Origin of the sequence: Actinoplanes sp. NPDC051861, assembly GCF_040681145.1 — a bacterium.
Lineage (GTDB): Bacteria > Actinomycetota > Actinomycetes > Mycobacteriales > Micromonosporaceae > Actinoplanes.
In genome coordinates this window covers 229,076-286,746 of sequence record NZ_JBFAYE010000012.1, presented here as the reverse complement: position 1 = coordinate 286,746, position 57,671 = coordinate 229,076, and the positions used below count along the sequence as shown (strand labels likewise).

40 protein-coding genes and 1 pseudogene (2 of these 41 running past the window's edge) are annotated in these 57,671 nt (G+C 71.3%); 20 read left to right on the top strand and 21 right to left on the bottom strand.

What is annotated here, in order from left to right:
- The 3 genes in view from AB0M02_RS28755 to AB0M02_RS28745 are tightly spaced (at most 58 nt apart) and all read right to left on the bottom strand, a layout consistent with a single transcriptional unit that may run on beyond the window.
- Nucleotides 1-2,077: the 5' portion of a diguanylate cyclase gene (locus AB0M02_RS28755; RefSeq protein WP_364232225.1), read on the bottom strand. 257 nt of this gene lie to the left of the window's left edge; 2,077 of the gene's 2,334 nt are visible here — the first part of the coding sequence; its start codon is at nucleotides 2,075-2,077; its stop codon lies off the left edge, out of view.
- Nucleotides 2,077-3,249, bottom strand: coding sequence for an FIST N-terminal domain-containing protein (locus AB0M02_RS28750; protein WP_364232222.1), 1,173 nt, complete (start codon nucleotides 3,247-3,249; stop codon nucleotides 2,077-2,079). The genes AB0M02_RS28755 and AB0M02_RS28750 overlap by 1 nt, the downstream gene beginning before the upstream one ends.
- 58 nt (nucleotides 3,250-3,307) lie before the next feature.
- Nucleotides 3,308-4,822 carry an alpha/beta hydrolase gene (locus AB0M02_RS28745; RefSeq protein WP_364232219.1) on the bottom strand — a complete coding sequence of 505 codons (1,515 nt, stop codon included), beginning with the start codon at nucleotides 4,820-4,822 and terminating at the stop codon, nucleotides 3,308-3,310.
- A 169-nt stretch (nucleotides 4,823-4,991) separates the two neighbouring features.
- Here AB0M02_RS28745 and AB0M02_RS28740 point away from each other — a divergent pair, with 169 nt between their 5' ends.
- The 6 genes from AB0M02_RS28740 (at nucleotide 4,992) to AB0M02_RS28715 (ending at nucleotide 11,861) form a co-directional block, all read left to right on the top strand.
- Nucleotides 4,992-7,622 carry an ATP-binding protein gene (locus AB0M02_RS28740; RefSeq protein WP_364232217.1) on the top strand — a complete coding sequence of 877 codons (2,631 nt, stop codon included), beginning with the start codon at nucleotides 4,992-4,994 and terminating at the stop codon, nucleotides 7,620-7,622.
- A gap of 43 nt (nucleotides 7,623-7,665) precedes the next feature.
- On the top strand, nucleotides 7,666-9,669 hold the full coding sequence (locus AB0M02_RS28735) for an alpha-1,4-glucan--maltose-1-phosphate maltosyltransferase (RefSeq protein WP_364232214.1): 2,004 nt from the start codon (nucleotides 7,666-7,668) through the stop codon (nucleotides 9,667-9,669).
- Between the two features lie 114 nt (nucleotides 9,670-9,783).
- Nucleotides 9,784-10,065 carry a hypothetical protein gene (locus AB0M02_RS28730; protein ID WP_364232212.1) on the top strand — a complete coding sequence of 94 codons (282 nt, stop codon included), beginning with the start codon at nucleotides 9,784-9,786 and terminating at the stop codon, nucleotides 10,063-10,065.
- A gap of 93 nt (nucleotides 10,066-10,158) precedes the next feature.
- Nucleotides 10,159-10,845 carry a CBS domain-containing protein gene (locus tag AB0M02_RS28725; protein WP_364232209.1) on the top strand — a complete coding sequence of 229 codons (687 nt, stop codon included), beginning with the start codon at nucleotides 10,159-10,161 and terminating at the stop codon, nucleotides 10,843-10,845.
- Between the two features lie 46 nt (nucleotides 10,846-10,891).
- Nucleotides 10,892-11,248 carry a nitroreductase/quinone reductase family protein gene (locus tag AB0M02_RS28720; protein ID WP_364232207.1) on the top strand — a complete coding sequence of 119 codons (357 nt, stop codon included), beginning with the start codon at nucleotides 10,892-10,894 and terminating at the stop codon, nucleotides 11,246-11,248.
- Nucleotides 11,249-11,267: 19 nt separating this feature from the next.
- Nucleotides 11,268-11,861 (top strand): YdeI/OmpD-associated family protein, encoded by a 594-nt coding sequence (locus tag AB0M02_RS28715; protein ID WP_364232204.1) that lies wholly within the window; start codon nucleotides 11,268-11,270, stop codon nucleotides 11,859-11,861.
- Between the two features lie 3 nt (nucleotides 11,862-11,864).
- Here AB0M02_RS28715 and AB0M02_RS28710 read toward each other — a convergent pair whose 3' ends face one another.
- On the bottom strand, nucleotides 11,865-12,866 hold the full coding sequence (locus AB0M02_RS28710; RefSeq protein WP_364232201.1) for an NAD(P)H-dependent glycerol-3-phosphate dehydrogenase: 1,002 nt from the start codon (nucleotides 12,864-12,866) through the stop codon (nucleotides 11,865-11,867).
- Between the two features lie 74 nt (nucleotides 12,867-12,940).
- Between AB0M02_RS28710 and AB0M02_RS28705 the strand changes: the two genes are divergently transcribed.
- Nucleotides 12,941-13,603: an MmpS family transport accessory protein gene (locus AB0M02_RS28705; RefSeq protein ID WP_364232198.1), complete on the top strand. Its 663-nt coding sequence runs from the start codon at nucleotides 12,941-12,943 to the stop codon at nucleotides 13,601-13,603.
- Here the strand turns inward: AB0M02_RS28705 and AB0M02_RS28700 are convergent.
- Entirely contained in the window at nucleotides 13,577-14,554 is a 978-nt protein-coding gene (locus AB0M02_RS28700; RefSeq protein ID WP_364232195.1) for an SEC-C domain-containing protein, read from the bottom strand. The two genes, AB0M02_RS28705 and AB0M02_RS28700, sit on opposite strands and share 27 nt — an antisense overlap.
- Nucleotides 14,555-14,668: 114 nt before the next feature.
- Nucleotides 14,669-18,172, bottom strand: a complete 3,504-nt coding sequence (locus AB0M02_RS28695; RefSeq protein ID WP_364232192.1) for a hypothetical protein — start codon at nucleotides 18,170-18,172, stop codon at nucleotides 14,669-14,671.
- Between the two features lie 482 nt (nucleotides 18,173-18,654).
- Between AB0M02_RS28695 and AB0M02_RS28690 the strand changes: the two genes are divergently transcribed.
- From AB0M02_RS28690 to AB0M02_RS28675, 4 genes are read left to right on the top strand one after another with little or no spacing between them, the layout of a single operon-like run.
- A complete protein-coding gene (locus AB0M02_RS28690; RefSeq protein ID WP_364232190.1) occupies nucleotides 18,655-27,084 on the top strand; it encodes an RHS repeat-associated core domain-containing protein in 8,430 nt (2,809 codons plus the stop codon).
- Nucleotides 27,085-27,086: 2 nt separating this feature from the next.
- A complete protein-coding gene (locus AB0M02_RS28685; RefSeq protein WP_364232187.1) occupies nucleotides 27,087-28,151 on the top strand; it encodes a hypothetical protein in 1,065 nt (354 codons plus the stop codon).
- Nucleotides 28,152-28,196: 45 nt separating this feature from the next.
- Nucleotides 28,197-32,966: a ricin-type beta-trefoil lectin domain protein gene (locus AB0M02_RS28680; protein ID WP_364232184.1), complete on the top strand. Its 4,770-nt coding sequence runs from the start codon at nucleotides 28,197-28,199 to the stop codon at nucleotides 32,964-32,966.
- A gap of 55 nt (nucleotides 32,967-33,021) precedes the next feature.
- Nucleotides 33,022-33,861, top strand: a complete 840-nt coding sequence (locus AB0M02_RS28675) for an NAD(P)-dependent oxidoreductase (protein WP_364232181.1) — start codon at nucleotides 33,022-33,024, stop codon at nucleotides 33,859-33,861.
- 20 nt (nucleotides 33,862-33,881) lie between these two features.
- Here the strand turns inward: AB0M02_RS28675 and AB0M02_RS28670 are convergent, their stop codons facing one another.
- The 8 genes and pseudogenes from AB0M02_RS28670 to AB0M02_RS28635 form a co-directional block, all read right to left on the bottom strand.
- Nucleotides 33,882-34,187, bottom strand: coding sequence for a cellulose binding domain-containing protein (locus AB0M02_RS28670; RefSeq protein WP_364232236.1), 306 nt, complete (start codon nucleotides 34,185-34,187; stop codon nucleotides 33,882-33,884).
- Between the two features lie 93 nt (nucleotides 34,188-34,280).
- Nucleotides 34,281-35,321 (bottom strand): annotated as a pseudogene (locus AB0M02_RS28665) (PQQ-dependent sugar dehydrogenase); the annotation flags it as partial.
- Nucleotides 35,322-35,351: 30 nt separating this feature from the next.
- Nucleotides 35,352-37,259 (bottom strand): PAS domain S-box protein, encoded by a 1,908-nt coding sequence (locus AB0M02_RS28660; protein WP_364232178.1) that lies wholly within the window; start codon nucleotides 37,257-37,259, stop codon nucleotides 35,352-35,354.
- 25 nt (nucleotides 37,260-37,284) lie between these two features.
- On the bottom strand, nucleotides 37,285-38,094 hold the full coding sequence (locus tag AB0M02_RS28655; RefSeq protein ID WP_364232176.1) for a carbohydrate ABC transporter permease: 810 nt from the start codon (nucleotides 38,092-38,094) through the stop codon (nucleotides 37,285-37,287).
- A complete protein-coding gene (locus tag AB0M02_RS28650; protein WP_364232174.1) occupies nucleotides 38,091-38,933 on the bottom strand; it encodes a sugar ABC transporter permease in 843 nt (280 codons plus the stop codon). Before AB0M02_RS28650 ends, AB0M02_RS28655 begins: the two co-directional genes overlap by 4 nt.
- Nucleotides 38,930-40,231, bottom strand: coding sequence for an ABC transporter substrate-binding protein (locus tag AB0M02_RS28645; RefSeq protein ID WP_364232172.1), 1,302 nt, complete (start codon nucleotides 40,229-40,231; stop codon nucleotides 38,930-38,932). The genes AB0M02_RS28650 and AB0M02_RS28645 overlap by 4 nt, the downstream gene beginning before the upstream one ends.
- Before the next feature lie 8 nt (nucleotides 40,232-40,239).
- Nucleotides 40,240-42,318 carry a glycoside hydrolase family 36 protein gene (locus AB0M02_RS28640; protein WP_364232169.1) on the bottom strand — a complete coding sequence of 693 codons (2,079 nt, stop codon included), beginning with the start codon at nucleotides 42,316-42,318 and terminating at the stop codon, nucleotides 40,240-40,242.
- Nucleotides 42,319-42,348: 30 nt separating this feature from the next.
- Nucleotides 42,349-44,466, bottom strand: coding sequence for a CBM35 domain-containing protein (locus tag AB0M02_RS28635; protein ID WP_364232167.1), 2,118 nt, complete (start codon nucleotides 44,464-44,466; stop codon nucleotides 42,349-42,351).
- Between the two features lie 138 nt (nucleotides 44,467-44,604).
- Here AB0M02_RS28635 and AB0M02_RS28630 point away from each other — a divergent pair, with 138 nt between their 5' ends.
- The gene (locus AB0M02_RS28630) at nucleotides 44,605-45,231 is read left to right on the top strand and encodes a DUF2625 family protein (protein WP_364232164.1); all 627 of its coding nucleotides are present in this window, start codon (nucleotides 44,605-44,607) and stop codon (nucleotides 45,229-45,231) included.
- Nucleotides 45,232-45,279: 48 nt separating this feature from the next.
- Nucleotides 45,280-46,335 (top strand): SUMF1/EgtB/PvdO family nonheme iron enzyme, encoded by a 1,056-nt coding sequence (locus AB0M02_RS28625; RefSeq protein ID WP_364232162.1) that lies wholly within the window; start codon nucleotides 45,280-45,282, stop codon nucleotides 46,333-46,335.
- Here the strand turns inward: AB0M02_RS28625 and AB0M02_RS28620 are convergent.
- Nucleotides 46,290-47,333 carry a LacI family DNA-binding transcriptional regulator gene (locus tag AB0M02_RS28620; protein WP_364232160.1) on the bottom strand — a complete coding sequence of 348 codons (1,044 nt, stop codon included), beginning with the start codon at nucleotides 47,331-47,333 and terminating at the stop codon, nucleotides 46,290-46,292. The two genes, AB0M02_RS28625 and AB0M02_RS28620, sit on opposite strands and share 46 nt — an antisense overlap.
- 28 nt (nucleotides 47,334-47,361) lie before the next feature.
- Nucleotides 47,362-48,423, bottom strand: coding sequence for an iron-siderophore ABC transporter substrate-binding protein (locus AB0M02_RS28615; protein ID WP_364232157.1), 1,062 nt, complete (start codon nucleotides 48,421-48,423; stop codon nucleotides 47,362-47,364).
- 73 nt (nucleotides 48,424-48,496) lie between these two features.
- On the opposite strand from AB0M02_RS28615, the gene AB0M02_RS28610 reads away from it, so the two are divergent.
- Genes AB0M02_RS28610 through AB0M02_RS28600 form a run of 3 tightly spaced genes read left to right on the top strand, consistent with a single transcriptional unit; the run spans nucleotide 48,497 to nucleotide 51,400 of the window.
- The gene (locus tag AB0M02_RS28610) at nucleotides 48,497-49,522 is read left to right on the top strand and encodes an iron chelate uptake ABC transporter family permease subunit (RefSeq protein WP_364232154.1); all 1,026 of its coding nucleotides are present in this window, start codon (nucleotides 48,497-48,499) and stop codon (nucleotides 49,520-49,522) included.
- Complete coding sequence (locus tag AB0M02_RS28605) at nucleotides 49,519-50,574, top strand: iron chelate uptake ABC transporter family permease subunit (RefSeq protein WP_364232151.1); 1,056 nt, start codon at nucleotides 49,519-49,521, stop codon at nucleotides 50,572-50,574. The genes AB0M02_RS28610 and AB0M02_RS28605 overlap by 4 nt, the downstream gene beginning before the upstream one ends.
- Before the next feature lie 13 nt (nucleotides 50,575-50,587).
- Nucleotides 50,588-51,400, top strand: a complete 813-nt coding sequence (locus AB0M02_RS28600) for an ABC transporter ATP-binding protein (protein WP_364232148.1) — start codon at nucleotides 50,588-50,590, stop codon at nucleotides 51,398-51,400.
- Here the strand turns inward: AB0M02_RS28600 and AB0M02_RS28595 are convergent, their stop codons facing one another.
- From AB0M02_RS28595 to AB0M02_RS28585, 3 genes are read right to left on the bottom strand one after another with little or no spacing between them, the layout of a single operon-like run.
- On the bottom strand, nucleotides 51,401-52,267 hold the full coding sequence (locus AB0M02_RS28595; protein WP_364232146.1) for a helix-turn-helix transcriptional regulator: 867 nt from the start codon (nucleotides 52,265-52,267) through the stop codon (nucleotides 51,401-51,403). It abuts the gene before it with no gap.
- The gene (locus AB0M02_RS28590; protein ID WP_364232143.1) at nucleotides 52,248-52,772 is read right to left on the bottom strand and encodes a DUF6879 family protein; all 525 of its coding nucleotides are present in this window, start codon (nucleotides 52,770-52,772) and stop codon (nucleotides 52,248-52,250) included. Before AB0M02_RS28590 ends, AB0M02_RS28595 begins: the two co-directional genes overlap by 20 nt.
- Nucleotides 52,769-52,972, bottom strand: coding sequence for a hypothetical protein (locus tag AB0M02_RS28585; RefSeq protein WP_364232140.1), 204 nt, complete (start codon nucleotides 52,970-52,972; stop codon nucleotides 52,769-52,771). Before AB0M02_RS28585 ends, AB0M02_RS28590 begins: the two co-directional genes overlap by 4 nt.
- Before the next feature lie 159 nt (nucleotides 52,973-53,131).
- Here AB0M02_RS28585 and AB0M02_RS28580 point away from each other — a divergent pair, with 159 nt between their 5' ends.
- The 3 genes from AB0M02_RS28580 to AB0M02_RS28570 are packed head-to-tail and all read left to right on the top strand — an operon-like array spanning nucleotide 53,132 to nucleotide 53,816.
- Nucleotides 53,132-53,296 carry a hypothetical protein gene (locus tag AB0M02_RS28580; RefSeq protein WP_364232137.1) on the top strand — a complete coding sequence of 55 codons (165 nt, stop codon included), beginning with the start codon at nucleotides 53,132-53,134 and terminating at the stop codon, nucleotides 53,294-53,296.
- Nucleotides 53,293-53,499 carry a hypothetical protein gene (locus AB0M02_RS28575; protein WP_364232135.1) on the top strand — a complete coding sequence of 69 codons (207 nt, stop codon included), beginning with the start codon at nucleotides 53,293-53,295 and terminating at the stop codon, nucleotides 53,497-53,499. Before AB0M02_RS28580 ends, AB0M02_RS28575 begins: the two co-directional genes overlap by 4 nt.
- Complete coding sequence (locus tag AB0M02_RS28570; protein WP_364232133.1) at nucleotides 53,496-53,816, top strand: hypothetical protein; 321 nt, start codon at nucleotides 53,496-53,498, stop codon at nucleotides 53,814-53,816. The genes AB0M02_RS28575 and AB0M02_RS28570 overlap by 4 nt, the downstream gene beginning before the upstream one ends.
- 6 nt (nucleotides 53,817-53,822) lie before the next feature.
- On the opposite strand, the gene AB0M02_RS28565 is transcribed toward AB0M02_RS28570, so the two are convergent.
- Both AB0M02_RS28565 and AB0M02_RS28560 read right to left on the bottom strand, forming a co-directional pair.
- On the bottom strand, nucleotides 53,823-55,097 hold the full coding sequence (locus tag AB0M02_RS28565) for an MFS transporter (protein WP_364232131.1): 1,275 nt from the start codon (nucleotides 55,095-55,097) through the stop codon (nucleotides 53,823-53,825).
- Nucleotides 55,094-55,660: a metalloregulator ArsR/SmtB family transcription factor gene (locus AB0M02_RS28560; protein WP_364232129.1), complete on the bottom strand. Its 567-nt coding sequence runs from the start codon at nucleotides 55,658-55,660 to the stop codon at nucleotides 55,094-55,096. The genes AB0M02_RS28565 and AB0M02_RS28560 overlap by 4 nt, the downstream gene beginning before the upstream one ends.
- A 193-nt stretch (nucleotides 55,661-55,853) precedes the next feature.
- Between AB0M02_RS28560 and AB0M02_RS28555 the strand changes: the two genes are divergently transcribed.
- Nucleotides 55,854-57,671 carry the 5' portion of a GH92 family glycosyl hydrolase gene (locus AB0M02_RS28555; protein ID WP_364232126.1) on the top strand. Its footprint extends 498 nt past the window's final position, so only the first 1,818 of its 2,316 coding nucleotides appear in the window; its start codon is at nucleotides 55,854-55,856; its stop codon lies off the right edge, out of view.

The following is a 57,671-nucleotide window of genomic DNA, read 5'->3' as shown; positions in this document are numbered from 1 at the left end:
AGAGGCTGACGCTGATCCGCAGACGCCGGCGGCCGGGCAGCCGTTGCCACTCGGTCAGTTGCCGGCACGCCTCGCCGAGCACCCACTCGCCGATCCCGGTGATCGCGCCGGTCTCCTCGGCGAGCGGGATGAACTCGTCCGGAGGCACCGGACCGCGGCGTGGATGATGCCAGCGGCACAGCGCCTCGAAGCCCTCGATGTGACCGTCGGCGAGCGCGACGATCGGCTGGAAGTGGACCGCCAGCTCGCCCCGGGCGACGGCGCGGGTCACGTCGGAGCGCAGTTCGTGCTGGTCCAGGCTGCGGTAGGAGGCGTCCTCGTCGAAGACCTCGACGCGGCCCCGGCCGGCGTTCTTGGCCGCGTACATGGCGGCGTCGGCGTCGCGCAGCATGGCGCCGGGCAGCGACACGCCGCGGATGCCCAGCACGCCGCCCACGCTGACGCCGATCCGCACCCATTCGCCGTGCAGCCAGAACGGTGCCTCCAGCGCACGGACCACCCGGTTGCCGACGTCGGTGACCGCGTCCAGGTCGTTGACGCCGTCGAGGAGGATCACGAACTCGTCCCCGCCGAAACGGGCCAGCAGGTCCTTGGCGCGTACGCAGCCTCGCAGCCGGTCGGTCACCTCCCGCAGCAGCGCGTCACCGGCCTCGTGGCCCAGCCGGTCGTTGACCTGCTTGAACCTGTCCAGGTCGCAGAAGAGCAGGCCGACCTGGTCGGTGTCGTCGCGGCCGAGCGCCGCCTCCAGCCGCTCCGTGGTGAGTGCCCGGTTGGCCACGCCGGTCAGCGGGTCGTGGGTGGCCCGGTGGCGCAGTTCGGCCTCGAGCCGGCGCCGGTCGTCGATGACCCGTGAGGAGAGCACGAGCATGCCGTCCTCCGGTACCGGGCGCAGCGCGCTCTCCACCCAGACCCAGGTTCCGCCACCGGCACGCAGCCGGTACTCGACCTTGGGAGCGGCGGCCGGGTCGGCGAGTGCGCCGGACAGCGCGGCCCGATCAGCGGTGTGCACGAGGTCGGTCACCAGCGCCCCCAGCAGCGCGTCCGGTGCCAGCGCCAGCTCGCGGTCGTGCGACGGTGAGGTGTAGGTGAGCCGCCCGTTCGCGTCGACCACCGCGATCAGGTCGCTGATCGAGTCGGTGATCAGCCGCAGTGAGTTCTCACTGCGGCCGAGGGCCACGTACAGCTCGGCGTTGGTCATCGCCGAGCTGACGTAGTTGGCGAAGACGGCCGTGGACTCGACCGCGTCCGCGCGGAACGGCCGGTGGTCCGTCCGCAGGGCGTGCAGAACGGCGACCGGCGCGCCGTCGCGCATCACGGGCACGGCCAGGGCCGAACCGTCCCAGCCGGCCAGTTCGCCGGCGGCCGGGCCGGTCGTCGCATGCAGGGTGGTGACGCCGTCGTCGACACGCGTCACGGCGGCGTGGTCGGCGTCGACCAGCACGGGCAGGATGCGGAGGATCTCCTCGTACAGCGAGGGCAGGTCGAGGCGGCTCGACAGGCGGTGACCGAGGGTGGCGAGGGTCTCGGCAGCGGCGCTGCGCTTGCGGGACTCGACCGCGACCCGCAGCCGGGCGGCCACCGAGTCGAGCACCGGCAGCTCGGCCGGCGGGAAACCGTCCGGCCCGATCCGGTACATCACCAGCAGCTCGTCCGCGGCGCCGGCCTCGCCGACCGGCACCCAGACCGCACACGCCGGCGCCAGGTCCACCAGCGAGGGCGGGACGTCGGCGGCGAGGTCCAGGTCGTCACGGGACCGGGCCACCGCCCGGCCGGTGGTCACGGCCCGTAGCGCGCCGCCGGCCAACGGCCAGCCGACGGTGTACGCCGGGTCGTCCTCCGGGATACCGCAGGAGGTCGACACGGTCAGCCGGTCGCCGGTCACCTGAACCATCGCCGTCACGTCCGCCGCGTAGATCTGCGACAGAACGGTCAGCGTCTCCTCGACCAGCTCGGCCGGCGAGGACGGCCGGCCGAGAACGGTGAGGATCCGGATCAGGCGAGAGGTGTGCCGGTACGCGTCACCGGCGGCGGCCACCGCCGCCGCCAGCTTCTCCCGGAGTTGGTCGACCTCGGTCATTACAGTGCGAGCGCGGCGATGGTGGCGTTGTGGTAGCCGGCCACGCCGGTGGTGCGAGCGAACTCCCCGTACGTGTAGAAGCCGAACGTGGCGACGTCGCCGGCCGCCTTGTGCAGCCGGGCGGGCTCCTCGGGGGCCCGGTCGTCCAGGATGTCGATGCGCCCGATGCAGCTGAACATCAGCATCACGGCGGGCGCCGGCACGTCGCGCAGGGCGTCCTCGACGACCTGGTCGCTCACGTCCAGCAGTTCGTCCTGGCTGGCCGAGACGATCTGCACGGCGCAGTACTCCGGCAGTGGCGTGAAGGTGCGCAGCTTGCCGTCCTCGCCCTCGACGACGGCGCGGACCAGCTGGGTGCCGTCCGGTTCGATCAGGCCCAGCGCGTGGGAACCCTTCGAGGCGTCCCAGGCGGCGCCGAGATACTGGCGGCGCGCCCGCTTGTCCTTCTCCACGACCTCGTTGAACACCTCGATCGCCGCCCGCCCGTCGATCTCGTCGACGATCAGGCCGTCGACCGAGGTGACCATCATGGGCAGGTCCTGTGAGCGCCAGCCGTGCGCGGCCACGACGCGCAGCGGCCGGTCGGAGCCGATGCAGACGGCCACCGCCGCGTTGCGCAGGACGTCACCGCCGTGCAGGACGGAGGAACCCGTGAAGGTCCGGTCGTCCCCGGCGGCGCCGCCGAGCACCGGCACCCGGGCGCCGGTGACGCGGTAGATGCCGTTCAGCAGCTGCTGCATGTCGCCGGTCACGCCGTCGGCGAGCACCAGCAACGCGCTGTGCGGCGAGGGTTCACCCGCGGCTTCGACGGCGTTGCGGGCCAGGTCGCGGCCGGCGGCGAGCGCGTCGGCGCCCATGCCGGTGACGGCTGCGGTGCCGAACCGGTAGTGACCGGCGCCCAGCACCATGACGCTCACCGAGGTGCCCGGTGGCAGGTATTCGCCGTCGGTGAACTGGCCGGAGGTGCTGGCACCGACCAGCGGGGTGTCGCCGGTGATCCCGCGTACGCCGGCGAGCAGTTCGCTCAGGTCGTACCGGATCGAGGCGTAGACGATGACCAGACCGGGCGAGGCGCCGTCCAGTGCGGCGAGGGCGGCGCCGGCCGCCTGCGCTCCGGCTGCGGCGGCGTCGTCGAGGCTGCTGGTTCCGGATCCCACGGGTAGCTTGTTCACGGCGGAGATGATCGGCAGCGCGCCCGCCTGGTTGAGCCTCGGGGAGAACTCGCCGTTGTCAGCAGTCGCAGCCGGTTCCTCCGGTGATCAGGTGCCAGGCGGCCCGGGCCTCGGCGCCGTAGCGGTGGCCGTAACCCGCCGGGACGTCCTGCGCCTTGAGCATGTCGGCGGACAACTGCCAGAACGTGACGATCGGCCACCAGCGCACCGACGGCAGCACCGCGTCGCCGCGTCGCTCGCGGAGCCAGTCCGGCTGTCTCAGCATCAGGCGCGGCGACCACCAGACGACCGGATCGGTGGCGTGCTGGAGGAACAGCACGCGCGGGTGCGGCGACGGGCCCGCCGCGGAGACCAGGTCGGCCGATCCGGTGGCGAAGCGGATGGCGGATCGGCCGGGCAGCGCCGGCCGTACCTCCGTCGTCGCCCGGCTGCGGCCCGCCACCAGGCTGTTCCGCAGTGGACTGCTGCTCGGCGTCCCGCTGATGAGCGCGCCGTCCACCCTGTCGAGCAGGCTCCGCGCCGAGTCGAACGGTGCCTGCGCGGCGAGCGCGCCGAGGCTGTGCCCGTAGATAAGGAGCTTCGGCCGGCCCGCGGCGGGAAGCGCCGACCAGGTGCGGCGGACCTCGTCGAGCAGATCGGTGGCGGCGTCCTCGGCGCGCTCGGGCTCGGTCGCCAGGGCGAGCCAGCTGGGCAGCGCCGCGTACTGGACAGCGGCGATCGCGGTGTCGCCGTCGAACTCGTCCTCCAGCGCCGCCACGGTGGGCTCGTCGACCCAGCCGCTTCCGGTCGGCACGACGAGGCAGAGCACCTTGCGGGAGAAGGCGCCGGTGCGCGTGAGTTCCGCGACGGCGAGCCGGGCCCGGGCCCCGGTCGTCGGTGCGGACCCCAGTCCGGCGTAGACGCGGATCGGCGATGTGGTGTGGCGGACGGTCAGCGCGCCGGTGACGAAGGCCCGGCCCTGGCGGCCGAGCGAGGACCACGGCACGAGCGAACCCGGGCTGCCGGCCCGCGTCGTGCCGGACGGTGCCGCCAGGTCCGTGACCCGGCCGTCCAGCGCCGTCGAGAGGGCACCGAGCGGACCTGACGCCGACATCGAGCCGCCGGCCAGCAGCGACAGCGCCACGAGGGTGGCCGCGGCGCGGTGGCGGTGTTCGCGGTGACCGAGAACCGCCCCGCCACGGCGCATCAGCGCGGCGGCCCCGAGCAGGCCGGCGAACAGGGCGCCGGCCACGAGCAGGGCCGCCGGCCAGGTCGCGCCCGACGGTCCCGCGACGCCCATGATGCGGCAGATCTCCTGTTGCCACCGCCAGCCCTGGTACGCGGCCAGCGACGTCGCCGGCACCGCCAGCAGCGCGAACGTGAACCAGGCCCGGCGCCCGGCGTGCCACCGTCGCATCACGGCGCGGGGCAGGCAGCCGAGCGCGTACCCGGTCGCCGCGCAGACGCCGCCGACGACGCCCTGCAGGATCCAGCCGCGGGGGAGCAGCGACGGGGTGAACGACAGGCACAGCAGGGCGGTCGCGAACGTGGAACCGATCAGGTCGAGTCGCAGTGTCTGCCGGACGTCAGCCATCGTCGCTCCTCCGGTTGTCGGTCCGGAGAGTCTCGCGACGTCAAGGGGGTGCGGGCGTCACCCTCGGGAGCCAGATGACGCGTAGCTCCACGGGACTACGGCGCAACCGGGGTACCAGGGACGAGCGCTTGGCGCTCAGCTTCCGGACAGAGCTGACGATGAATTGAACGTGGCACTGTCGAGCCGCGTACGATCCGCAGCAGGCCTGGCTGCCGCCGTGGCCGTCGTCAGCGGGATTCTCGCCGGCGTGACGTTCACGGCGCTGCGCGACGCCGGGCGTGCTGACGCCGAGCGCCAGCTGCAGCGGCAGAGCAGGCACGTGGCCGAGGGCGTACGCGGCGAGGTCAGCCGTTACCTCACCGCCCTCACCGTCGCGGCCGCTGCCGCCGGCACCCACGACACCCTGACCAACGCGAAGTTCCAGCAGCTCAGTGAGCCGGCGGCGGCGCTGCGGCTGTCCGGGGCGACCTCGATGTCGTACCTGCTTCCGGTCGCCGACGCTCAGATCGCCGAAACTCAGGCGCTGTGGCGTTCCCGCGGCGTCGATGACCTGCAGTTCCACCCCGCCGGAACCGGGCAGCACGTCTTCTCGGTGATGGTGCGCTCCCTCGACGGGGTGACGGTTCCCCGTACCGGTATCGACGCCTCCGAGTCGCCGCCGCTGATGACCATGCTGCGCACCGCACGCAGCACGGGACGGGTGGCGGTCTCGCAGCCGTACCGGCTCCTGGTGGACCGCGCCCTGCCGCCGGCTCAACGGCGACTGGCGTTCACGCTCGCCGTACCCGTCTACGGCCTGCCCTGGGCCGGTGAGCGTGAGTTCCGCGGCTGGATGGCCATGAGCCTGCGCGCACCGGACTTCCTCGGCGACGTCCTGCCCCGGATCAGCGACGGCGTGCTGAACGTCGCGCTGTACGCCGCGGCCGGCGATCAAGCGCCGCTGGTGGCGGTGCACGCGCCCGCGGGCGCCGGCGACCTGAGCCGGGCCGAGTCGGTGATGGTGGGGGATCAGGTGTGGCAGCTGCGGATCGAGGCACGCAGCCGGTCCATGGTCGGCTCCGTCGCGTTGCCCGTCGTCGTCGCCGTCGCGGTCCTGGCGCTCGGCTGCATGCTGGCCGCCCTGGCGTATGTGCTGGCCACCGGGCACGCCCGCGCCCGCCGGAAGGTCGCCGAGGCGACGGCCGGTCTGGCGGCGGCCGAGACCAGCGCCAGGGAGCAGGCCACCCTGCTGAGCACGATCCTCGACGCGATGGGCGACGGTGTCGGGGTGGTCGACGAGCACGGCGACTTCCTGCTGCACAACAGCGCCGCCAAGGCCATGCTCGGCGTCAGCGAGGACCGCAACGGCGCGGACCGCTGGCAGGAGCACTACGGCATCTTCCTGCCCGACGGCAGCGGCCCGTACCCGACCGCGGACCTGCCGCTGGTCCGGGCCCTCGCCGGTGAGCGGATGGACATGGTCGACCTGCTCATCCGCAACGCCCACAACCCGGACGGGCTCACCATCAGCGTCACCGCGCGGCCGCTGCGGCTGCGCGGCGGGAGACCGGCCGCGGTCGCGGTGTTCCACGACGTCACCGCCAGCCGCGCCGCCACCGCCGCCATCAAGGCCGGGCGTGACGAACTCGCGGCGCAGAAGGACTACCTCACCCAGGTGCTCGACGCGCTGCAGAACACCGTCATCACCTGTGACACCGCCGGTGTGCTGGTGCACACGAACGCCGCCGGCGGTGCGCGGGTCGGCGACGGCGACCTCGTTGGCCGGCACATCGCCGAGATCAGTGCCGGCCTCGTCGCCACCGATCTCCACGGCCACACCATCGCGGCGTGCGACATGCCGGTGCCGCGCGTCCTGCGCGGCGAGGGGCCGGTACGTCAGGAAGCCTTCATCCAGTACGCCAACGGCAGCAGCCGTGCCGTCATGCTGCACGCCCGCCCCCTGCGTGACAGCTCGGGGGCGGTCATCGGGGTGGTCGGTTCGTCGTACGACATCACCGCCCTGCGCGAACGGGAGGCCGATCTCGCCGCGTTCGCCGGTGTGGCCGCACACGACCTCAAGGCGCCGCTGAGCATCGTGGCCGGCTACGCCGATCTGCTCGACACGGCGCTGGCCGAGGGCGACTCCCTGGAGTCGCTGCGCCCGACCCTGCCCAAGATCCAGGCCGGCATCCGGCGCATGCAGCAGCTCATCGACGACCTGCTCGCGTACGCGACCGCCCGTGACGCGCGGATCACGGTGCAGGAGGTCGACCTGCAGGGCGTCGTCGCCGACATCATCACCGAGCGCACCGCACACCTGCGTGCCGCGAACGACCGCGGCGCTCCCGTGCTGTTCCCGGACATCTACGTCGGCCCGCTGCCGGTCGTCTCGGCCGACGCCGGCATGATGCGGCAGCTGTTCGACAACCTCATCGGCAACGCCCTGAAGTACACCCTGCCCGGCCAGCCGGCCCGCCTCGACATCGCCGCACACCTCGACGACCCGGCCACCGTCACCGTCACCATCGCCGACCGCGGAATCGGCATACCGGGCGAGGAGCAGCCGTACGTCTTCGACCAGTTCCACCGCGTCGCCGCGCACACCAAGGCGTACGCCGGAACCGGGCTCGGCCTGGCCATCTGCAAACGCGTCGTCGAGCGCCACCGTGGCACCATCCAGGCCACGGACAACCCCGGCGGCGGCACCCGGATCGTGATCACCCTGCCCGCCGCCCCGTCCCCGTCCCCGCACCCGCCGCCGGAGGACGGCACCGGGCCGCGCGGCGCACCGCAGCCTGGTCGGCTGACCGGCCGGCGATGAACAATGGGCCGATGACCGAACACCGCGTGAGCAGGTCCGGCTGATGGCGACGGGTTCGATCGGGCGGATCGCCGTGCTCGGCGCCGGCCCGGTCGTCGAGCACGGGGCGTGGCCGGTGAAGTCGGTGATCGGTGAGTCGTTCGAGGTCACCGCGACGGTGTTCGCCGAGGGCCACGACGCGGTCCGGGCCACCGTGGTGCTCACCGATCCCGGCGGGCGGGCGCACAGCGTCGCGATGACCCGGGTCAACGCCGGGCTCGACGCCTGGGCGGCGACGGTCAGCGGTGCCCGGACGGGGCTGTGGTCCTACCGGGTCGAGGGGTGGTCCGACCCGTACGGGACCTGGTCGCACGACGCCGTCGTGAAGGTCGGCGCGGGCGTCGACGTGGAGTTGATGCTCGAGGAGGGTGCCCGGCTGCTCGAACGCGCCGTCGCCGGGGTCGCCCGGAGCCGGGATCAGGCCGCCGTCCTGACGGACGCGATCGCCGGGCTGCGCGACGCGGGGCAGCCGCCGGAGGGCAGGCTGAGCGCCGGGGTGTCGTCGGAGGTGCGCGCCGAGCTCGACGCCCGGCCGCTGCGCGACCACGTGACGCCGTCACGGGAGTTCCCCTGGCGGGTGGAGCGGGAACGGGCCCTCTACGGCGCGTGGTACGAGTTCTTCCCGCGCTCCGAGGGCGCCCGCCTCGACGAGGGCACCGGCGAGTGGACCAGCGGCACCCTGCGGACCGCCGCGAGACGCCTGGACGCGGTCGCCGCCATGGGCTTCGACATCGTCTATCTCACCCCGATCCACCCGATCGGCGCGGTCAACCGCAAGGGCCGCAACAACTCGCTGGGCGCCGGGCCGTCGGACCCGGGTTCCCCGTACGCGATCGGCTCCGCCGACGGCGGCCACGACAGCATCCACCCCGACCTGGGTACGTTCACCGACTTCGGCGCCTTCGTCACCCGCGCGCACGAGCTGGGGCTGGAGGTCGCGCTCGACCTCGCCCTGAACTGCGCGCCCGACCATCCGTGGGCGGCGAGTCATCCGGAGTGGTTCACGATCCGGGCGGACGGCTCGATCGCGTACGCCGAGAACCCGCCCAAGAAATACCAGGACATCTACCCGCTGAACTTCGACAACGACCCGGAGGGCCTGTACGCCGAGATCCTCCGGGTCGTCCGGGTGTGGCTGGACCACGGGGTCACGATCTTCCGCGTGGACAACCCGCACACCAAGCCGCTCTGGCTGTGGGAACGGCTCATCGCCGACGTCGCCACGACCCACCCGGACGTGATCTGGCTGGCCGAGGCGTTCACCCGCCCGCCCATGATGCACACGCTCGCCAAGATCGGCTTCCAGCAGTCGTACACCTACTTCACGTGGCGCAACACCAGGGCCGAGCTCCAGGAGTACTGCGCCGAGCTCGCCGGGCCGGCCGCGGCATACATGCGGCCGAACTTCTGGCCGACCACCCACGACATTCTCACGCCGGCGATGCAGCACGGCGGGCCGCAGACGTGGAAGACGCGCGCGGTCCTGGCCGCCACGCTGTCGCCCAGCTACGGCATCTACGCCGGGTACGAGCTGGTGGAACGGGTTGCCCGTCCCGGAGCGGAAGAGCAGATCGACAACGAGAAGTACGAGTTCAGGGACCGGCGCTGGGCGGAGCGTGAGGCCGAGGGCACCACGCTCACCGCGTACCTCACTCTGATCAACGAAATCCGTCGCGCCCATCCGGCCCTGCACCGGCTGCGCAACCTGCGTTTCCACCACGCCGACGACGAGCACGTCCTGGTGTTCTCCAAGGCCCGCCGGCTCTACGACCGCGACGACGTCATCATCGTGGTGGCCAACGTGGAGCCCGAACACACCCGCGACACCTGGATCCACCTGACGATGGCCGAACTCGGACTGGAGCCGCGCGACCACTTCATCGCGCACGACCTGATCACCGGCGAACACTGGAACTGGTCGGAGCACAACTTCGTCCGCCTGGGCCCGGCCACCGAGCCGGTCCACGTCATCCACGTCCTCACCGAGGGCCTCGCGAGCTCGCGCTGACCGTCCGCCCGGGACCGCGGCAGAGGCGAACGGCCGCCGGTCCGGCCCGCCTCCGCGGGACCTTGGTCCCTGCCGATCTCGGCGATCGCGATCGAGGATGGAGGGGGCGGATCGATGGAGGTGGGTGCGGTGGTCTTCCTGATCGTCCTCGCGACGGGCCTGCTCATCGCCCTCGGCTTGTTCGTCCGGCCGAGATTCGAGGGCCCGGCGCCGGCCGAGGTTCGGATCAGGGAAACCGAGCCGACGACGCTCGAGGGCGCGCTCGTCGCCCAACTCCTCAGCAGCAAGATCAACCGCGTTCAGTACCACACCGCGCTGGCATCCCTCGCCGCCCGCGACGACGAACGCAACCCGATGTCGGTGCCCGGCGAGGACCGCCCTGACGCCTGCGCCTGATCTGTACACCACGACTCAGGGCCCTGGCGGCCGGGCCGCTCGGCCCTGTGGGGCGTCTCCTGCCGGCCCTAACGTGGGAGTGGAGGAACTGAGATGAAGATCTGGCATGTCGAAGATGTGATGACGGCTGACGTCGTCTCGGCGCGGCCGGACACGCCGTACCGTGACCTGGTCGCCCTGCTGGCGGACCGGCGGATCAACGCGGTGCCGGTGGCCGGCGACGACCGTCGCGTCATCGGAGTGGTGTCCTCGTCGGACCTGCTCCGCAAAATCGAGTACTCGGGCGCTGCCCGGCCGCGCTGGTTCGAACGGCGGCGGCGGGCACTGCGGCGCAAGGCGGACGGCCGTACCGCCGCGGAGTTGATGACGGCACCCGCGATCATCGTGCTCACCACGACGACCGTCCGCAACGCGGCCCGCCGGATGGACGAGTGCGGCGTCAAGCAGCTGCCGGTCGAGGACGATCTGGGCCGGCTGGCCGGCATCGTGACCCGCGGCGACCTGCTCAAGGAACACCTGCGCCCGGACGAGGAGATCGGCGCCGACGCCCGTGCCGCCGTGCACGACGTGCTTCTCGCCGAGAACTTCTCCGCCGTCACCACCGAGGTGCGCCGCGGCGCCGTGACCCTGACCGGACGGGTCGAGCGGTGGTCCACCGCGGCCCTTGCTGTACGGCACGTGCGAATGGTGCCCGGGGTGGTGGAGGTCGTCGATCGGATGAGTTTCGATTACGACGACCACAGGGTGGCCGACCCGGTGCCGGCCGTCTTCGTGGCATGACTGACCCGCTTGACCTCAAGCGGGCTTGAGGTCGCAGCATGGCCGCATGACGGTGACGGACGAGGCGCGGCGGGCGCTGGAGCGGCAGCAGACGGTGGAGATCACCACGACCGGGCGGCGGAGCGGGCGCCCGCGCCGGATCGAGACGTGGCGGTATCTGGCGGACGGCCGTTACTGGCTGACCGGCAGTCCGGGCTCGCGCGACTGGTACGCCAACGTGCTCGCGCATCCCGAGTTCACTCTGCACCTGACCGATCGGGATCTTCGCGTACGCGGCCGCGCCGTGACCGACCCCGACGAGCGCGCGCGGGTGTTCGGCGCGATCGTGCCCGGCCTGAGCTGGGCCGGGAGCCTGGAGAGCTGGATCGCCGGCAGCCCGCTGGTGGAGATCGAGCTCGGCTGACGACCGGATAACCTGCCTTATGCCGAGTGCTGAGCTGGACGAGCTGATCGTGCCCGACGCGGGGGCCCTGCGGGCGTGGCTGTCGGATCACCACGGGACGTCACCGGGGGTGTGGCTCGCCCTCGCCCGCAAGGGCGGCACCGTCACCACGCTGACCTGGCAGCAGGCGGTCGACGAGGCGCTCTGCTTCGGCTGGATCGACGGGCAGGCGCGCAAGGGCGATCCGGAGATCTCGTGGATCCGGTTCACGCCGCGCCGCTCGCGCAGCTCGTGGTCGCAGCGCAATGTCGCCAACGTGGCCCGGTTGCAGGAGCTGGGCCGGATGACGCCGGCGGGCCAGGCCGCGGTCGAGGCCGCCCGGGCGGACGGCCGCTGGGCCGCGGCTTACGCGCCGCCGTCGGAGGCCGAGGTCCCGGCCGACCTGCTGGCCGCGATCGCCGGCGACCCGGCCGCCCAGGCCATGTTCGACCTGCTCACCAAGGCCAACCGGTTCGCCCTGATCTACCGTCTCAACGCCGTCAAGCGGGCCGAGACACGGCAGCGGAAGATCGGCGAGTTCGTCGCGATGCTGGCCCGCCACGAGACTTTCTACCCGCAGAAGGCCAAACCCTAGGACCTAGCCGGGATCGGACTCGTGGCCGGCCGGGTGGGAGCGCAGCAACCCGTCGTACGCCCGCTCGGCGGTGATGTCGCCGGTGACGACACGGTGGATCGTGCGGGTGATCGGCATGGGCAGCCCGTGCCGGTCCGCCAGCTGAACCGCGGCGTGCACGGTCTTGACGCCCTCGGCCACCTGCCCCATCTCGGCGAGGATGTCGTCCAGGCCGCGCCCGCGGCCGAGCTGCTCGCCGACGTGCCGGTTGCGGCTGTGCGGGCTGATGCACGTGGCCACCAGGTCACCCATCCCGGCCAGCCCGGCGAGGGTGTTCGGCTCGCCGCCCATGGCGACCGCCAGCGTGGTCAGCTCGGCCAGCCCGCGGGAGATCACCCCGGCCCGGGTGTTGTCACCGACGCCGAGGCCCTGGGCGATCCCGGTGGCGATCGCGACGACGTTCTTCAGGGCGCCGCCGACCTCGCAGCCGATCACGTCGTGGTTGGTGTAGACCCGCAGCAGGCCACGCCGGAACACCCGCTGGATCTCGGTGGCGACGGTGAGGTCCTCGGTCGCGATCACGGTGGCCGCCGCCATCCCCGCCATGATCTCCTTGGCCAGGTTGGGGCCGGTGAGCGAGGCCGCCGGGTGTCCCGGCAACACCTCCTTGATCACCTCGGTCATCCGCAGCAGCGAGTCACGTTCGAGGCCCTTGCTGAGGCTGACCACGGGAATCCACGGGTGCAGGTCCGGCCGGACGCTCTCCAGCGTGGCCCGGAACGCTCCGGTCGGCACACCGACGACGAGCAACTCCGCGTGGGCCGCGGCCTCGGCGAGGTCCGAGGTGGCGCGGAGCCGCCCCGGGAGGGGGAAGCCGGCGAGGTAGCGGTCGTTGCTGTGCTTGGCGTTGATCTCGTCGGCCGTGGCCGGGCTGCGTGCCCAGATCAGCGACTCGTGGTCCCGGCGTGTGAGAACCGACGCGACCGTGGTGCCCCACGAGCCCGCGCCCAGCACGGTGATCCGCATGATTACCCTTTCGCCGGTGCCAGTCGAGAATACGGGTTGAGGACGCGTTGCGTATGGCCCGTAACCTCGGCGGTGTGACCAGTCTCGATGGAGGCGACCCCGATCCGGTCCGCGGCAGGCCGCCCGAGGACCCCTGGCTGACCGAGGCACACACCTCGGTCGTCGGCGACGCCACGTCAATGCGCGGGTTCAGCGAGGTGCCGCCGGACGACCCGGCGCCGTACAACCCCGCGCCGTACAACCCGGCGCCCGTTCCCGACGACCGTCCGCGCCGGCACCGCGCGGGGCCGCTGCTGATCGCCGCCCACATCGCCGGTGTCCTGGCCATCGTCGCGCTGCTGGCGATCAACGCGTTCGAGCCGGGCGAGGACAGCGACTCCCGTGGCGCGGATCCGTCGGCGGGGACGGCCGCCGCGCCGGCCACGTCAGTCGTGCCGGCGGTGGTCCGCGACGTGGAGGTCGTCTACGAGGTGACGGCCAGCGGCGAGGACAACACGGGCAGCGTGAGCTACCTCGACGAGGACGGCGACATCATCCGCCGCAACGGGATCCCGTTGCCGTGGCGCACCACGTTCCGGGCGGGCGAGGAGCGACGGCCGCTCGTGCTCATCGCCCAGCGCAAGGACGGCGGCGACGCCGGCCCGGTGACGTGCACGATCACCGTGGCCGGCAAGGTGCTCGCGACCACCACCGCCGACGGAAGGTACGCCTCACCGCAGTGCAGCGGCTCCGGCTGACCGGGAGCGCGGCAGGCAGCACTTCTTGTACTTGTTCCCGGAGCCGCACCAGCACGCCGCGTTCCGCTCCGGCGGCCAGGTGATCCGGGCCGGGCCGGTGGCCAGCTGACTCGCATAGCCGGCTCGGGTGGCGGGGACGGCCGGATCACCGAATCCGCTCAGGCCCGCCACCGTGCCGGACAGCAGGGTCCCGCCGCCGCGCCGGACCAGGTCGCGTTCCAGGCGCGCCCGGTGCTCGTCCCAGTCTTCGCCGTACGCCTCGGACAGGCCGGGCCACTTGTCGAGCAGGGTCGCGAACTCGGACTGCGACCAGAAGACCAGGTCGCCGGTGGCCGCACCGGTGGCGGCGCCGGCCAGCTCGGTTTCCAGGCGGTCGGCGAGGTTGTCGTGCGAGTCGTGCGGAAGGCCGAGCACGTGGCGCACCCGGTGCCGCTGCTGCAGCAGGAAGAAGAGCACCCCCGCGTCGTCCACGCCGGTGGGCTCGGCACGCCCGGCCAGCCCGTCGCGCACCGCCTCGGTCAGCCACTGCTCGGCGATCCGGTCACGGCCGCCCGCGGCGAGGGCGGCGCTGATGTACGACGCCGCGTCCGGATAGCGCGTGAGCAGCGGCCGCAGCGGCTCCAGATCGGCGAGCGCCTCGTCGTCGCGCCCGGTCCGGAACAGGATGCGGGACCGCAGCGCGCGGACGGCCCCGCCGCGGCTGTCGTCGCGCTTGGCGTAGGTGTCGAAGGCGCGCTCGACGTATCGCAGAGCGGCCTCGAGCTTTCCCCGGCTCTCGGCGATCTCGGCGGCGAGGGCCAGGGCATATCCCGCGTCGTCCGGGTCGGCCAGCCGCCCGGTGTCGGCGGCGTCGGCGAGATCGGCAGCGACACCGAGCGGGTCGGCCGCGCCGAGGGCCGACTGCCGGATTTCGTCGAGGTCCGCACTGGTGAGGTTCACTCTCGAAGGCACGCCGCCACGCTACTGCGCTTTCCGGTGCCACCGCTGTTGATCTGGGTCTCACCAGACGAAGGACCGGGCCCGCCGGATGGCAGGCCCGGTCCTCGCGGAGGAGCGGGTGAGGTGTCAGGCCGGGTTGACGGTGAAGGCCACCGTGGCGCTCTGCCCGGCCAGCCCGGCACCGCTGACCGCGGTCACCTTCACGGTCGACGGGGTGGACTTCGCCGCGGTCACCGTGACCGGCACCGAGAGCGTGGACCCGTCGACGGTCGCGACGAGCTTGCCGTTGACCTCGACCCGGTAACCGCTGATGCCGGACCGGCCGGCCCCCGGAGCCACCCAGCTGACGGTGAACGCCGTGCCGGCGGTGCCCTTGGCGGCCGGGCTGGTGATGACCGGCGCCGTCAGCTTGACCGAGTCGACCAGCACGGTTCCCGCGGCCGCGTCCGTGGTCAGCCCGGCCAGGTTGACCGCCTGCACGGCGACCTGCCAGGAGCCGTCCTCGGGAACCGTCACCGAGCCCGAGGTCGCGGTCGCCGGAGCGGCGAACTTGACCGTCTTGGTCCCGTTGGTCGCGACGACCGTGTAGCCCTTGATGCCCGAGTCGGCGTCGGCACCCGGTGCCCACGACACCTTGATGGCCCGGGCCGACTGGACGGCGGGCAGCGCCGCCGGCTGGGCGGCGTCCGGAGCGGTCGTGTCGAACCAGAGGGCACCGGCCGACGCGGCCTTGCTGCTGTTGCCGGCGTTGTCGACGGCCGTGACCGCCCAGGTGTGCTTACCGGCCGGGGTGCTCACGGTCGCCGTCGTCGCGGTCGACGGAACCGTCGTGACCGGCGTTCCGTCGAGGGAGAGGACGTATTCGGCGACACCGGTGGTGCGGTCGGTGGCCGCCTTCCACGTCAGCACGGTCTGGCTGCCGCCGCCGGTCACCTTCACCAGGGAGGCGGCGGCCGGTGCGGTCTGGTCGAAGGTGTAGGCGACGGCCGCGGGCGTGGAGCTGAGCCCGGCGCCGTTGACCGCGGTGACCGTGACGGTCTGCCGTCCGTCCGACGGCCGGTACGAGAAGCTGGTCGTCGCGGCCGGCACCGTCGTCTTCTGGCTGCCCACGGCAACCACGTACGACGACACTCCGGTCTCGGCGTCCTCGGCCGCGTCCCAGGTGACCGTGACCGGGCCGCTGCGGCTGGTGCTGTCCGCGAGCGGGGTCAGGATGACGGGCTGCGACGGGGCGGTCTTGTCGACCAGAGCGGTGTACTCGACGGCCGGGCCGACGTTGCCGGCCGCGTCGACCGAGGTGATCGTCCACGTCTGGCGCCCGCCCGTGGCCGTGACGGCGGCCTCGGGCTTCGTGACGACGACCGGGTCGTCGTCGCCGGACTGCACCCGCCACGACACCGGCGCGCCGGCACCGGGGGCCGCGGCCCAGACCAGCTTCGACCTGTCGGCGGACAGCTTGACGGACGAGGCGGCCGGCGGCGCGAGCGTGTCGACCTTCGCCGAGCCGGTGGCGACCTTCGAGGCCACGCCGGCGAGGTTCTTCGCGACCACGGTCACCGCGTGGGTGCCGTCGGCGGGCACGGTCACCGTCGCCGAGGTGGTGTCGCCGTCGACGGTCGTGGACTTGCCGCCCGCGGTCACGGTGTACGAGGCGATCCCGGAGCCCGGCGCGGAGGCGGCGTTCCAGGTGACCCGCACCTGCCGGCTCTTCTGCCAGGTGCTGCCGTCGGGGGCGGTGATGACCGGCGCGACCGGTGCGCTCGGGTCGATCCACACAGTGGTCTCGGCGGCGGTGCCGACGTTGCCGGCGGCGTCCGACGGGGTGACCGACACCGTGCGCCGCCCGGCCGCGATGCTCACCTTGGCCGAGGTGGCGGCGACCGTGGCGGCGAGTGTGCCGTCGACGCGGACCGCGTACGACCGTGCCGTCCCCTTGTCGGTAGGGGCGGTCCAGGTGACGGTCTTGCCGTCCGCGGCCACCTTCAGGCCGGTGACGGCGTCCGGTGCGGCCGAGTCGCGCAGCACCGTCTTCGGCGTGCTGCTCTTGGTCATGCCGGAGCCGTTGACAGCGACGACCACGACCGAGTTGCTGCCCTCGCTCAGCGGCACCTCCGCGGTCAGCGTGTCACCGTCGGTCTCGGCGGCGACGGTGCCGTTGACCGTCACGCGGTACGCGGAGATCCCGGAGTCGGAGTCGGTGGCCGCTGACCAGGAGATGGCCGGCGCCGCCGAGTTCGTCATGGCGGGCGCCGTCACGATGGCCGGCGCGACGGTCGGGGCGGTGGTGTCCGCGGCGGTCGTGACCTCGATCGTCGCCTTGGTGGCGGTCGCCGCGGTCACCTTCAGCGTCTGCTTGGTGCCCGGGATCTGCCACACCCCGTTGACCGGCAGGTTCGCCGCCGAGAACGTCGCGGCGGTGCTCGCCTGCATGTCGAGCAGCTGCGTGGTCGGCGGGTTCGTCGTGGTCCGCAGGCGAGCCTGCACACCGGCCCAGGAGGGTACGCGTGTGTCGCGGCCGGTCGCCGGGCGGAAGTCGACGAACACCGTGCCGGCCGAGGTCGCGACCTCCAGCCCGGACGTCCCCGAGTGCGCCGACAGCGCCGACAGGTCGATCGTCGTCTTCTGCGACGCGGACACCGTGACCGTCTCCTGCAGGCCCAGGTAGTCCCCGAACGCCGAGTTCAGGTTGCCCGAGGCCGAACCCTGCAGGGCGAAGCCCATGACGTCGGTGGTGTCGTAGTACTGCGCCACCGTGCAGCTGCCCGACAGCGGGACGCGGGCCCCGGACGACGTGCACGTGGCCTTGTTCGCGTGGCCCAGCCCGAGGTTGTGGCCGAACTCGTGGGTGAGCACGTCCTCCCACGGGTACCCGTTGATCCAGATCATCGACCCGTTCACCGATCCCAGGCCGGCCCACGAGCAGCCCGACTGGTACGGGAAGTACACCACCACGTGCTCGGTGACGCTGGACGGCTGGGACATCGAGTGCGCCGCGAGCGCGGCCTGGAAGAGCGCGCTGTAGTTGCACGTGCCCGAGGGTGCCGACACCTGTTTCCAGTCGCGCACGTCCACGCCGATGGCGATGCCGCCGTTCGACTGCTCGGCCCAGTAGCTCTTCGCCTTGTTGGCGAGGGTGGTGAGCGACGCCTGGGTCTCGGAGTCCTTCGCCGACCAGTACACCGGCAGCACGGTCATCGTGTGCGAGCCGATCGCCGCCGCCTGGACCTCGCCCGCCCGGGTGGACGCCGCCGATCCGGCCAGCTCGGCGGCCACGACGGTCGCGCCGCCGGTGCTCGACGCGGCGGCGGTCAGCGCCGCGGACCGGCTGGTGCCGGCCCGTACGCGCAGCTTGACCGCGGCCTTGCGGCCGGACTCGGCGCCGGTCAGCGATCCGGAGGGAACCGGTAGCAGGAGGTTGTCGACCTTCACGAACGCCTGGTGGTGCTCGGTGTGGTGGTCTGCCTCGTCGGGCGGTGGGTCCACCACGACCAACTCGACCGTTCCGGTGACCGACAGGGTCTCGGTGGCCGTGGCCGCGAACGCGGTACCCGGCGCGAGCCAGGCTGCCGCGACTGCTGAGGTAAGGATCGCCCCGCCGAGACCGCGGGTGAACAAGCGACTGGGTGCCATGCGCAGCAACATCGACCGCGCGGGCGGGACCTGTAGGGAAAGTCACGGCTGGCCCGAGGCGACCGTACGGAGCAGATCACCTCCTGTCAATATCGAGCAGCGCTCAGGAAACCCGGGTGCCGGTCGGGCGGCTCGCGGGGGCTTGCTGATCACTTTCCGTCATGGCCGACCGGGTGGCAGCGCGATGCCCGGTACCGTTCCGGAGCTGCTCGATGTGCAATTTCGCCGCTTATACAAATTTGCTACAACACAAATTGTTTGATGACTGCTGGTGAGCGGCGGAACCGGGCAGTATCGACATCATATGTCGGGATTTCCCGGCTCGCTGACCAGCGTTTCGGCAACAAAAGAGTGACCGGTATCACTCGCTAAAATTCGAGGACATTTCCCTTCCTCGATTCGCTGTTACGCTCCCCCTGCTTCAGCGAGGAACCATTCCGGTGACCTCGCATAACGGGGAAATCTTCAGCTAGGAGAGCGCGATGGCCGCTCGCCGTCGGATCGCCGTGTACCTGTCGGCGGTCCTCCTTCTCGTGTCTTTCGAGAGCGTTCCGGCCTCCGCGGCCGACCGCGCCAGGGCCGCGCGCCCGGCCGGCGCCGCGGACGAGGCTCCGGCGCAACGCGTCACGGACCCGCCCGCGGGTGCCGGTCACTCCGTCGGCGCCGCCGCCACCAGCGCCACCGCGCGTGGCGCCCGCCGCGACGCCGTCCGGCCGCCCGGTGCCGTACCCGATCGGCGCCGGATCCCGCCGGTGACCGGCCGGGAGCCCGCCCGCGCGAAGGTGGTCGAGCCGAAGACGACCGCGGTCCGCCCCCGCGTCGCCGGCTACGACGCCGCCACCAGCGTCCTGGTCGCCGAGCCCGACGCGCAGACGCGACTGTTCCGCAACACCGACGGGACCATGACCGCCCTGGTCGCCGCCGCGGGCGAGCAGCTCAAGACCGACGGCGACACCTTCGTGATGTCCGGTCTCGGCGACGCGTCCGGATCTCTGGACCTGCAGGTCGGCACGCAGGACGGCGGCAAGCACATCGCCCGCGCGTACCTGCGGTTCGGCAACCTGGCCACCACGCTGAAGAACAAGTACGTCAACGGCGCCGCACTGACGCTGTTCAACACCTGGTCCAGCTCGTGCACCCCGACTCCGGTGACGGTGTTCCAGGTCAGCGAATCGTGGTCGCCCTCCGCGCTGCGCTGGCCGGGAGCCTCGGTCAACAGGGCGTACGAGACCCGGTCGTTCGCGCACCAGGGCGGCTCGGCCTCCTGCGGCGAGGCCTGGGAGTCGCTGGCGATCAACGCCGACGACGCGACCGGCTGGACGCACGGCAAGGCGTTCCACGGCCTGAGCGTGCGCGCGCCCAACGAGAAGTCGAACGCCCAGTTCAAGCGCTTCGCCGCTGCCGAGAGCGCGAACCCGCCGCTGCTGAGCATCACGTACGCCGACGAGGGCGCGTCGTACGCGGTCGACCAGGTGCTGCTGCCGACCAACGCCACCGCCGGCGAGGTGGTCGCGAAGGTGACCAACCAGGGTCAGAGCACCTGGGCCGCGGGCGGCGCCGTCAAGGCCGGCGTGGTGGTCAAGAAGGGCACCACCGTCGTCGCCACCTCCGCCAAGGTCGCGCCGGCGGCGGCGGTCGCGCCGAACGGCACCGCCACGATCAAGGTGCCGATCCCGGCGATCGCGCCCGGCGACTACACCGTCGAGCTGCAGATGTACAACGCGGCCGGCACCGACTTCCGCACCGCCTACGGGGTGCCGGCCGGCACGTTCCCGATCAAGGTCAGCAACGTCGCTCCGGCCTCGAACTTCCAGCAGCCCGGCTCCGGCGCCGAGATCGAGACGATCAACCCGACCCTGTACGCCGAGGGCGTCGACCCGGACAACTGGCCGGCCGGCGCGAAGCTCAAGTTCGACTTCAAGATCTGCTCCGGTACGGCCGAGGCGCCCACCGACTGCAAGACCTCCGGCTGGACCGGGCGTACCTGGACGCCGCCGGTGCTGAACTGGTCGAAGACCTACAACTGGTGGGTCCGGGTGGGCGACGGCATCTCGGCCGGCCCGTACGCCGGTCCGCTCGTGCTCTCCACCCGCGTGCCGCAACCGGAGATCACCGGCAACCTGGCCGGCCGCCCCGACGGCGCGCAGGCGCCCGGCGTCGACCCGGCGATCGGCAACTACTCCACGGTCGTCACCGACGCCTCGGTGACCACCGCCGGGCCCGACCTGACGATCACCCGCACGTACAACAGCCTCGACCCGCGGCAGGACAACGCGTTCGGCACCGGCTGGTCCTCGCGGATCGACACCCGCCTCGCCGAGGACCAGGTCTTCGGCGCCCTGGTCACGCTACCCACCGGCCGCCAGGTCCGCTTCGGCCGCAACCCCGACGGCTCGTACGCCGCACCGCAGGGACAGGCCCTCACCCTGGTCCGCGACACGACGACCGCAACCTGGACGCTGCGCGACGCGAGCGGGTCCCGCTGGGTCTTCGACGCGCTCGGCCGCCTGATCCGGGTGATCGACCAGGACGGGCTCACCGAGACCCTGCGCCACGACACCGCCGACCACGTCGTGGAGATCGTCAACAACGTGAGCGGCCGGCGGCTCACCCTGACCTGGACCGGCGAGCACGTCACCGAGGTCCGCGCGAACGGCGGGCCGGTCTGGAAGTACACCTACGACGGCGACCGGCTCACCACCGTCTGCGGGCCCGACCCGGCTCCGAACTGCACCACCTACGAGTACGGCGACGCCTCCCACTACCGGACCACGGTCCTCGACGACGCGCCGCGCGGCTACTGGCGGTTCGGCGAGACCTCCGGTGCCACGGCGGCCAGCACCACGGCGCGCAATCCCGGCGGTGACGCGGGCGCGTACACCGGTGTGGTTCTGAACGCCGACGGCGCGCTCGGCGGAACCGGGAACAAGGCGGCCGTCTTCGACGGGGTGAGCAGCCGGGTGACCCTGCCCGCCAAGCTCACCACGTCCTCGATGTCCTCCTCGGTCGAGCTGTGGTTCAAGACGACCGGCTCCGGGACGCTGCTGAGCTACCAGGACGGCCAGCCGTTCCCGGCGGCGGCCACCGAGTGGACCCCGGTGCTGTACGTCGGTGTGGACGGGTTGCTCTACGGCGGGTTCTCCGTACCCCAGCCGAACGGCCCGCGGCAGGCGGTCAGCGACGCCGCCGTCAACGACGGCAACTGGCACCACGCGGTGCTGTCCGCCGCCATCGACAAGCAGACGCTCTACGTCGACGGCGTCGCACAGAAGATCGTCGCGTCCGGCACGATCGACCACGGCGACCAGATCCAGTACACCGTCGGTGCCGGGCAGGGCAAGGACTGGCCGGCGACCAACGGCGAGGCGTTCCACTTCGACGGCGCGATCGACGAACTGGCCCTCTACACCCGGCCGCTGAGCTCGCTCGCGGTGGCGAGCCACCACGCGTCCGCCCAGCGCACCGACGTGCTCACCGGCATCGTGCTGCCGCAGGACTCGCGGCGTTACGCGAAACTCACCTACGACAACGACGCCGACCGGGTGCGCACACTCGTCGACAACTGGAACCGCACCTGGCAGCTGGACGCGCCGCGCCGTGACGGCGGCACCGGCTCGATCACCCTGCACGGGCCGTACCCGGACTGGGTGTACGCGGTCGACTACGACCACGGCGGCCGGCTGACGTCGGTCAGCCACGACGGCGCGACGAAGTACCTCGAGTACAACGCGGCCGGGTTCCTCGCCAAGGTCACCGACCCGAACAACCACAGCACCAGCTACACCACCGACCCGGCCGGCAACGTGCTGTCGACCACGACGTGCCGCTCGGCCGGGTCGTGCCAGACCGGCTACTCCACCTACTACACCAACGCAGACGATCCGCTCGACCCCCGCAACGGCAAGGTGCTGTCGCGCTCCGACGCCCGCTCCAGCGGGCCCTCCGACACCACCTACCGCGTCACCTACGAGTACGACACGTCCGGGCGGCTGGTCCGCACCGTCTACCCGAAACCGGCCGGAGTGACCGAGGCGCCGGCGGAGAGCTGGACGTACAGCACCGGCTCGGAGGCGGCCGACGGCACCGGGACCACCCCGGCCGGCCTGCTGACGCGCCACACCGGCCGCCGCGGGCAGGTCACGGGGTACACCTACCGGTCCACCGGCGACCTGAGCACGCAGACCGCACCGACCGGGCTGGTCAGCAAGCACACCTACGACGACCTGGGCCGCCTCGTCACCACCAGCACCGGCAACGACGGCGGGGCGACGTTCGCCACCACCACGATCACCTACACCGCCGCCTCCCGGGTCCGCACCACGACCGGCCCCGCCGTGCGGAACCCGATCAGCGGCATCACCCATCAGAAGATCACCACCCATGCGTACGACGGGAACGGCAACGTCGTCTCGACGACCGAGGCCGACACGACTCCGGTGGCGGCGGGCGGCGACCCGGCTCGTACCGTCAGCTACGGCTACGACGCGTACGACCGGCTGGTCCGCACGGTCGACCCGGCCGGCAACGTCAGCACCAACGAGTACTCCGCGGACGCGCTGACCGTCACCACCGTCGACCCGGCCGGCATCCGGTGGAGCGACACCTACGACGACCAGCAGCGCCTGCTCACCACGACCGCCGAGGGCGCCGGCGTCGACCCGCAGAACCCGTCGGCCCAGGTGCTCACCGTCGAGTGGCGCGGATACGACCCGGGCGGCCGGCTGGCCTCGGTCACCGACGCGATGGGCCGCACCACCCGCTACACCTACTACGACGACAACCTGCTCGCCTCCTCGACCCGCGTCGGATACCGGGATCCGGAGGCCGGCACCCGCGACGTGGTCCTGGAGCAGCACACCTACGACGCGGCGGGCAACGCCACGCGCTCGGTGAGCGGCGGCGTCACGACGGACTTCGCCTACGACCCGGCGGGGCAGCTGGAGCGCAAGGTCGTCGACCCGGCCGGGCTCAAGCGCACCACCGCCTACCACCGTGACGCCGACGCCAACGCGGTGCGGGTCCAGGTCACCGGCGCGGCGCAGCCGGGGCGGACCGAGACGACGGTGTACGCCTACAACGCCGCGAACCAGGTGACGCGCACCGAACGGCTGCTGGCCGACGGTGGTGTGCTCACCGACTCGGCCACCTACGACGAGCGGGGCTTGACGCGTAGCGAGACCAACCCGCGGCTGGTCTCCACGGACTACACCTACGACGCGAACGGGCAACTGTCGACCACAGCCGCGCCGGCCGTCGACACCTGGGTGAACGGGGCCCGGACGGCGAATGTGCGGCCGGGCACCCTCACCGGCTACAACACGTTCGGCGAGGCGACCCACGCGCGCGACCCCAACGGCGCCGTCACCAGCACCGCCTACGACCTCGCGGGCCGGACGCGGACGGTCACCGGGCCGGCCTACGCCACACCGGGCGGCGTGTCGATCACGCCGGTCACCACGTACGACTACGACAGCCGCGGCAACCTGGTCAAGACGACCGACCCGCTCAACCGGGTCGCCGAGTCCACCTACGACCCGTATGGCAACGTGCTCACCAGCACCGCGCCCAGGGTGGGCGACCAGCCGTCGACGACGTCATACCGGTACAACCGGCTCGGCGAGGTGCTCGCCACGACCACGCCGGGTGGGGCGCAGACCCAGGTCACCTACGACGAGCTGGGCCGTGTCGAGACCAGCACGGTCGTGGAGCGCGAGCCCGCGCCCACCTCGTACCTGATCACCAAGAACCGGTACGCCGAGGCCAGTGGGCAGCCCGTCCGGGTCATCTCGCCGGAGAACCGGGTCACCGCGATGGCCTACAACGGCGCCGGCGAGCTGACCGAGCTGACCGACCCGGCCGGCCTCAAGTCGACCGTCGAGTACGACATCGCCGGCCGGATCAGCGCGCAGACCGACCCGGCCGGGCTGACCACGACCACCACGTACGACCTGGCCGGGCGGGCCACGGCCGGGGCGCAGCGGCGCGGCGACACCGTGCTGCGGACCACGTCCAACGAGCTGGACCCGAACGGCAACACCACGGTGCTGACCACCGGTGCGGGGCGGCGCACGACTATGGCGTACGACTCGCTGGACCGGGTCGTCACGCAGACCACCCGCGCCGAGACCGGCACCGACCTGCGGGTCGAGACCGGCTACGACGCCGCCGGGCAGGTCACCCGTTACGTCGACGGCAAGGGCAACGCCACCACCTACACGTTCACCGCGTGGGGCCAGCTCGAGAACACGATCGAGCCGGCCACGACGGCGGCGCCGGCGGCCGCGCAGCGGACCTGGACCACGGTGTACGACGCGGCCGGCCGGCTCGTGACGGTCCGGCTGCCCGGCGGGGTGACGCGCAGCCAGGAGTACGACGCGCAGGACCGGCCGACCTTGGAGCGCGGCACCGGCGCCGAGTCGGCCACCGCCGACAAGGTGTTCGGCTACGACCCGGACGGCCGGCTCACCCGGATCAGCGGCGCCGCCGGCGACACCAGCTACCGCTACGACGACCGGGGCAACCTGGTGCAGGTCGCCGGCGCGGCCGGCAACGGCACGTTCAGCTGGTCCGGCGACGGGAACCTGACCGCCCGCACCGACCGGGCCGGTACCTCGGCGTTCACGTACGACACCGCGGGCCGGGTCAAGTCCTTCACCGACCCGATCACGGCCCGGACCGTCGACTACGGATACGACTCGGCCGGCCGCCTCGGCACGGTCACCGACCGGGCGGTCAGCAAGACCGTGAAGAGGGCGCTGACGTACGACGCGCTCGGCCGCACCGCCTCCGACCGGGTCGAGCAGACGGTCACCGTGGGCGTTCCGCCGCGAGTCCTGCTCGGCGCCGACTACGGCTACGACCTGGACGACAAGCTCACCAGCAAGACCGCCTACCAGCCGGCCGGCAGCACCGCCAACACGTACGCGTACGACGGCGCCGGCCGGATGCAGAGCTGGACGGCCGGCACGACGACGACCGAGTACGACTTCGACGACGCCGGCAACCGGACCCGCGCGGGCGGCACGACCTCTGTCTACAACGAGCAGAACCAGCTCGTCGACGACGGGACGAGCACGTACGCGTACAGCCCTCGCGGCACCCTCGACAAGGTCACCGCGAAGTCCGGCGGCGCCGTCAAGGACCTCTCCTACGACGCGTTCGAGCGCCTGACCGCCCAGGGCGGCTCCACGTTCGGCTACGACGCCCTGGACCGGGTCGCCACCCGCAACAGCGTCGCCGGCATCGAGTACGAGGGCCTCGGCAACGAGGTCGTCGCCGACGGCGCCCGCGTTCTGAGCCGCGACGCGCTCGGCAACCCCTTCGCCGACCGGGCCCAGACCGCCACCACCGGCCGCATGCTCTACACCGACCGGCACGGCGACGTGACCGGCCGCTATCTCTCCTCCTCGGCCGGCGACACCCGCACCTACGACCCCTTCGGCACCGTCACCGCCGCCACCGGCGAAACCCCGCTGATCGGCTACCAGGGCGCCTGGACCGACGGCGCCACCGGCGCGGTCAACATGGCCGCCCGCTGGTACGACCCGTCCACCGGCCGCTTCCCCAGCCGCGACACCCTGGCCAACGCACCCACCCCCGACGGCAACGCCAACCGTTACAACTACGCCAACAGCGACCCGCTCAACAACATCGACCCGACCGGCCACCTACTGGCCGCGGTGGACGGTGGCGGCGGCTCCTACACCAAGGTCGCGCTGCCGTCCGGGCCGAAATACATCACGGTGCAGAGGCCCCCGGACATCGTTCCCAGCCGCGTGCGCAAGGTCAGCCGCAGGGTGCCCGGCGTCAACGGGGTCATGTTCATCTGGGAGCACATCTTCGAGAACAGCTCGCCGACGGTCGGTGCCTGTGAGGGGCCGCGCGGGATCATCCTCGAACGAGGCCATACCCAGTGCCTGCCCAAGAACTGGTGCGAGGGCGGATACGCGGAGTACTGCCAGGAGGAGTCCGCTCCGACGCCGGGCCGCCCGACCAAGCCGGGCAAGGGCTCCGCGCTCATGCGGCGCCTCTACAACAGCATCCTCGACGCCTGGCGGAACGGCTGGGACCTGACACCGCCCGGCGGCGGCACGCCCAAGCCGCCCGGTGGCGGCGGCGGACCCGGCACCGCTCCCTACTTCCCGCCGTCCCCGCCACCGCCCCCGCCGTGGATCCCGCCGCTGTTGACCCCGATCATCCCGCCGTCACCGGCCGAAGAGGTCATACCGCGGGTCCCCTCGGTCCGCGCCGACCGCCCGGGCACCACCCGCGTCGACCCCGGCCCCGGCATGAGCCTCGGTGCCATCTCGGTCACCGGCGAGGGCATGGAGCAGGGCACGCAGATCGTCACCGACTGGAAGAGCCAGATCGGCCGGGTCGACTACGAGAACTGGCGCCACAACGTGTGGGACGGCGCGAACGATCCCGAGGCGGACGACTACGACGAGGAGCGCAGGAACTGCCGCGACGGCGGCTGGGATCCGAACGACCCGATCAGGTACCAGGACCTCGAACAGGGCGCGTACGAGAACGGCAACAAGACCTATCGGGCGACCGGCGCGGAGGCCTGCTACCAGGACAAGCACATTCCCAAGGGGTCACCGGCGTCCTACGAGCCGCCGGGATTCGTGAAGAACGACGGGATGGCGGCCGGTCACCTCATCGCGAACAGCCTCGGTGGCTCCGGTAAGGACCCGCGAAATCTCGTGCCCATCTACCAGAACATGGTGAATTCCAGTGCGATGTACCACGGTGTCGAGAAAGTCGTGAAGAAATGGATCGACAGCGGCCAGACCGTCTATTACCGGGTCGAGCCTTACTACGGGCCGGGCAGCAACATTCCGATCTACCTCCGCGTCGTCGTCGCCGGTGATCAGGGAACTCTGATCTTCGGCATCATCAACAAGAAGTAGGCATGGGACTTCAGGAGATTCTCGACATGGTCGGCCGCACGCCGGCCGGGGTCGCCGTCGCTCGGCGGCCCGTGGAGGAAGCACTCGGTGTGGCTCTGCCGGCGGACTTCCGAGCCTTGGCCGAGGCGTTCCCACCGGGCCAGTTCCAGACCTTCCTCAGGATCCTGCACCCGGCGGAGTCGCGGAGTCCCGCCGACTACCGGGCGGTGATCGCGGGATACGCCGACGTGCTGCGCGACCAGCCGGCCGCCGGCGCGGTCTACCCGGAGAAGGGCGGGCTGATGCCATGGGGGGTCGTGGGCCTGTCCCCGGTTCTCTGCTGGCTGACCGAGGACGATGACCCGGAGCGCTGGCCGGTCGTCGTCTGCGGGAACGGCGACGACCAGTGGCGCCGGTACGACATGTCGGCGACGGAGTTCGTCACCGCCGTGCTGACCGAGCCGGCCACGGTTCCGGAACTCGCGCACGTCACCTCCGCCGTGCGGCCACCCGTCTTCGTGCCGCTGAAAGGCTTCGAGACTCCCGCCGACGTACCGGACCGGCCCACCGGCGAGTACTGGGTCACCGGGACAGAGCCGGACATGATCGAGCCTTCCGACGCGGTGGCGGAACTCGCGGTCCTCCTCGAACCCGCCCCGATACCCGGGTTCGCGTTGCACGAGTTCCTCGGCAAGATGAAACGCCACCTTCCCGGTGACTTCTGCGACCTGGTGCGCCAATACGGTGCGGTCTCGATCGGGCCTGCCCGGGTCAACGCCCCGGACGGCTCCGCCACCGACTTCTTCACCGAGTTGCGTGCCTTCAGCAAGCGGGCCAAGGCCTTGCGGCGGGCCGGCGGTGGGCCGCAAGGAACCGTCCACCCGGAGTACGAGGGCCTCATCCTGTGGGGCCGGCTCGACGACGGCGGATACCTCTGCTGGGCACCCGCGTCCGCGCACGGCGGTTGGCCGGTCGTGGCCCTGGACGCCTCGATGCGTGGCTTCGTCACGCATCGGATGTCGGCAACGCGCTTCCTGCTCGAACTCGCTACCAACCCGGCCGCGGTGCTGTTGCCGCCGCCGGCCTGACATCAGAAATTCCTGGGGAGGAATTCGTTGAGAACCGTACGGGGGATGACGGCTGGTCTGCTGGCCGTCGCGCTCGCCGGACTCGGATACGCGGCTCCGGCCGCAGCCGAACCGGCCGCTGCCGAGCCCGCCTCGCAGACCGGGGACTACCTGCAGCCGGACGTGCCGCGGGAGCTGGACCTGGGACTGTTGCCGGCCATCGGGGACGGGCGTTTCGAGAAGGCTGTCGCGCCGGCCCGGGACGGGGACGGGCGCACGTTCGTCTACGTCGAGGGTGAGACGGCGGCCGGGGCCAAGGAGGCTGTGCGGGCCGCCGGGGGAGAGGTGCTGCAGGCGCGGGGGCAGCGCGTGCGCGCAGCCGTACCCGGAAAGAATTTGATCTCTCTGGCGCAAGCCACCGGTGTGGCCGCGGTGCGGCAGCCAGATCGTGCGTTCCCGCTCGCGGTGACCTCCGAGGGTGTTGAGGCGTCCGGTGCGGGAGCGTGGATCCGGGCCGGCAAGACCGGTGCGGGCGTGAAGGTCGGCATCGTCGACATCGGGTTCGAAGGGCTCAGCGACGCGCGGGACGCGGGGGAGCTGCCCGCGGGAGTGACCCTGCACGGCGACGACTGTCCCACCGAGAACGGGTCCGGCCACGGCACCGCGGTCGCCGAGATCGTGCACGACGTGGCGCCCGGTGCGGAGTTGTTCCTGGCCTGCGCGCCGGACTCGATGACGTTCGCGTCGGCCGCGCAGTGGCTCGCCGGTCAGGGTGTGCAGATCATCAACTCGTCGATCGGCTTCCCGAACACCGGCCGTGGTGACGGCACCGGGCCGGCCGGAAGTCCCGCCGCCGTGGTGCAGCAGCTGCGCTCGGCCGGTGTGCTCTGGGTCGGCGGTGCCGGCAACCAGGCGCACCTGCACTGGACCGGCCCCGCCGCCGACGCTGACGCCGACGGATATGTCGAGGTCAACGGCGCCGCTGAGGGCAACGGTTTCACCGTCCCGGCAGGTGGCACCGCCACCGTCAGCCTCAAGTGGGACGCCTGGCCGGCCACCCGGCAGGACCTCGACCTGATGGTGCTGTCGGCCAACCGGCAGCCGACCGGGCCCAGCGACACCGCGATCGTCGCGCAGTCGACGAACCCGCAGGCCACCGCGACCGAGGCGCTGCCGCCGACCGAGCAGGTGACGATCGAGAACACCTCCGGCGGCTCGCAGACCTACTGGATCTACACGGCGGCGCGCGCGCCCTACCCGGGCACCCGGGCCGACGTGTTCGTGATGGGCGACGCGACGAGCCTGTCGTATCCGGTCGCCGCCGGCAGCATCCTCGAGCCGGCGTCGTCGCCGTACGTGATGGCGGTCGGCGCGAGCCTGATCGGCAGCGGGCGGGTCGACGACTACAGCGCGCAGGGACCCACCGTCGACGGCCGGACCAAGCCGGACATCACCGGGCAGTCGGGCGTCAGCACGTACACCTTCGGCCCCGCGCCGACGATGGCCGGCACCTCCGCCGCGGCCGCCCACGTGGCCGGCGCCGCCGCCCTGCTCAAGGGCGCGAGCAGCGGGCTGGGCGCCAACCAGATCCAGGCGCTGCTGGAGGAGCGCACCAACCCGGCGAAGTTCGACAACCAGTGGGGCCACGGCCTGCTCGCGCTCGGCACCCCGGACCTCACCGAGGCGCCGGCGACCAGCGGGTACACGCCGCTGCAGCTGCCGCGCCGGCTGATCGACACGAGCACGCCGACCGGCGGTCACCAGCGGGCGTTCACCGCCGGTGAGGTGTTCACGCTGCCGATCAGCGACCTGCCCGGCGACGTCACCGCGGTCGCGGTCAACCTGACCGGCTGGTCGGCGGACCGGACGAACCTCAGCCTGTACCGCGACGTCGACTCCGACAGCGGGAACCCGACGCTCGAGGTGGAGCCGAACGGCAAGCGGACGACGATGGCGATCGTGCCGGTGTCGGCCGCCCGTACGATCGCGATCCGCAACAACGCGGGCAGCGCGAACCTCAACATCGACCTGCTCGGGTACTTCAGCCGGGCCGGTGCGGGCAACTACACGCCGAAGGACAGCCCGCAGCGCATCCTGGACACCCGGACGACGACCGGCGGCCACAACGCGCCGTTCGCCGCGGCCGAGGCGTTCACGCTGCCGGTGCGCGGCGTGGCCGGTGTGCCGGAGAACGCCACCGCGGTGCTGGTCAACCTGACCGCGGCGGAGAACAGCGCGGCCACCTTCCTCGGCGTCTATCCGCAGACCCAGCCGTCCGTCCTGGCCACCCTGGAGACACCGGCCAACAGTCAGCGCAGCAACCTGGCCCTGACCGGTATCGGTGACGACGGCGCCATCCGGATCCGCAACCAGTACGGCCGGACCGCGGTCACCGTCGACCTGCTCGGCTGGTTCGCGGCCGGCACCGGTGCCCGGTACGTGCCGCTGACCCGCGCCGCCAAGATCCTCGACACCCGCTCCGGAACGGGGGTGCCGGTCGGCGCGGTCGGCCACGAGGGCATCGCGAGCCTGTCGGTGAGCGACGTGGCCGGGGTGCCGCGCGACGTCACCGCACCGGTCCTGTCGGTCGCCGGCAGCGCGGACGGCACCGGCGGGCTGTCGTTCAGCCCGCCCGAGCGGGGGTTCTCCGGCACCGTCGACCTGCGTGGCCTGCAGTCGCAGCTCACCGTCTCCGGCCTCACCGTGCCCCGCTCCGGGCCGACCGGCAAGATCCGGATTCGCAACACCGCCGGCGCCACCCATGTGACCGCGGCCGTGACCGGCTACTTCACCGGTGGGCCGGCCCTGGCCGAGCAGACCGGATCGTGCGCGATCGACGCCGAGCCGGGCTTCACCCCGCTCTTCGACGGCCGCACCCGCACCGGCGGCGAGTGGCGGGCCGCCGGAACCGGGTCGACAGTGGACTCGGCGAACTGTGAGACCACCTCGGCACCCAACAACACCTTCCGCTGGTACGCCCCGGAGAACCTGCCGTCGGAGTACACGCTGCGGCTGGACTACAAGGCTGACACCGACACCGCCGACTCCGGGGTGGTGCTCGGTTTCAGCGCGCCGACCGACGGTGGCGTACCCACCACCGGCGGCTACGAGGTCCAGATCAAGCCGAACGGCGCCGGCGGCACCGTCACCGGCTCGATCAACGACCAGCGGGCCGCGGTCGCCCTGGCCGAGAAGCCGGCCGGCCAGTGGAACGCGATGGACGTCAAGGTCAGCGGCAAGCGGATCACCGTGCGGCTCAACGAGGTGGTGGTCAACGACTTCGTCGGCACGAGCGCCACGTCGCTGCTCAACCCGTCCTTCATCGGACTGCAGGGCAGCCCGGCCGGCGCGGCGGTGCGGTTCCGCAACGTCCGGGTACGCGTCGACCAGGCGGCCGCCCGGTACGGCGCCGTCACCGTCGGCGGGCAGTGCGTGGACGTGGTCAACGCGGCCCGGGCCACCGGGACCCTCCTGCAGGCGATCGCCTGCCGGGGCAACGACGCCCAGCAGTTCACCCTGCCCGGCGACGGCACGCTGCGCATCTTCGGCCGCTGTGTCGACGTCGGCGGCCCGGTCCGCAGCGGAACCTGGCGCAACGTCTACACCTGGAACTGCAACGGGACGGCGTCGCAGCAGTGGGTGGCCCGCGCCGACGGGTCGCTCCACAACCCGCACCTGGACACCTGCCTGGACGCGCCGTCCAGCGGAACCCTCAACCTCTACACGTTCACCTGCACCGGCAACAGCAACCAGCAGTGGGTGCTGCCGGCCGGCCGCGCCCGCTTCGGGCCGCTGACGGCGAACGGGTACGACAAGCTGTGCATGGACGTCTACAACCAGAGCGCTGTGGTCGGCGCGCAACTGCAGGTGTACGCGTGCCAGCCCGACGCCGGGAACCAGCAGTTCACACTGCCCGGCGACGGCACGGTGCGGATCTACGGTTACTGCGTCGACCAGAACGGGCCGGTCCGGATCAACGTCCAGAAGTGGCTGCAGCTGTCCGCCTGCAACGGCAGTGCCAGTCAGCAGTGGGCACTGCGCAGCGGGGAGCAGCTCTACAACCCGGCGGTCGACGGCTGCGTCGACTACCCGGTCGACGCGGCTGTCCGGCTGACCTCCGGCTCCTGCCACGGCGGCGCCAACCAGCGGTTCTCCGCGCCGGCCCTCGGGCAGGACGGTACACTCGGCGAGCCGCCCTCGGCGACACTCGTCGGTTCCTGGGCCATGCAGGAGAACAGCGGCACCACGACCGCGGACGGCACCGGGCGGGGACGGACCGCGACGCTGTCCGGCGCCACCTGGACGACCGGGCACACCGGCGCGGGTACGGCGTACAGCGGTTCCGCCGCCTCCTCGGCGTCCGCTCCGGCGACCGCGCTGCAGACCGACCGCTCGTACAGCATCTCGGTGTGGGCCAAGGCGAGCTCGGCGACCGGTTACCGGTCGATGGTCGCGCAGGAGGCGGGCACCCGGTCGCCGTTCACGCTGCTGGCCTATCCGGCCAGCACGGAGTGGCAGTTCGGCGTGACGCCCACGGGCACGTCGACCGACTACACGAGGGCCCGTTCGGGCACCGGCACCCTGGTCGTGGACCGGTGGACGCACCTCACCGCCGTGCACGACGCGCAGGCCGGGAAGATCCGCCTGTACGTCGACGGTGTCCTGAAGAGCACGACTGTCGTACCGAAGCTGTGGGCGGCCCCCGGGCCGACGGTGTTCGGCCGCAACTGGTGGAACAGCGCCGCCGTCGACCACTACGCCGGCGTGATCGACGATGTGCGGATCTATCAGGGGGTGCTGACCGCCTCCGAGATCACCGCGCTGAGCCGAAGTTAGGGAATTCGTGCCGGGTGCGGGACGTCCCGCACCCGGCACGACCTAGGCTGGCAGCATGCGGATCGCGGTCACCGGTGGTACTGGCAAGCTGGGCCGGGCGGTCGTCGCCGGTCTACGGGAGCGCGGCGACGAGGTGATCAACCTCGACGCGGCGGCGCAGCGCCCGGACATCCGGATCGACCTGACCGACTACGGCCAGACGCTCGAGGCGCTCACCGAGATCGACGACCGGTATGACCGGATCGACGCCGTGGTGCACCTCGCGGCCATCCCGGCGCCCGGGATCACCGGCAACGCCGCCACCTTCCAGAACAACATCGTCGCCACGTACAACGTCTTCGCCGCGGCCCGCGCTGCCGGCATCACCAACGTCGTGTGGGCGTCGAGCGAGACCCTGCTCGGCATCCCGTTCGACACGCCGCCGCCCTACATCCCGCTGGACGAGGAATACCCGGCCCGCCCCGAGTCCCGGTACGCCCTCGCCAAGCACCTCGAGGAGACGATGGCGGCCCAGTTCTGCCGCTGGAACCCGGCGCTGAAGATGATCGGGCTGCGCTTCTCCAACGTGATGGACCCCGAGGACTACGCCGAGTTCCCGTCCTTCGACGCCGACCCGCGCGCCCGCAAGTGGAACCTGTGGGGCTACATCGACGCGCGCGACGGCGCCCAGGCGGTCCGCCGGGCCCTCGACCACGACGGCACCGGCGTCGACATCTTCATCATCGCCAACGCCGACACGGTGATGACCCGCTCGTCAGCGAGCCTGGCCGCCGAGGTCTACCCGGACGTCAAGGTCACCAAGTCCCTCGGCGAGCACGAGACCCTCCTCTCGATCGACAAGGCCCGCCGGATCCTCGGTTACGAGCCCCAGCACTCCTGGCGCCACCACGTCTGAGGTCACGCCAGGCATCGGGGTCACCCTCCTGACGTGCAAGCGGTGCCATCGAGGCGGAAGTCGGCCGGGGCGGTGTTCGTCCCGCTGTAGGTGGCCTGCAGACCGAACGAGACCGTCCCGCCGGACGCCAGGGTGCCGTTCCAGCCGGCGTTGCGGGCGGTCACCGCGCTGCCCGACTGGGTGACCGTGGCGTTCCAGGAGTTGGTCACCCGCTGGTTGCCCGGGAAGGTGAACGTGACCGTCCACGAGCTGCGGGCAGCACCGGCATTGGTGACCCCCACGTTGGCCGTGAACCCGCTGCCCCACTGGTCCACCTGCCAGCGCACCGAGCAGGCCCCGGCCGGCGTGGAGGGGGACGGCGACGGCGAGGACGGGGACGACGATGACGGCGTGCTGGGGGAGGCGCCCACCGGCGGGAAGCGCAGGATGCGGTCGTCGTCGGCGGCCGGTGTGCCGCGGCCGTCCCGGTTGCTGGTGGTCACCCACAGTGCGCCGTCCGGCGCCCGTTCCACCGTACGCAAGCGCCCGTACCGCCCCTGCAACAGCGCGACCGGTGTCCCCACCCCGCCGGCGCCGTCCAGCGGGACCGACCACAACCGCTGTCCGCGCAGGGCCGCGACGTACAGCGTGCGCCCGTCGATCGCCGCGCCGCTCGGTGACGCCTCGGCGGTGCTCCACACCACGAGGGGGTTCCGGAAGCGGGGATCGGTGCCGTTGCCCTCGACCGTCGGCCAGCCGTAGTTGCCGCCCGCGACGATCAGGTTCACCTCGTCCCAGGTGTTCTGGCCGAACTCCGCCGCGTACAGCCGGCCCTGCGCGTCCCACGCCAGGCCCTGCGGGTTGCGGTGGCCGAGGCTGTAGACCACCGAGTTCGCGAACGGGTTGCCGCTGGCCGGCACGCCACCGTCGGGCCGCATGCGCAGGATCTTGCCGTTGCGGCTGGACTGGTTCTGGGCGTTGGACGTCACGCCCGCGTCGCCGACTCCGGCGTAGAGCATGCCGTCCGGCCCGAACGCGATCCGCCCGCCGTCGTGGATGCTCGCCCTGGCGAGGCCGCTGAGGATCACCTCCTGGGAAGCCGGCGCGTCCAGGCGGAACCGGGCGATGCGGTTGTCGGTCGCCGAGGTGAAGTACACGTACACCAGGTTGTCCGCCGCGAACGTCGGTGACACCGCGAGCCCGAGCAGCCCCGCCTCACCGGTGGCGGAGACGCCCGCGATCGTGGTGACGGTGACCGGCGCGCTGCCGGGGCGCACCCGCGACACCCGTCCGCTGTTGCGCTCGGCGACCAGCGCGCTTCCGTCCGGGAGGAACCCGAGACCCCATGGCACCGTCAGCCCGGTCGCCACCACCTGCGGGTTGGCCAGGTCGGGTTCCAGGGCCGAGGCGGGTGAGTTGGCGGCGGCGAAAGCCGTGGCCAAAGCAGTGCAGACGGCGAGAGCGGCGATCGTGCGGCGCATGTGGCACCTCCGAAGTCCAATAGACCGCCATCAATCTACGCGGACCGGGTGACCGGCGCGAGCCGAGGAGAGGGCCCGATGGATCGCGCGGGAGAGGGCCGCCGCCGTGAACGGCTTCTGGACGATCGGGATGCGCAGGTCGAAGGCGCCCTTCGCGATCAGCAGCCCGTCGCTGTAGCCGGACATGAACAGCACCGGCAGTTCCGGAGCCCGCTCGCGGACCAGTTCGGCCAGGCGGCGCCCGGACATGCCCGGCATGATGAGGTCGCTGAGCAGCAGGTCGCATCGCCCGCTGACCGCGAGCGGCAGCGCCGCCTCGCCGTTGGAGCAGGTCATCACGGCGTAGCCGGCCCGGATCAGGATGCGCTCGACGACCGCTCGGAGGTCGTCCTCGTCGTCGACGACCAGGACGACCTGGCCGTCGCCGCGAACGACGTCGGTGACCGCGGCCGCCTCGGCCCCGCTGCCGAGCGGCGCGAGCGGCAGGTAGACGCGCATCGTGGTGCCGATGTTCAGCTCGGAGTAGACGTGGATGCCGCCGCCGGCGTGGCTGATGATGCCGTACACGGTCGCCAGGCCGATGCCGGTGCCCTCGCCCTGCGGCTTGGTGCTGAAGAACGGTTCGAAGATGTGCGCGGCGACGTCGGCGGACATGCCCGTGCCGGTGTCGCTCACCGCGAGGCGGGCGTACCGGCCGGGCGGCAGCGCGGGCTGCACGTGCGAGGTCTGGTCGTCCACGTCGGCGATGCCGGCCTCGACGACGATGGTTCCGCCGTCCGGCATCGCGTCGCGGGCGTTGATGGCCAGGTTGAGCAGCACCTGGTTGATCTGGCCCTGGTCGGCGTCGATCGGGACCGGGTCCGGGGCGGGTCTGGTCACCAGCTGGATGTGCGTGCCCAGCGTGCGTGCCAGGAGGCTGTGCGATTCGACCACCGTCGTGTTCAGGTCGAACACGGCGGTCGGTGTCGGCTCGCCCCGGGCGAAGACGATCAGCTGCCGGGCCAGGCCGGTGGCCCGGTCCGCGGCCACCCGGATGCGGTCCAGGTCGGCCCGCGCGCCGTCGTGGCCGGCGACCTGCTCGTCCACCAGGTCGGCGTAGTTGCCGATGATCGCCAGCAGGTTGTTGAAGTCGTGCGCGATGCCGCCCGCGAGCTGTCCGAGGCTCTGCAGGTGCTGGGCGTTCTGGGCCCGTTCCGACCGCTCGCGCTCGCGCTCCTCGATCCGTTTCTGCTCGCTGATGTCGTGGACGATCTCGCAGATTCCGCAGACGTTTCCGGTGGCGTCGCGGATCGGCGACAGCACCACCGAGACGTTGGCCACCTCGCCGTCGCTGCGCACGAGTTCCACGTCGGGCTCGTGTATCCGGTCGCCCTTTCCGACGCGCTGCAGGGACTCGGCGATGTGTCCGGCGTCGCGCGGCCGGTAGGTCATGTCGAGGTGGTGGCCGATCGCCTCGCTCGCCGGGTAGCCGAAGAGCTCGCAGGCGCCCCGGTTCCACACCGTGATGTGGCCGGCGAGATCCGTGGCGATGATGGACTCGTCCGACGTCTCGACGATGCTCGCGAGAGCCCGGCGGTCGGACTCCGCCCTCCACGCCGCGACCTCGAAACGGCGGCGCACCTCGGCGGCGACGGCCGCGGCGGCGGTGACCGAGACGAAGGTCATCGTCAGACCGATGTGGTACCGGGTTCCCCAGAAGTGATTCGGCCACGCCGTCAGGATGCTGCCGCAGGCCGCGGCGTACAGCCCGGTGAGCAGCACGACCCGCGCGCTGGCCGCCAGCGCCGCGATCACCGGCCCGGCGACGATCAGGTTCATCACCAGGAAGGACGGCGGCGCCACCGCGTCGATCGCCGCGATGACCGAGACGTAACCCAGGGCGAGCAGCAGGACGGGCCGGGCGCGCAGAACGGTCGGTCCTGGTGATCCGTCGGCCATGGGTGTCACAGCTTCGGTATAGCCCTCACTTCACCGCGCCGCTGGTGATTCCGGAGATCAGTTGCCGTTGAGCAACGGCCAGCACGACGACGAGCGGGACGCTCATGAGGGCCACGTACGCGAAGATGAGATGCCAGTTGTTCAGGTAGAGCCCGGCACTGGCCACCTGGAACAGGTTGAGCGGCAACGTGTCCATGCGCCCGCCGACCACGAAGAAGGCGTAGAACACGTCGTTCCAGACGTAGAGGCAGACCAGGATCGTGACGGTCGCGAGGACCGGCCGCAGCATCGGCAGCACCACCCGGCGGAACACCAGCATCGGCCCGGCGCCGTCGATGCGGGCCGCCTCCTCGATCGAGGTGGGTATGGTCCGCACGAATCCGGTGACGAAGAAGATCACCGTGGACAGGTAGATGCCGAGGTAGACGCCGATCATCCCGACCGCGGTGCCGGCCAGCCCGAGCTGGCGCAGCAGCAGCACCACGGTCACCACGGCCGGCGGCAGCACGATGCCGCTGATCGCGAACGCGTAGCAGACCGCGATCAGCCGCGAGCTGCGCCGGGCCAGGACCCAGGCGGCCATCGAGCCGACGACCAGCGCGATCAGCACGGTCGGCACGACGATCAGCAGGCTGCCCAACAACGCCGACGGCACCCGGCCCTCGGTCCACACCTGGCCGAGGTTCGGCAGCAGCTGCCAGGACGACGGCGGCGACAGATCGGGCGTCAGAGCCTCACTCTGCGACTTCCCCGCGGTCGCGACCACCAGCCACAGCGGAAGCCCGAGGAGCAGAAGAGACAGAACGGAAGCGAACCACGGCTGGAGACGGCTCACAGAACCTCCTCCCGGCGACGCAACAGAGCGATCACCGGAAACGCCAACAGGGCCACCAGCAGGAACAACACCAGGCTCATCGTTGTCGCCTGGGCGAACAGGCCCTGACCGAATGTCCGATAGATAAAGATGTTGAGGATCTCGGTGGTCCGTGCCGGCCCACCGGCCGTGGTCGCCTGCACGATGTCGAACCCGTTCATCGACCCCAGCAGAGCGGTGGCCACATTGAACGTGACGGCGGGCGCGAGCAGTGGAAACCGCACCGACCAGAACGAGCGCCACCGCGACGCCCCGTCCACCCGGGCCGCCTCGATGACGTCCACCGGGATCGTCTTGAGGCCGGCCAGGTAGATCAACATGGACAGGCCCATCCACTTCCACGCGTGGATCAGCGACACGACCACGATCGTCCACGTCGTGTCGCCCAGCCACGCGTGTGTGAATCCCAGTCCCGCGCCCGGCTTCAGCAGCGCCTGGAAGATGTAGCCCACCGCCAGGGCGGACATCAGGACCGGGATCACGAACGCCACCCGCAGGATCCGGTTGACCACGGTGTCCCGCTCCAGCAGCACCGCCAGCCCGAACCCGAAGACGTTCTGGAAGATCGCGACCAGCACGGCGTACATCAGGGTGATGCGCACCGCGCGCAAGAGCGTGCCGTCCCCGGCCAGATCCGCGAAGTTCGCGAATCCGACCGGGTTGATCGCCGCCTTGAAGCTGGACCAGTCCGTGAACGCGTAGATGAAGTTGAACAGCGTCGGCAGCAGGAAGAAGACCCCCAGCAGCACGAACCCCGGAACCAGGAACCAGAGGGGGTGATCGTGGCGCCGGGCCGTCACTTCCCGGCAGCCTTGGCGAGCTGCGCGAACTGCTTCTGCGTGGCCTCGGCCACCTGCTCGGGTGTCATGGTTCCATTGATCATGTCGGCGAGGTTCAGGTAAAGGTCCGGGTTGGCGACCGCGAGCGCCTGCATCGATCCGACCGACGTCGGCAGCGCCGCGTGCACGTCAGCCAGAGCCTTCGGCACCCCGGCCGGGTCGGGCACGGCCGGCTGCAGCGACACCGTCTTGCGGTCCGCCACGAACGCCGCGTAGTTCGGGCCGAGCCAGAAGGCCAGCAGCTGCCGGGCCGCCGCCTCCCGGGCAGCGTCCCCGGTGCGGAACGCGACGAGCGCGTTCGACTGGTCCGGGATGAACGTCCCGATGTTGCCCGACGGCGCGATCGGGAAGAACCCGATCTTCGAGTCCAGGGTCGCCGTGTCCGCCTTGGCCTGCAGCTGCCCGAAGAACGAGTTCACCTGGATCGCCATGGCCGCCTTGCCGCCGAGCAGCGCCGCACCCTGATCGTCGAAGGTGGCCGTCTTGATGTCGCTGTTGAACAGCCCCTCACCGATCAGATCGTGATATTTCCGGATCGCTGACACCACCTCGGGCGAGGAGAAGGTCGCCGTCCCGTTGTTGATCCGATCCCACAGTCCGGCCTTGGCGGCGTCGGCGAGCTGCACCTGCACCCACCACTGCGTCGCCCACCGATCCCCGCCCATCTCGAAGAACGGCGTCACTCCCTTCTTCTTGAGGTCGCGCGCGAGAGAAACCATCTCGTCGAAGGAGGACGGCAGGGACGTGATCCCATGGGCCGCGAAGACCTCCTTGTTGTAATAGACCCCCTCCACAGCCGGACTCGTGATCAGCGCCGCGTACCGGGTGCCGTCCAGCAGGCCGGTGATGTCCCGCAGAGCCGGATCCACCTGCGGAATCCACGGCGCGTCGGTCAGCGGCTGCAGGTTCGTGCGCGCGTTCAGCGCCGTCAGCATCGACGCGGTCGGCTGCCAGAACGCCAGGTCCGGCTTGTCGCCGGTGGCGACCTTGGTCTGCACACCCTGCTCGTAGGGGTCGGGGATCGTCACGACCTTCACGGTCGCGCCGGTCTGCTGCTGGAACGCCTTGATCACCTGGTCCGGCACGGTGTTGCTGTTCTGCGCCGCCCAGATCGTCAGGTTCACGCCGTCCAGCTTGGCGTTCGCCTCCGGCCATCCGGCGGCTGCGCCGGACGGTCCTTCGGCTGCCGGGTCGCTGCAGGCGGCGAGGCCGAGCATCACGACCGCTGCCGCCGCCGCGGCGCGGGTCCAGTTACGCATGGTGGCTCCTATCGGGTGCGAGGGGTGAGAGCGAACAGACGCGCCGCCGGCCGGCTGCCGGCTGCATGGAGATCCAGGAGGCCTGCCGCCGGGTTCCAATCAAAGGACCAGGACCGCAGAGGTACGGGAAAAAGCACCGCGATTTCAAGATCACATCCTTGGAGATGCGGCAGGGAGAGTCGCGTGGACGCCGGTTCGCCACGTCGCCAGGCGCCGACGTAGGTGGTCGCCCCCGCGACCAGGCCGAGGCTGATCCACGGGTCGTCCCAGCCCGGCAGCCCCGACGGCCAGATCGGCGACGACCGCCCGACGTCCGCCCGGATCCGCCGGTAGACACCCACCGCCGACCGGACCGACCGCATCTGATCAGCGCTCATGGCGTCCAGGCGGCCCGACAGATACATCCGCCCGAGCAGGCCGGTGCACAGCGCGTACGCGATCTGCTCGTCGCTCATCTCCGGCTGCGGATAGGCCCAGCTGGCCGCCTGCTCCGGCAGGACCGACAGCGGAGCCGCCGCGGCGATCGGTGGATAGCGCAGCCAGTCCTGCTGGTCGCTCGTGGACTGCAGCTGCATCCGCGACAGCAGCGCGTAGTCCATCCGCATCGCACCGGACGCGCAGTTCTCCAGGGTGAGATCCGGGTGCCGCGCGGCGATCCCGTCCAGCCAGGCCAGGTGGGCGCGGTTGTGGCCGAGCAGCCCGGCGCCCGCGCTCTCGGTGCCCGAGTCGGTGCCGGTGCCAGGGTCGATGTTGTAGTCCAGCTTGAGGTAGCCGACACCGAGTTGCTCGACGAGCCGGTCGACCACCTCGTCCAGGTGCGCCGCCGCGGCCGGGTGCCGCAGGTCGAGGTGGTAGCGGTCGTGCTCCACCACCCGCTCGCCGCCGCGCCGCAGGAACGCCTCCACCGGCAGCTTGTCGGCGGCCGGGCTGCGCACCCCGATCACCTCGGGCTCGAGCCACAGGCCGGGCCGCATCCCGCGCTCGCGGATCCGGCCGAGTACCTCCTCGATGCCGCGCGGGAACCGGGTCTGCGAGGGCTGCCACTCACCGACGCTGTCCCACCAGTCGGTGCCGTTGTCGTACCAGCCGGCGTCGACGCAGAACACCTCGGCACCGGCGTCCGCGGCGGCGTCGATCAGCGGCAGCAGGCGGGCCGTGGTCGGGTCGCCCATCAGCGTGTTCATGTAGTCGTTGAAGACCACCGGCAGCGCGTCCCGGTCCGGGTGGTCACGGACCAGCGTGCGCCGGTGCGCGGTCAGGGCCGCGGCGGCGCCGGCCAGGTCGCCGGTGTCGCTGACCGCGATCGAGACGGGTACGGACGTGAACTCCTCGCCGGGCGCGAGGGGCTGCTGCCACTGGTGGTCGGAATCGGTCGGGCCGAGCATCGCGACGTAGACGCCGCCGAGCTGCTCGCCGACCTCCCACCGCCACGGCCCGTTGTGCTCCACCTGCCACAGCCAGCCCCGCCCGTCCGAGGCGAGCAGCCCGCCGGTCGGCAGCGCCCGGCCGCTCGACCAGGTGCCGGTGCTGACCGCCCGGAAACCGCCGCGACCGTCCTGCCCGTGGATCGGCAGGCTGAGGTTCACGGCTGCGCTGTCGCGCAGCGGCCGCCGGTGCCAGCGGCCCTCGCCGAGCCACTCGCTGTCCGCCTGCAACAGCTCGAGTGACTCGGCGGGACCGGGAACGGCCATCGCGAACGAGGTGACGCCGAGCAGCGTCACGGTTTCGGTGCTGTCGTTGCGTACCGTGGAAGTCGCCTGGAAAGCGGGAACGCCGTCGCGGGAGCGAAGCACCAAGCGCAAGGTGAGCTCGGTGACCGGATCACGCAGATCGAGCCGCAGCTCGTGCCGGCCGTCGGCCTCGTGCCGGGTGTGCCCGGCGTGCGCCAGCCGCCGCCCGATCGCGGTGCCGGCGAAGCGCTGCGAAACCTGCGCCCGGCCCTGACCGGGAGTGATCAGCTCGGCGATCGGCTGACCGGACCGCGCCGGCGGGCCCTCGGCACCCGCGGTCAGGCTCCGGACGGTGACCGGCTCGCCCGCGGTGGTGTCGATGACCAGCCGCAGCGCACGGTGTCCCCACGTGATCAACTGTTGCTCCTCTTTCCCGCCGGACAGGCCTCAGCCGATCGGTGCGGCGATCTTGATGTAGTCGATGTTCGGGACGTAGCCGGCCGAGGAGTTGGCGAAGCGGATCGTGTTGGCGCCGGCGGTGAGGGTGACGTCGACGACCCTGGTGCGGTAGATCGACCAGCCCAGCGTGTTGCGGTAGTAGGTGCGCCCGGCGCTCGCGCCGTTGACGGTGAGGTCGGCCCAGCGGTCGACGATGTTGGAGTTGTAGTTCTCCGCGCCCGCGCCCAGCTCGCCGTTGGCGTATCCCACGACCAGCCGGTAGCGGCCCGCTGCCGGAACCGTCACGTTGGTGAAGGTGAGCGTGTTGGCCGCGCCCGCGCCCAGCCAGCCGACGTAGCGGCCACCGGAGGCAGCCGAGTCGCTGACGACCACCGCGGTCCCGGCCAGCTGGTTGCCGCCCGCCTCGGCCTGGTACGTGGTGATCGTCCCGCTCGTGGGCGTGACGTCCAGGTGGTCGACGTTGATGGCGTCCCGGTCGTCGCTCGCGTAGGCGCCCACGTCGATCCGGTTGATCCCGGCCTTGAGGAAGACCTTGGCGGTCACCGTGTTCCAGGTGTTCCAGTCGGCCGTGCCGGGCAGGGCGAGATCGGTCAGCGTGCTGCCGTTCAGCGTGATCCGCGCCGACCGGTTCGCCGGTGCGCCGCTGTAGGGGCCGGCGGAGTAGCGCAGGCCGACGTTGTAGTAGCCGTCATCGGCCGCCGTCACCACGAACCTGGTGGCCGCGTTCGTGCTGGCGCCGTACCCCTCGGTGAAGTAGGTCCCGGAGTAGCCGGTGTTGGTGCCGTAGGTGACCCGGGCGCTGCCGCTCAGCGACGCGTACTCGGCCTCGTACCGTTGCGGGCTGCTCCGGTCCGTGTCCGGTGTGACGATCAGGTGGTAGGCGCTCGTGCCCCTGAGGTTGGTGAGCGGGACGGTGATCTGGCCGTTGCTCGGGGTGAAGTCACCCTCGGTCAGCAGGTAGGGGCCGGTGTTCGGGTTGAGCCCGGAACTGTCGACGCCCCAGACCGTGACATGGCTTTTCTGGACGTTCCGGATGACGATGTCCGTGGCGTAGGTCGCGCTCGCGTTCTCGTTGCCGCCGAAGATCAGCCGCGCCTGCTTCTTGTTCGCGTCGTAGGCCGCGACGCCCTGCAGCGAGCCGTTGCGGTTCGGGGGAGTGACCGCCACCGTGTTGCCGGTCAGGTCGCCGTACCACTTGTAGAGCCACCACGCCCCGGTCGCCTGGTTGTTGCGGGTGACCAGGTCGTTCAGCCCGCCGGCGGTGGTCCAGTAGGCGAGGCAGCCGTCCACTTTGCTGTTCTCGAAGCGGGTCACGTACTGCACGAGGTTGCCGGGGACGCCGAGGTCGCCGGAGAACCGCGCGTACTCGTTGATCGAGATCGGCCTGGCGGAGATGCCGAGGTCGCGCTCGATGGCCCGGTAGTTGTCGTAGTGGTCGTACCAGCTGGTGAAGAAGTCGTTGTTGAGCTCGTGCCAGGTGGTGACGTCGGGGAGGACGTTGTTCGCCCTCGCGCTGGTCAAGAACGCCCGGATGTCCGCGGATCGGTATCCCGCGAAGTTCGGTCCCGCGATGCGCGCCTGCGGATCGATCGAGCGGATGCGCTGGAAGACCGTCCGCCAGTCGTTGATCAGGCCGTTCAGATTGTTCTGGTACCAGATCAGATCCGGTTCGTTGAAAGGCACATAGACGTACGAGGACCGATACGGATCAGCCACCACCTTGCGGGTGATCGTGTCCACCTTGGCCAGATACTCCCCGATCCCGAGGTTCTCGTACGGCCACTGCTGGTAGATGTCCTGCATGTAGATCTGGATGTCACGCCCACCGGCCCGCTTGAACATCGGCGCCACCTTGAGCGCGTCACCGTTCGGGTGCTGCAGCCCGTCCGGCGCCTTCTGTGCGGTGACCTGCGGCTTGAGCGCGGCGAGCATCGTCTCGTCGGGGATGCCCTCGTCGCCGAGCCCGTACAGGAAGCCGGTGGCCCCGTACTTGAGCGCCCCGGTGTTGGCGGCGAGGTCGACGACGAGCTGTGGGGCGGCGGCCGCTGCGGGGACAGCGGGCACCAAGACGGCGAGGAGAGTGAGGACGGTCAGGGGAACTCTCATGGCGCAACTACCTCCGGTTCGGTGATGTGACCGGTCACACGCTGGAAGCGAGTGTGACCGGTCACACGCCTCTCCCGATAGCCCCGTTACCGTTTCGTTACGGCGAGATGACCGCCACGGCCGTGAGAAGCTTCCGCAATGACTGAGTCGGCCTGGCCGGAGATGACGACAGCGGTGGCGGCGGCGCCCTATCCCGTTGAGGTGCTCCCGGTGGACCCCGAGGCAGCGCAGCGCTGCCTCGCGGCGTTCGGGATGTCGGCACGGTCATGGCTCGGCGCGGTGATCGCCAACACCGGCGGCCTGCTGGTCGACCACGGCTGGCTGCGGGTGCTGGGCAGCGGCAGCGGTCTGTTGCCGGACGTCGCCACCGAGGCCCAGCCGGAAACCGGCATCGTGGTCGTCGCCTACGACGTTCTGGGCGGCCAGTTCTCCTGGTTCCAGCCCGCACCGGGAGCCGCACCGACAATTCACTACTTCGCGCCCGACGACCTGGGCTGGCTGGACCTCGAGCAGGGCTATGCCGACTGGCTGCACGCCGTGCTGTCCGGCTCGCTGACCGCGTTCTACGAAACGCTGCGCTGGCACGGCTGGGAAGCCGAGGTCGCGGAACTCCCGCTCGACCAGGGCATACACGCGTGGCCGCCACCGTGGACCGCGGAGGGCAAGGATGTGGGCGCGGTCTCACGGGCGCCGATCCCGATGGCCGAGTTGGTGTCGTTCCATCACGACATGGCGCGACAGCTCGGTCAGCCGGACCCAGCGTGACCCATCTCCGCCGAGGGCTCCGGGCTCTGGTCCTTTGCCGTCGACACGGTGTTCCGCCTGGCGTGCGACAGCCGCCTGGCCCGGCACGTGCGGATCCGCGCGCTGTGCGTGGCCAGCCGCCTGCGTGACCCCCGCTTCTTCGGCGCCGACGGCCAACGGATCGCGCCGGACCTGTCCCTGGTCGTGGTGCCCGGTAGCACCGGCCGGGTCGGCACCGACGAGCCGCTTCCTCAGCGCGAGCCCAAACGGGTGCCGTCCAGCTCGCCGGTCGAAGTCACCGTCACACCGTTCGAGGTCAGCCGCTTCCCGGTGACCAACCAGGAGTACCGCCTCTTCTTGGAGGCCGGTGGCTACCACGACCCCCGCTGGTGGGCCGGCGCCGAGGCGGCCAGGTGGCGCACACAGGACGCGGACTTCGTCGACGAGCTGGTCCGGCTCTGGGAGGAACGCAAGAACCTGGACTTCGGCAAGGAGTTCCGCGAGCGCGAGTTCGCCCGCTACGCCGGCGAGTCGCAGCGGGTCGCTCGGCGGATCATGCGGCGCGACCGGCCGCTGTTCTGGGAGGACGCCCGCTTCGACCTGCCCACCGCGCCGGTCGTCGGCGTGAACCTGTGGGAGGCGCAGGCGTACTGCCGGTGGTTCCAGGAGCGGCTGCGCTCACGGGACCTGATCGGGCCGGCCGACGAGGTCCGGGTTCCGACCGAGATCGAGTGGGAGTGGGCGGCCGGCGCCTACTGGACCGGCACCCGCCGGGAGACCAACCCGGCGAAGTGCCTCACGCGCGACTTCACCGCCGGCGGCACCGCCACCATCACCCACTTCGGCGCGATCCCGGTCGGGTTCTTCTCGCTCGGCGGGCCTGTACCCCAGCAGCCCGAGGACATGGCCGGGAACGTGTGGGAGTGGGTCAGCAGCCGGTCGCTGCCGTGGACAACGGCCGAGGACCGGGAGGCGCTGGGTGGCATGGCTGAGCGCGGGGTCAGGGGCGGTTCCTGGTACAGCAGCGAGCCGCTCGCCACGCACGTGTCGTTCCGGCTCAACGACGTGCCGTGCAACGCCTACTGGGACCTCGGGTTCCGGATCGTCGTGCGCCGGGCCCGCTGACCGGCGGCCCCCGACGACTCCCGGATGATCAGCTGCGGTTCTTCGAGGACCGGGTCAGCGTGGGGGAGGCCGTGGATCTCGGCGGCGACGGCGGCGACGCAGGCGTGGCCCAGGCCGACGAAGTTCATCCGGACCGTGGTCAGGGCCGGGGTCCAGTAGGCGCAGCCCGGCACGTCGTCGAAGCCGACGATGCTGACGTCTCCCGGTACGTCGCGGCCGGCCTCGTGCAGGGCGCGGCGTACGGCCAGGGCGATGTCGTCGTTGCCGCACAGGATGGCGGTGACCGACGGGTTGGTGGCCAGGTCGCGGCTCGCGTGGAAGGCGGAGGTGACGTCCCAGCCGGCGGCGACCACCGGCGGTGCGGGGATGCCGGCCTCGGCCAGGGCGTCGCGCCAGCCGGCCTGGCGGCCCATCGTGCCGGTCTCCGACGGGATCGCCACGTGGTGCACGGTCCGGTGGCCCAGCGACAGCAGGTGGCGGGTGGCCTCGCGGGCGGCGGGTCGTTCGTCCAGATAGATCATGCGGCGGGCGACGCCGGTGAGACCGCCCGCCTCGGTGGCGGCCACCGCGGGCACGTCGCCGGGCAGCGCGCGCAGGACGGCCGCGCCGGCCGGGTCGAAGGCGACGACGATGACGCCGCCGGCGCTGGCGTCCCCGACATAGTCGGCGGCGGAGCGGACATCGGCGGGGGAGCCGGACTCGATGACGCGGATGCCGACCGGGAGCCCCTCGACGCGGGCCGCCTCCTCGATGCCCTGGAGCAGACGGGCGTAGCCGTACAGGACGGTGTCGGAGGTGAGAACGGTGACCGCGCCGGCCCGGCCCAGGTTGAGGGCGCGGGCGGCGCGGTTCGGCCGGTAGCCGAGCCGGTCGATGACGTCGAGGACGTGCTGACGGGTCTCGGGGCGCACGCGGGGTGAGTCGTTGAGGACCCGCGAGACGGTCTGGTAGGACACACCTGCCATCGCCGCCACGTCACGGATGCTCGGCTGACTCACCCCGACAGCGTACTGACCAGGGTGTGGGTCAGGACGCCGACGGCGCCGGAGCGGGCTGCGAGGCGCGGACGACCGGGGTGTTCGGGTCGCCGTCGACCGCGGCGGCCAGCTGCGGCACCAGGCCGTCCAGCAGGAACGGCAGGCTCAGCGGCGTGATGAACGACGTGGCGCCGCCGAGCAGCTCACCGTCCTCCAGGAACACCTCGCGTCCCTGCGTCTTCACGTCCAGCTTGGCGTAGAGCGGGTCGGCGTGGATCTTCGCCTTGTCCGCGTCGTACGCCGGGACGAGCCAGACCAGCGCGTCGGTGTCGAGCAGGTCGGTGCGCTCCTTGCTGATGCTGACGCCGAACTCCTTGCCGGTCAGCGCGTCCAGGTCGGCCGGCAGCGTGAAGCCCAGGTCCTTGAGCAGCCGGCCACGCGGGTCCTGGCTGCCGTAGACGTAGTAGCCCTCGTAGAGCGTGGAGATCAGCGCGGACTTTCCGGCGAACTCGGGCCGCTTGGCTGCCGCCAGCTTGCCCTCGACGTCGGCGACGATCTTTTCGCCGGCGGCCGAGCGGCCGACCGACTTGGACACCGTACGGACGGTGTCCTGCCAGCTGATCCCGTAGTCGATGCCGCCCTTCGGCTGCGCGACCACCGGCGCAATCTTGGAGAGGGTGTCGTAGTCGGCCTGGGTCAGCGCCGAGTAGAGACCGATGATCAGGTCGGGCCGCAACCCGGCGATCTTCTCGTACTGGATGCCGTCCACGTACGTCAGCACCTGGGGTTTGGCCGCCGAGCCGAGCTCGTCCTGCGCCCAGGGCCAGACCGCACCCGGGAACTCGCCGAACCACTCGGTGGTGGCGACCGGGACGATGCCGAGCGCGAGCAGGGTGTCCTGTTCGGTCAGGCCGGCGACGACGACACGCTTCGGCTCGGCCTTGATCTCGGCGGTGCCGTACTTGTGCTCCACCGTGATCGGGAAGCTGTCGGTCGCACCGGCGGAGGCGGCGGGCGCCCCGGTCTCGGCGGTGCCGGCGTTGTCGTTGGTGCAGGCGCTGATGGTCACAACCGCGACCACGGCCGCGAGGGCGCTGGTCAGACGGCGCATGGGATCCCCTCTCGAAAGCTTGTTCGAGGGGATAGTAGGTTAGCCTCACCTTATCCGTCGAGAAGGGGCCCGGATGACCGCGACCACCGTCGCACCCCGCACGCGGGTGCTGCGCAAACGGGTGGTCGTGCTCGCTGTGACGATCACGGCTCTGGCCGTCGCGTCCGCACTCAGCCTCGCCGTCGGGACACGCTCGGTCCCGCTCGCTGATGTGTGGCGGGTGCTGTGGGAGGCCGATGGCTCGGTCGCGTCCGACGTGGTCCGTGGGCTGCGGGTTCCCCGTACCCTTCTTGCCATCGGCGTCGGCGCCGCCCTCGGCCTAGCCGGGGCGCTTATGCAGGCCCTGACCCGCAACCCCCTCGCCGAACCCGGCCTTCTCGGGGTCAACCTCGGCGCGGCCACCGCGGTCGTCTCCGCGATCGCGTTCCTCGGCATCGCCAACCCGGCCGGCTACATCTGGTTCGCGTTCCTCGGCGCGGCACTCACCTCGGCCGCGGTCTTCGCGGTCGGCGGCGTCGGCCGCAACGCCACCCCGGAACGCCAGGTCCTCGCCGGTGTGTCGCTGACCGCCGTGCTCGGCGCGTACATCTGGGGTGTGCTGGTCACCGACGCGCAGACGTTCAACCACTACCGGTACTGGGACGTCGGCTCGCTCGCCGACCGCGACTCCGGCACGGTCGTCCGGGTGATGCCGTTCATCCTGGCCGGTGTCGTGCTGGCGCTCTCCCTCGGGCGCCGGCTCAACGTGCTCGGCATGGGCGACGAGGCGGCCGTCGCGCTGGGTGCCAGTCCCGGGCGGATCCGGCTGCTCGGCATCACCGCGATCACCCTGCTCTGCGGCGCCGCGACCGCCGCGGTCGGCCCGATCTGGTTCCTCGGTCTCGCCGTGCCGTACGTGGCACGCCTGCTCACCGGGCCGGACAACCGGTGGGTGCTGATCTACTCCCTGGTCGTCGGCCCGACCGTCTTCCTGCTCGCCGACGTCATCGGCCGGGTCGTGGTCGCGCCCTCGGAACTCGCCGTCGGCGTGGTGACCGCGTTCGTCGGCGCACCCGTCTTCCTCGTCATCTGCCGCCGCCGTCGCCTGGGGGTCCTGTGACCACGGCCGGCCCGGCCCGCCTGACCGTCCGCCGCGGGCCGGTCGCGCTGCGGCTACCCGTGCGCCCCCTGGTCGTCGGCGCGGCCCTCCTCCTGATCGCCCTCGTCCTCGGCCTGGTCAACCTCTCCTCGGGCGACCTGCCGGTGCCGGTGCCGGACGTCCTGCGCACCCTCGCCGGGCGGGGCGACGCGGGTACGGAGTTCATCGTCTACACCCTGCGCATGCCGCGCGTGCTGGTCGGGTTGCTGGCGGGTGCGGCGCTCGGCGTCAGCGGCGCCGTCTTCCAGACCCTGACCCGTAACCCGCTCGGCAGCCCCGACTTCGTCGGCCTCACCATCGGCGCGGCCACCGGCGCGATCCTGGCCATCCTCGTCCTGGGCTGGCGCGGCCTGCCGGTCGCGGGCGCCGCCGTCACCGGCTGCCTGATCACGGCGGTCCTCATCTACCTGCTCGCCTACCGCCGGGGCAGCACCCAGCCGTTCCGGCTGATCCTGATGGGCATCGGCGTCTCCGCGCTGCTGGAGGCCCTCAACTCGTACCTCGTCCTGCGCGCCCGCCTCAGCGACGCCCAGACCGCGCAGGTGTGGCAGATCGGCAGCGTCAACGGCGCCACGGCGACCGAGGTGGCGATGGCCGGGGTGCCGCTGCTGGTGATGCTCCCGCTGGTGCTGTGGCTGGGCCGCAACCTGTCGATGATGCGGCTCGGCGACGAGACCGCCGGACTGCACGGTGTCCCGGTCGAACGGACACGGGCCCTGCTCGCGCTGGCCAGCGTGGTCCTGGCCGCCGGCGCCACCGCCGCGTGCGGGCCGGTCGCCTTCGTCGCGCTGGCCGCACCGCACCTGGCCGCCCGGCTCAGCCGCGGACCGGGCGCGGGTGTGCTGCCGGCCGCCGCCATGGGCGCCGTGCTGATGGCGGCGAGCGACTGGGTGGCCCAGCGGGTGCTGCCCGAACAGGACGTGCCGGTCGGGGTGGTGACCGCCGCACTCGGTGGCGCGTACCTGACCTGGCTTCTGGTCAGGGAATGGCGACGCGGACGGATGCGGGGCTGAGGAAGTGGCAAGCATGGACGGCCGGTTGCGCGGGGAGAGCCTCACTTTGGCGTACGACGAGCGCGTCGTCGCCGAGAACCTGAGTGTGAGCGTCGCGGACGGCTCCTTCACGGTCATCGTCGGTCCCAACGCGTGCGGAAAGTCGACGCTGCTCAAGGCGCTGGCGCGGGTGCTCAAGCCGGTCAGCGGGACGGTGCTGCTGGACGGGGCGGGCATTACCACGTATGCCTCCCGCGAGGTGGCCCGCCGCCTCGGCATGCTCCCGCAGTCCCCGGTCGTGCCGAACAGCATCGTCGTCGAGGACCTGGTGGCCCGCGGCCGGTACGCCCACCAGCGGATGCTGCGCCAGTGGTCACCCGAGGACGAGGCCGCCGTGACCGAGGCGATGCGCCTCACCGAGGTCACCGAACTCGCCGACCGCTTCGCCGAGGAACTCTCCGGCGGCCAGCGCCAGCGCGTCTGGCTGGCCATGGTGCTCGCCCAGCAGACCGGCATCCTGCTGCTCGACGAGCCGACCACCTTCCTCGACCTGGCCCACCAGTTCGACGTCCTGGACATCTGCGCCGACCTGCACGACCAGGGCCGCACCATCGTCGCCGTCCTGCACGACCTCAACCACGCCTGCCGCTACGCCACCGACCTGATCGTGATGAAGTCCGGCCGCGTCGTCGCCCAGGGCCCACCCACCGAGGTGATGACCGCCGACCTGGTGGAAGACGTCTTCGGCGTCCCGTGCCGCGTCATCCCCGACCCGGAAACCGGCACCCCCATGGTCGTCCCCGCCGACCGCACCCGCCGCCGCGCGGTCCGCATGCCGGTTCAGTGATCAGGGGGTCATCGGGCCAGGCGGGGCTGCAATCGCAGCGGAGATCATCTGCCGCGCCTCGTGTCCATACGCCGCCTCGGCTTGCAGCCGCTCGAACATCGCGACATACCGGCCAATCTCCTGCGGCCGCGTCACCTTGATCGCCGCCGTGGGAGTTTCGAGCGCAACAGCGTTCTGATCAAAGATCCAGAAGCCCACCGTGGCGATCGCGAAGCGCTGAGCTCGGGCCGGGATGATGCCGACCGACACGTACGGGAGCCGCATCAGTTCGAGCAGGTGCTGAAGCTGGTCCGCGTGCTCCTCAGGCGTGCCGCGACGCGTGTGGAGCACCTGCTCGCCGAGGACGACAACGATCCGTTTGGCAGGCGTCAGCGCCGCGGCGGTGCGTTGCACCTTCATCGCCACTGTGGCGTCAGCATCGTCCGGCGCGCCCAGGAATTCGTACCAGAAGAGCAGCATCTGGCGGATATAGGACTCGGTCTGAAAGATGCCCGGCATGACGGTTGGTTCGTGAATGCGGAACAGCGTGGTCGTCTGATAGGTGGCGATGGAGTGAAGGTCGCCGAGGCGGCGCATGCCGGCGCGGGCTTGTCGCGCCCATTCGAGATAGGCGGATTCGATGGACTGGGCCGTGGCCAGCAGATCCGGCAGCTGATCCTCAGCCGCACAGGCCGCAGCCCAATCTCGGATATTGCGTTCGGTCGGCGGTTGTCCGCCGTTCTCGATGCGGCTGATCCGCGTGAAATGCTGCCCTGTGGCGGCGGCCAGCTCCTTTCCAGTGAGGCCGGCAGCCTTCCGCAGGTTCCGAAGGCGCGCGCCGAGCTCCTTGCGCGCCTGGTGAACGGAACTACTCGGATCGTTGTTCAACGTTCGGCTTCGTCAGATCCCAGACCGCCGAGAACGCGGTCATGCATGCCTGCACGATCTGGGGATCCTCGGCTATCTCGAAGGATGCGTTGGTGCCGTTGCCCGCATAGTGCAGGAACAGGGCTGTCTCGTCGTCGAAGACGTAGAAGTCGCCGCTGCCCGGCAGCATGACGTCGACGAGGCGAGGACGGCTGACGTAGCGGATGTCCTCGCCGGCCTCGACGAAGAGTCGGACGTGGCTCTTCGTCCACTGCTGATAGGTGCTCAGCGGCTCTGAGACGACGCGGGCGCGACGGCAGGTTCGCCCCGCTGCGCGGTGGCTTTGGAGCATGTCCAGCCACCACCCGAGCCAGGCGTAGTCGTCTGGTTCGCCGCTGGCCCATTTCGCCATGTGCGGCAGCTCAACCTCGGTGCCGTACGCATCGCGCGTCTCCAGATGGATGAAGGACCGCTTGATGCCTCGACACAGGGTGTTGAGGTCGTCGTAGGTGGCGGGCCGGCTCACGACTGGCGCTGGAAGAACGGGACGAGGCGGTCAGGGATCTCCACGCAGGACTCGCCGGCGGGGATGTCCATGGCGTCCAAGGCGTCCGTGTCGGTCACAACCCAACCCTGCACCACCCAGGAGCCGCGATCGGTGCGGTAGAGGGTCGGAGATCCGCTGGGCTCCGATCCGGGGTCCTTGGCAACGAACGTCAGCTTCACCGAGGCCTCCTCGTTGTGTTCGGGGCATCCGTCGTGACCAATGGTGGCGAACCGAATCCACTCGGTCAATCTGCAAATTCCTGCAAACAGCTAGAGGGTGATCTTGTCCGCTTCGTACGGTCGCCCACCAAGGCGTTTTGGCGAGCGGAGGCGACGACCATGGTCAGTGAAGCGAAGAAGCCTCAGCGGCAACGGCAGTGCCGCGACGACACGGCGGTCACCGAGAACTCCCAGATCATGGAGGTGGTCAAGCACGAAGGGCAGCTCGGCGCGAACCGTGTAGTTGCCTACCTCAACGGTCAGCGCCCGGACGGTCCGCGATGACGCGCGACTTCCCGGCCGACCCGGCGGAGGCCACCGAAGTGCTACGCGCGGAGCTACCCGGCTGGACCGTCACCCACTCGGGCCGCCCCCCGATTTACCGGGCCGTCCGCACCCGAGCCAACGGTCACTCGACCGTCGAGGCACCCCATCCCGCGGTCGTCGCCAGCACCATCGAGACGTACTTCGACGAGGTTTCGTCATGACCCCCAGACGAGGCCAACTGATCGTGATCCGAAGGCAGGGCGCCCCGGATCGCCGGATGCGCTGCAAGGACTCGCGCAGCGCACGCCTCGGCTGGCTGCAGGTGTCCGGCGAGATGGTCGACGAGCCCCCACGGCACCGAGGGGAAGGCGAGCATGCCTGGTTGTCGATCTGCGTCCAGCCGACCGATGAGCCGGGCGTGTATCAGGGCGTGCCGTACTTCGAGCTCGCGCCGCCGGGGCCCGAGCTGGCCGAACGAAACATCGCGGCCATCGCCGCCAACCGCGCCCGATCGGTCGCCCGCCGAGCCGGCGCCTGAGTGGCGTCAGCCGGCCGTCTGGTCGACCAGGCTCGGGCTGGACGGCTCACCAACCGGAGCGACAGCGGATGTCGGCAGGTCGCGGTGGTGGCGTAGCGGGCCGAGCAGCAGGATGCCGGACGAGGCGACGAGCAGGCTGGTGGTCAGCCAGAGTGCGGGGCGCAGGCCCAGGGTGGTGCCGAGGAAGCCGCCCAGCAGGGCGCCCAGGGGGATCGTGCCGTAGTTGACCAGGTGCATGGCGGTCAGGACGCGGCCGAGCAGGTGGCGTGGGGTGTACATCTGGCGGAAGCTGCCCTTGATCACGTTGCCCACGGTGACGCCGATGCCGATCGTCACGCCGGCGACGACCAGTGGGGCCAGGCGGAGGCCGGGGCCGGTCAGCGGGATCAGCAGCGCGGACGGTGACGTCGTCATCAGGGCGGCCAGCATGCCGTGCGCGGTGCCGAGGCGCTGGGCGACCCGGGTGGCGATCAGTGCGCCGAGCAGGCCGCCGGTGCTCATCAGCGCGACGACCACGCCGACCGCGCCGGGGCTGAGGCCGACCTCGCGGACCAGGAAGACGACGAGGATCGCCTGGTAGCCGATCAGCGCGAGGTTGGCGACCGCGCCGTACGCGGCGAGGACCCGCAGGTAGGGGTCGTGTGCCAGGAACCGCAGGCCGGCGCCGAGTTCGGCGCGCAGGGAGCGGCGGGTGGACGCGGGCCGGTGCGGCTCGCGGTGGTGCATGGCCAGCAGGCAGATCACCGAGATCAGGAAGCTGAGCGCGTCGGCGAGCAGGCCGGCGACCGCGCCGAACAGCTGCGCCAGCAGGCCGGCCGCGCCGGGGCCGGTGACCTGGGCGGCGGCCTCGGTTCCCTGGAGGCGGGCGTTGGCAGCCGGTAGCCGGGCGTTGTCCAGCAGGGACGGCAGGTAGACCTGGTAGGCGGTCTCGAAGAACACCGAGACCACGCCGGCGAGCAGCGCCGTGGCCAGCAAGTGCCCGATGGTCAGCACGCCGAGCGCGGCGGCGACCGGCACGCTGAGGAACAGCAGGAGTCCGGCCACGTCGCAGGTGAGCAGCACCGGGCGGCGGGGGAGCCGGTCCACCCAGACGCCGGCCGGCAGTCCGATCAGCAGCCAGGGCGCCCAGACCGCGGCCTGCAGCAGGGCGACATCGAAGGTGGACGCGTCGAGGGTGCCGACGGCGACGAGGGGGAGCGCGACCGAGGTGATCGCGCTGCCGAGGCGGCTGGCGGTCTGCCCGGCCCAGAACAGGCGGAAGTCGCGGCCCAGGGGGGTCACGGCTGTCCCGGTACGCCGTACGCGTACACAAAAACGGCCCGCCGCTCCCCGCCCGGCGCCCGTCCCCGCCAGCGGTCGAGCACCGCGCGGATCTCCTCGCCCACCTCGCGCAGCTCCTCCGGCGTGAGGTGCAGCCACTGGTCCATGGAGAACGCGCTGTCGCCCCACCGCTGCTGGTCCTCGTCGGGCGCGGCGAACCAGGCCCGCACCTGCTGCGTGTGGTGATCGAGGTTGAGCGACTCGGCGGCCTTGACCACGGCGGTGGTGGCCGGGTCGTCGCCGAAGTCGCTGCTGGACCAGCTCACCGCCCGGGAGACGAGTCGCCACCAGCGTTCGCGGCGGTCGCGTGCCAGCTCCGGTGCCTCCTCGATCAGGCCGCACTCGCCGAGCACGCGCAGGTGGTGGCTGACGTTGCCGATCGCCTGACCGGTCGCGGACGCGAGAGTGCTGGCGGTGGCTGGGCCGCCCACCTTCAGCATGTCCATGAGGCGCCGCCGCAGGGGGTGTGCCAGCGCGGCGAGCACCCGCGAGTCGGTGACGCGGCGGACCTCATCGCTTGTCATGCCCCGAGTCTGACATGCACAAGACGCATTGCACAACAGCTCTTGTGCATCGCCGCCGGCGGGCGGGCGATCCGTGGTGTGTGGAGTTGGGGTGCGTGGGTGGGCCGTACTCCACACGCGGGTTGATGGTTGAGGGGTGAGAAGTAAGGAAAGGTTCATGAAGGGCGCCATCACGGCCGCCTAGGTTCGATCCATGTCGATGAGAATTCTGGCCGTGCTGGCGCTGACCCTGAGCGGGTCCGTCAGCGTTGTCGCGCCACCCGCGGACCTGGTGAGCCATGTGGACCCGTTCATCGGGACCACCCGCGGCGGCAACACCTGGCCCGGCGCCACCCGGCCGTTCGGGATGATCGCCTGGAGCCCGACCGCGAGCAACGGCGACCAGACCAGCGCGCCCGCGTCGAACGGCTACGACTACAACGTCACCAGGCTGCGCGGCTTCAGCCTCACCCACGTGAACGGCGCCGGATGCGCGCCCGGCGCCGCCGGTGACGTGCCGATCCTGCCGTTCACCGGCGCGGTCGACTCGTCGCCGACCGCCGACACGAAGGACGCCAAGTACGTCGCCACCTGGTCGCACGCGAACGAGACGGCGGCGCCCGGCCGCTACACGGTCACCCTGGACGACGGGGTGCGTACCGACCTGGCGGTCACCACGAGGGCCGGTGTCGGTGAACTCGACTTCCCGGCCGGTAAGGAGGCCAACCTGCTGTTCCGTACGTCGAACTCGCTCAACGGCAGCGAGGACGCCGAGATCACCATCGACCCGGCGACCCGGACGGTGAGCGGCTCGGTGCTCACGGGCGGCTTCTGCGGGCGGCGCGGCAACGGGGGCGGCGACAGCAACCCGAACCGGCGCTCGTACTACCGGCTGCATTTCAGCGCCACCTTCGACAGCGCCTTCACCGGCACCGGGACGTGGGTGAACAGCACCCTGACGCCGGGCGGCACGACCGCCACGGGTGGCGAGGGCTATCTCACCGGCGCGAACCGGGCGGGCCGAGGGTCGGGCGGCTGGGTGTCGTTCGAGCCGGGGGCGGACGTGCGGATGCGCGTCGGGATCTCGTACGTCAGCAAAGAGAACGCCGCCGCGAACCGCGACGCGGAAATCCCCGGCGGGACCACCGCCGACGCCGTCGCCCTGCAGGGGCGTGCCGCCTGGAACACCGAGCTGGACCGGATCCGGGTGGCCGGCGGGACCGAGGCGCGCACCACCGCGTTCTACACCGCCGTCTACCACTCGCTGATGCAGCCGCAGACCATGAACGACGTCGACGGCCGCTACCTCGGCGCGGACATGAGGGTTCACTCGCTGCGGCCGGGGCAGAAGGCCGTTTATGGCACGTTCTCCGGCTGGGACCAGTACCGCGCGCAGATCCAGTTGCTCGGCCTGCTGCGCCCGGACGTCGCCGGTGACATGGCCACCTCGATGCTCGACTTCGCCGCGCAGAACAACGGCGTCTGGGACCGCTGGCTGCACCTCGGCGCGCCCACGCACGTGATGACCGGCGACCCGGCGGCACCCACGCTGGCCACCTGGTACGCCCTCGGCGTCCGCAACTTCGACACCACCGCCGCCCTGAACTCCCTGGTCCGGCAGGCCACCGTGCAGAACCCGGACGCGCTCTCCGACGCCGGTTGCCCCGGCCAGTGCCTGGGCCAGCGGCCGACGCTCAACACGTATCTGGCGCTCAAGTACGCCGCCAACGACATCTGCCACTGCTGGGGCGGCGCGGCCGAGACGCTGGAGAACTCGCTCGCCGACTTCTCATTGGCCATGTGGGCGCAGCGGGCCGGCCGCAGCGACCTGTACCGGCAGTTCCTGCCGCGCGGCGACTACTGGAGGAACACGTTCAACCCGGCGACCGGCTACCAGCAGGCGCGCCGGGCGGACGGCTCCTGGCAGCCCGGCTTCACCCCGAACACCGACGTCGGGTTCGCGCAGGGCTCCAGCGCCACGTACACCTGGATGGTCCCGCAGGACGTCTCCGGGCTGGCCACGCTGATGGGC

What these genes read in the sequence shown, in the direction of transcription:
- AB0M02_RS28635 (WP_364232167.1), bottom strand. Translation starts at nt 44,466, where the DNA reads ATGAGAGTTCCCCTGACCGTCCTCACTCTCCTCGCCGTCTTGGTGCCC.
- AB0M02_RS28745 (WP_364232219.1), bottom strand. Translation starts at nt 4,822, where the DNA reads ATGGCTGACGTCCGGCAGACACTGCGACTCGACCTGATCGGTTCCACG.
- AB0M02_RS28720 (WP_364232207.1), top strand. Translation starts at nt 10,892, where the DNA reads ATGACGGTGACGGACGAGGCGCGGCGGGCGCTGGAGCGGCAGCAGACG.
- AB0M02_RS28610 (WP_364232154.1), top strand. Translation starts at nt 48,497, where the DNA reads ATGACCGCGACCACCGTCGCACCCCGCACGCGGGTGCTGCGCAAACGG.
- AB0M02_RS28675 (WP_364232181.1), top strand. Translation starts at nt 33,022, where the DNA reads ATGCGGATCGCGGTCACCGGTGGTACTGGCAAGCTGGGCCGGGCGGTC.
- AB0M02_RS28580 (WP_364232137.1), top strand. Translation starts at nt 53,132, where the DNA reads ATGGTCAGTGAAGCGAAGAAGCCTCAGCGGCAACGGCAGTGCCGCGAC.
- AB0M02_RS28600 (WP_364232148.1), top strand. Translation starts at nt 50,588, where the DNA reads ATGGACGGCCGGTTGCGCGGGGAGAGCCTCACTTTGGCGTACGACGAG.
- AB0M02_RS28680 (WP_364232184.1), top strand. Translation starts at nt 28,197, where the DNA reads ATGACGGCTGGTCTGCTGGCCGTCGCGCTCGCCGGACTCGGATACGCG.
- AB0M02_RS28715 (WP_364232204.1), top strand. Translation starts at nt 11,268, where the DNA reads ATGCCGAGTGCTGAGCTGGACGAGCTGATCGTGCCCGACGCGGGGGCC.
- AB0M02_RS28570 (WP_364232133.1), top strand. Translation starts at nt 53,496, where the DNA reads ATGACCCCCAGACGAGGCCAACTGATCGTGATCCGAAGGCAGGGCGCC.
- AB0M02_RS28690 (WP_364232190.1), top strand. Translation starts at nt 18,655, where the DNA reads ATGGCCGCTCGCCGTCGGATCGCCGTGTACCTGTCGGCGGTCCTCCTT.
- AB0M02_RS28710 (WP_364232201.1), bottom strand. Translation starts at nt 12,866, where the DNA reads ATGCGGATCACCGTGCTGGGCGCGGGCTCGTGGGGCACCACGGTCGCG.
- AB0M02_RS28725 (WP_364232209.1), top strand. Translation starts at nt 10,159, where the DNA reads ATGAAGATCTGGCATGTCGAAGATGTGATGACGGCTGACGTCGTCTCG.
- AB0M02_RS28685 (WP_364232187.1), top strand. Translation starts at nt 27,087, where the DNA reads ATGGGACTTCAGGAGATTCTCGACATGGTCGGCCGCACGCCGGCCGGG.
- AB0M02_RS28645 (WP_364232172.1), bottom strand. Translation starts at nt 40,231, where the DNA reads ATGCGTAACTGGACCCGCGCCGCGGCGGCGGCAGCGGTCGTGATGCTC.
- AB0M02_RS28735 (WP_364232214.1), top strand. Translation starts at nt 7,666, where the DNA reads ATGGCGACGGGTTCGATCGGGCGGATCGCCGTGCTCGGCGCCGGCCCG.
- AB0M02_RS28575 (WP_364232135.1), top strand. Translation starts at nt 53,293, where the DNA reads ATGACGCGCGACTTCCCGGCCGACCCGGCGGAGGCCACCGAAGTGCTA.
- AB0M02_RS28695 (WP_364232192.1), bottom strand. Translation starts at nt 18,172, where the DNA reads ATGGCACCCAGTCGCTTGTTCACCCGCGGTCTCGGCGGGGCGATCCTT.
- AB0M02_RS28630 (WP_364232164.1), top strand. Translation starts at nt 44,605, where the DNA reads ATGACTGAGTCGGCCTGGCCGGAGATGACGACAGCGGTGGCGGCGGCG.
- AB0M02_RS28560 (WP_364232129.1), bottom strand. Translation starts at nt 55,660, where the DNA reads ATGACAAGCGATGAGGTCCGCCGCGTCACCGACTCGCGGGTGCTCGCC.
- AB0M02_RS28660 (WP_364232178.1), bottom strand. Translation starts at nt 37,259, where the DNA reads ATGGCCGACGGATCACCAGGACCGACCGTTCTGCGCGCCCGGCCCGTC.
- AB0M02_RS28615 (WP_364232157.1), bottom strand. Translation starts at nt 48,423, where the DNA reads ATGCGCCGTCTGACCAGCGCCCTCGCGGCCGTGGTCGCGGTTGTGACC.
- AB0M02_RS28730 (WP_364232212.1), top strand. Translation starts at nt 9,784, where the DNA reads ATGGAGGTGGGTGCGGTGGTCTTCCTGATCGTCCTCGCGACGGGCCTG.